We start from the raw sequence: 42,107 nt of genomic DNA, 5'->3' as shown, positions 1-42,107 counted from the left end.
GGGCCCGCACCCGCACCAGCCACTTCGCAAGGCTTCGCCCCGCCGAGCAACTCGACGGGGCGAAGCATCACGGCCCGGATTAACCAACAGCGTCCGCAGGGGAGGGGCCGCCCTTCCGCACGCGCAGGCGCCCGTACGGCGCTTCACTCCCGACCGCCACCTCCTCCGCCGCCGCCTGCGTCCCACTCCGCCGTCTTCGCCCCCGTCGAAGACGCCCCGGAGCAGGGTGCGGTCCCGCCGGTTGCCGTTGCGCGACGTGTCCGCAGCATCCCCCCGGCCCGCGACCCGCTGGCGGGTCGGCCCCGCCCGCAGCGCGAGCGCCACCAGGGCCGCCTCGCCGCGCCGGACGACGGCGAGCAACTCGGCGTCACCCGGCAGGCCCTGCCGGCTCACCGTGACCGGATGCCGCCGCCGCAGCTTCCGCACCGGGCGTCGGGCCCGCCGCGTCGGGCGGAGCAGCCGGGGACCCGGCAGGCCGGCGTCCGCCGGGCCGGACGCCGGCCTGCCGATCGCCACCCGGAGGTCCGGACGCCGGGCCGGCTCCCGCACGGACAAAGGCTGCTGACGGCAGCCGAGCACCGCCCGCTCCCGCGGGTCCGGCACGCCCACGGCCGCCCCCGACGCCCGCACCGTGCCCGGCGGTCCCGCCTCCACCGCACCCCGCAGATGCAGGCCCACCACGGCCACCGTGACCGTGGCGCGCGCCCCGTCCCGCGCCACGGCGACCTCGTGCGGCCGAAGCCGGTCCGTCCTCACGTCGTCCATGGCGCACCCCCGTCGCACAGGGGCCCGCCCGCCCCCGTGCCGGCGGGCCCCTGTACGACTGACTGTGCCCGCCCGCGGCGCTCCAGGAGCCTGCCGGGGGCGTGTTCAGAGCTTGATTTGAGGGTGCCGTACGCCCGCTACGCCGCTCGGCGTAGACGCGCGGACGCCGGGAAGCGCCGGATGCGGGACCGTCCGCATCCGGCGCTTCCCGGCCGGTGAAGGTACTGGAGTTGTACGGGAGGTGTGCCGTCCGGCGGTGCGAGGCTGGGCGCGACAGGACATTCGCGCCGCCGGACGGGTCATGAGGGGGATCGGGACCGCGGCGGCTGCGACGGAACCGGGGGCTCCTTCCCTCAGGTCGAAGAAGGAGGCTCCGGGGCCTTCACCACCGCACTGGCTCGCACGCCGCCGCGGTCCGCGCCCTGCCCGCCGTACCGGTCGTCCACCCCTCATCCGGGTCGCCGGTACGGCGGGTCCGCGCGCGTCCGGTGCCCGACCTCCCCGTCGGGCCCCGGACGCAGTCTGTGGGTCAGTCCTCGCGCAGGGCGCGGACCGCCTCGGCCACGCGCGTGCCGTACTCCGGGTCGGCGGCGTGGAAGTGGGCCAGGTTCTTCTCGATCACGTCGTCGCGGGAGACCTGGGACAGGCCCCCGGCGATGTTGGCGACCAGGCGCTTCTTCTCCTCCTGCGACATCAGCCGGTACAGCTCACCGGCCTGGAAGAAGTCGTCGTCCTTGGTGTGCCGCGGCGCCTCGTGCGTGCCGGTGAACCCGGCGACGGCCAGCGGGGCCGACAGCGGACGGCCGGTCTCGACGGGGCCGTCGTAGGAGTTCGGCTCGTAGTTCTTGGCGTACCGGCCCTGGGGGTTGACCGCCATGAGGCCGTCCCGGCCGTAGTTCTCGGCGGTCGTCGCGCGCGGGGCGTTGACGGCGAGCTGGGTGTGGTTGACGCCGAGCCGGTAGCGGTGCGCGTCCGCGTAGGCGAACAGGCGGCCCTGGAGCATCTTGTCGGGGGAGGGGCCGATGCCCGGCACGAAGTTGTTCGGGGAGAACGCGGCCTGCTCGACCTCGGCGAACACGTTGTCCGGGTTGCGGTCCAGCACCAGCCGGCCCACCCGGCGCAGCGGGTAGTCCGCGTGCGGCCAGACCTTGGTCAGGTCGAACGGGTTGAAGCGGTAGTCCGCCGCCTCGGCCGCGGGCATGATCTGCACGTACAGCGTCCAGGACGGGTGCACGCCGCGCTCGATGGCCTGGAGCAGGTCGGTCTGGTGCGAGTTCGGGTCCTTGCCCGCGGTCTCGGCGGCCTGCTCGGTGGACAGGCAGCGGATGCCCTGGTTCGTCTTGAAGTGGTACTTGACGAAGAAGGCCTCGCCCGCGCTGTTCGTCCACTGGTAGGTGTGCGAGCCGTAGCCGTTCATGTGCCGGTACGACGCCGGGATGCCGCGGTCGCCCATCAGCCAGGTCACCTGGTGCGTGGCCTCGGGGGAGTGCGCCCAGAAGTCCCAGACGTTGTCCGGCTCCTGGCGGCCGGTGAACGGGTCGCGCTTCTGCGAGTGGATGAAGTCCGGGAACTTGACCGGGTCCTTGATGAAGAACACCGGGGTGTTGTTCCCGACGAGGTCGTAATTGCCTTCCCGCGTGTAGAACTTGACCGCGAAGCCGCGCGGGTCGCGGACGGCGTCGGCGCCGCCGAGCGAGTCGGCGACGGTCGAGAAGCGCACGAACACCTCGGTGCGGCGGCCGATCTCGCCGAGGAAGTCGGCGTGGGTGTAGTCGGTGATGTCGTCGGTCACCTCGAAGTGGCCGTAGGCGCCGGAGCCGCGGGCGTGCACCACGCGCTCCGGGATGCGCTCCCGGTTGAAGCGGGCGAGCTTCTCCAGCAGGTGCTGGTCCTGGAGCAGCAGCGGGCCGCCGATGCCGGCGGAGGCGGAGTTCTGGTTGTCGGCGACCGGGGCGCCGGACTCGGTGGTGAGCACGCGCTTCGACATCGTGGACCTTCCGTACGGGGAGCAGCAGCGAAAACGAGCGGAAACCTGTTTCCGCTGTGTGGAGCCTAAGTTCGGGCTGTTCGAGGCGTCAACAGTTTGTTGAACCGGCGGGCATGGGTCGGCCCGGGCGGCGCCGCCCCTTGGGCGCGACGGGACAGGTGTCAGCGGCGGCGCCGCCCGGAGTTCAGGGGGGTGGGGTCAGACCTGGGCGCCGGACAGGCGCTCCACGGCCCGCAGCAGGGCCGAGTGGTCCAGGCCGCCGTCGCCCTGGGCGCGCAGCGACGCGACCAGCTGGGCGACCACGGCGCCGACGGGCAGCGCCGCGCCGACGTTGCGGGCGGCGTCGGTGACGATGCCCATGTCCTTGTGGTGCAGGTCGATGCGGAAGCCCGGCTTGAAGTCGCGGTTCAGGAAGTTGTCCTTCTTCCGCGTCAGCACGGTGGAACCGGCCAGACCGCCGTTGAGGACGTCCAGCGCGGCCGCCAGGTCCACGCCGGACTTCTCCAGGAAGACCACGGCCTCGGCGCACGCCTGGATGTTCACGGCGACGATGAGCTGGTTGGCGGCCTTCACGGTCTGGCCCGAGCCGTGCGGGCCGCACAGCAGGATGGTCCTGCCCAGCGCCTCGAAGATCGGCTCGGCCTCGTCGAAGTCGGCCTTGTCGCCGCCGACCATGATGGACAGCACGGCCTCGATGGCGCCGGCCTCACCGCCGGAGACGGGCGCGTCCAGGACGCGGATGCCCTTCTCCTTGGCGTTCTTCGCCAGGTCGACCGAGGTCTGCGGGGTGATCGAGGACATGTCGATCAGCAGCGCGCCGGACCGGGCGTTCTCCAGGATGCCGTCCGGGCCGTAGGCGATGGCCTCGACCTGCGGGGAGGCGGGCACCATCGTGATGATCACGTCGGCGTCCCGCACGGCCTCGGCGAGGGAGGAGGCGGCCCTGCCGCCCGCGGCGGCCAGCCGGTCCAGCTTCTCCTTCTCCAGGGTGTGACCGGTGACGTCGTAACCCGCCTTGATCAGGTTCTCGGACATCGGGGAGCCCATGATGCCGAGGCCGATCCAGGCGATCTTGGGGAGGTTGTCGCTCATGTGGGTGCTTCTTTCCGTGCGAAGTGGTCAGCGGGCGGCGCGGGCCCCGGCGGGCAGCCAGTCGAAGGCCTGTGCGCTCGGGCGGTCGCCGGGCTTGTACTCCAGGCCGACCCAGCCGTCGTAGCCGGCCTTCTTCAGCCGGCCGAGCAGCTCCTCCAGCGGGAGGGTGCCGGTGCCGGGGGCGCCGCGGCCGGGGTTGTCGGCGATCTGCACATGGCCGGTCTTCGCGGCGTACCGCTCGATCACCGACGGCAGGTCCTCGCCGTTCATGGACAGGTGGTACAGGTCCATGAGGAATGTGGCGTTGCCCAGTCCCGTCGCCTCGTTGACCTTGTCGGCGACAGCGACCGCGGCGGGCGCGGACACCAGCGGGTAGCGCGGCGACTCGGGCTGGTTCAGCGCCTCGATCAGCAAGACCGCGCCGATCCGGTCGGCGGCCCGGGCCGCGCGGGCGAGGTTCTCCAGCGCCAGGGCGTCCTGCTCGGCGGGGTCGACGCCCTCCACGCGGTTGCCGTAGAGCGCGTTGAGCGCCTTGCAGCCGAGGGAGGCGGCGAAGCCGGCGGCCACGTCGATGTTGGCGCGGAACCTCTCCGACTCCTCGCCCGGCACCGACAGGGCGCCGCGGTCGGGGCCGGGGAGCTGCCCGGCGTAGAAGTTGAGGCCGGTGAGCCGCACGCCCGCGTCCTCGATGGCCTGCTTCAGCGCGTCCAGCTCGGACCGGCCGGGGGTGGGGGAGTCGATCCAGGGCCACCACAGCTCGACCGCGGTGAAGCCGGCCGCGGCGGCGGCAGCCGGGCGCTCCAGCAGCGGGAGTTCCGTGAAGAGGATCGACAGGTTGACGGTGAAGCGCTGGTCTGCGGCCGTGTCCCACTCAAAGCCTGACATAAGGTGCCGCGCTCCCTTCTGGTGACGCCGCAGCGTATTTCGTATTGCGGAAGTTCATTTCTACGTAATGGAAGATTGCCTGCGGAGGGGAAGGGCTGTCAAGACCGGCCGCCAAAAAACGCCCCCGCGCGGGGGCGCGGGGGCGGGTCGGTGCGGCCGGGTCACAGGGCGTCGACGGCGCTCACCTTCCAGCCGTCCGAGGTGCGGGACAGGGTCATCCGCACCCGGTTCAGGTCGAGGCGGGACCCGGAGACCTGGGTGCTCCTGGTGACCTGGTTGACGAACAGCAGCACCACGACCCGGTCGGGCGAGGCCGACACGACGGACGCCGCGGGGTCGCCGCCGTCCGGCGGCGCGACCACCGTCGCCTTCACCACCCCCCGGTACTTCTCGGCGGTCGGCGCGACCACGGTCTTCGTGGTCCTGCCGTACTCGTCGCGGAACTTCCCGGTCAGATGCGCGCGGGCCCGCGCGAAGTCCCGGTCCAGATGCCGGTAGTCGTACGACAGCACCACCGGCGCCGCCTTCCGCGCGGCCGCCAGCGCCTCACCCCGCGCCTCCTCCGTGCGCCCCGCCTCCGCGTGGTGCCGGCCGAGCACGGCGACCGTGACCAGCGACGCCACGAGGACGAGGGACAGGACGACGGCGGGCAGCTCGCGCCGGAGCCGGGCGGCCGGGCCCGGGGACCCGGCCGGCTCCTCGGACCGCGGCGCCGGCTCGGGCGGGTCGTCCCAGCCGTCGGGGACGTCGATCACCACGGTCCGCCCGGAGAGCCGCTCCTCGGCCGGGACGGCCGCGTTCCCGCGCCGCTGCGGGGCGTCCGCGCGCCCGGCACGCTTGGCCGCGGCGCGGGCGGCGGCGGACAGGGTACGGCGGGCCGGGGCGCGGCGGGCGGGGGCGGGCGGGGTGCGGTCGGCAGGGGTGTCGGCGGAGCGGATCCGGGAGGTCGGGTTCGCCATGGTCGTACTCCTCACGTGCGGGTCAGCCGACGAACTCGACGTCGGAGGTCAGCCAGCGGCCGTCCCGGTGCACCAGGTCGAGCTGGAGCCGGTAGGTGCGCGCCTCGCCCTTGGGCACGGCGGTGTTGGTCACCTTGCTGTCCGCGACCACCAGGACGCGGGCCGAGCGCTCGTCGGAGCGGACGATGCCCGCTTCCAGGACCTGGCCCTCGGACACCGACTTGTTCCGGGCGACCAGCCGGGTCAGCTCCGCCGTCTGCGCGGCGAACTCCTTCTTGAAGTCGCCCGTGGCGCCCTTGAGCACGTTGGCGCTGTCCCGGTCGTAGTGCCGGTAGTCGAGCGAGGTGAAGTTCAGCGCGGACTGCCGGGCGGCGGCCAGGACGTCCTGGCGGCGCTGCTCCTCGGCGCGCTGGTCGTGCAGGCGCAGGCCCAGCCACAGCGCGAGCGCCGTGGTCAGGACCGTCGCGGCGACGAGTCCCGCGGACAGCACGCGCCGCCGCGACCTCCCGCTCATGCCATGGGGCCGACGAGCAGCCATTGCCAGGACTCCTTTCCGAACATGCTCTGTTCACCGCCGGTCGAACCGATCCGGACGGCACTGCCGTCCGGGCCGGTGGCGATGCCGGTCTGCGGGTCGTACGGGGTGACGTGCGCCGCGCGGTCCGCACCGCGCGCGCCGGACGGGCCGGGCGCGTTCTGCGCACCGCGCACCGAGGTGTCGCTGCCGCGCGGCGCCGTGCAGCGGGCGCCGGTGTTCGCCGGACGCTTGCTGGTGTCCGCGGGGTCGCGCCGCGCGGTGCCGTAGCCCTGCCTGCACGGCGGCGGGTCGTCGGCGTTGACGACGAGGCCGAAGTGGGTCGTGCCGTCACCGGGGATGACGGTGTAGCTGCCCGCGACCACCAGGGGGAACGTCACCAGGGCCTGTTCCACGCCCGGCAGCCGGGCCCGGGTCACCCGGCCACCGCTGATGAGGTTGGCCAGCAGCACCGGCACGCTCGACTCGGTGGACTTCAGCAGCGAGTTGACCTGCACGGCCGCCGGTGTGCCGTTGCCGATGAGCCGCCGCAGGTCCCCGTCGCTCGACTTCAGCTGCGCGGTGAGCGCCGCGAGGTCACGGGAGAACGACTTGATGGCGGAACCCCGGTCGGCCTGCGTCTTCAGCACCGTCCGCGAGTCCTCGATCAGCGCGACCGTCTCCGGCAGCGCGTCGGACGCCGACTCCACGAGCGCGTTGCCCGAGTCCACGAGCCGGCTCAGGTGCGGTCCCGTGCCGGCGAACGCCTGGCCCAGTTCGTCCACGGTGGTGCGCAGATCGTCCTTGCCGACGGAGTTCACCAGCCGGTCCAGGCTGAGCACCAGGTCCGTGGTGGGCAGCGGCACCCGGGTGCGCTCGCGGGGGATGGTGCTGCCGTCCAGCAGGTACGGGCCGCTCGTGCCGCGCGGCTGGAGGTCGACGTACTGCTCGCCGACCGCCGAACGGTTGGCGACCACGGCCAGCGCGTCCGCGGGGATCCGCGGCGCGCCGTCCTCGATCTGCAGCGCCACCGACACCCCGGACCCGCTCAGCCGCAGCGGGCCCACCCGCCCTACCGGCACGCCCCGGTACGTCACTTCGGCGCCGGAGAAGACACCGCCGGAGTCGGCGAACTCGGCGCGCACGGTGTAGCCGCGGTCCAGGAGGCTGTCCACCAGGCCGGTGTACTCGGCGCCCACATAGGTCACCCCGACCGCGGTGATCGTGGCGAAGGCGGCCAGTTGGGCCTTGACCGTCCGTGTGATCACGGCTGCATCCCCTTCAGCATCAGCTCGGCGAGCGCGAGGTCGATCCCCGGCGGCAGGCGGCGGGTGCCGCCGGGGCCGTGGGCCGCGGTGCACACCGGCGGGCACAGCACACCGCCGTCGCCCCCGCCGTTCCCGCCGCCGCCCGGGGGCGGCGCCGGGTCGGTGGGCAGGTCCGGCACGTCCGGGGCATCGGGCAGTTCGGGCGCCGGCGGCAGGGGCACGTCGGGGACGCCGGGCAGGTCCGGAACGCCGGGCACCTCCGGGCCGGGCCTGTCCCTGTCCTCGTCCTTGTCCTTGTCGTCGTCGGTGAGGTTGCCGTACAGGCTCGCCAGGTCGAGGTCGGCGGTGACCTTGAGGTTGACGTAGTCGCCCTTGACGGCCTCGGTCGCGTTCCGGGGGAACGGGTAGGTGGTCAGCAGCTCCAGGGAGTTCGGCAGGTCGTCGCCCGCCTTGTTCAGCTGCTGGAGGATCGGGCGCAGCGCCTTGAGGTTGGCGACCGTGTCGGCGCGGGAGGCGTTCACCACGCGCGTGCCGGTGGTGCCGAGCTTCGACAGCGCGGTGAGCATCTTCGTCAGGTCGCGGCGCTGGTCGGCGAGGACCTTCAGCGCCGGTGGCATCGTGTCGACGGCCGTGGCGATGGTCCCGCGCTCCTTGGCGAGCCGCTTGGCCAGCCGGTCGACGCCCTCCAGGGCGCGGACGATCTCCGCCTTCTGGCCGTCGAGCCCGCCGAGGAACGTGTCCAGCTCCTTCAGCAGGGACTTGACGCGGTTCTCGCGGCCCGCGAGGGCCTTGTTCAGCTCCACGGTGATCGTCTTCAGCTGGGCCACGCCGCCGCCGTTCAGCAGCGCCGACAGCGCGGACAGCACCTCCTCGATCTCCGGGTTGCGGCCGCTGCGGGACAGCGGGATGCGGTCGCCGTCGCCGAGCCGCCCGACGGGCGCGGTGCCGGGCGGCGCGGACAGCGCCACGTACTTCTCGCCGAGCATGCTGGTCTGCCGCAGCTCGGCGACCGCGTTGCCGGGCAGCTTCACCGAGTCGGCGACCCGCAGCCGCACGCGCGCGTGCCAGCCGTGCAGCTCCACCTTCTCGACCGCGCCGACCGTGACGTTGTTGACCTTCACGGACGACTGCGGCACCAGGTCCAGCACGTCCCGGAAGTCGACGGTGACGCGGTAGGCGCGGCCGTCCGCGGCGGCGCCGCCGGGCAGCGGCACGTCGTACCAGCCGTTGAACTCGCAGCCGGACAGCAGCAGCGCGCCCACCGCCGTCCACGCCGCCGTCCCGCCCTTGCGCAGCATGCTCATGCGCCCGCCCCCAGGATCCCGCCGAGCGTCCGGTCGACCGTGCCGGACGCCGGCGCCGTCGGGGGCTCGGGCAGCGAGTCGAAGAGTTCCTCCAGATCCCGGCAGTCGGGGTTCTTGCCGCCCGCGTCGCCGGTCGTCCTCAGCAGGGAGCACAGCAGCGCGGCCGGGTCCTGCGGCTCGTCGGGGTTGTTGCGGGTGTCGAGGGTGCCGGAGGAGGGGTTGTACGCGTTCTGCAGGTTGGACAGGCCGGTCGGCGCCACCTCCAGCAGTTCCTCCAGGGCCGCCCGCTGGGTGACCAGCACCTTGGTGACCTTGCTCAGCCCCTGCACGTTCGAGGTGAGCGACTTCTTGTTGTTCTTCACGAACTCGGCCACGTCTCCGAGGGCCGCGCCGAGGTTCTTCAGCGCCGCCGCGAGGTCCTTGCGCTCCCCGGCGAGCTGCTCCGCGACCTTGGCGAGGGAGGAGTTGAACGACCGTACGTCCTTGTCGTCGGCGGCCAGCGCGGCGGTGAACACCTGGAGGTTGCGCACGGTGCCGAACAGGTCGCCCCGGCCGTCGGACAGCGTGGTGACCGCCTTCGACAGGTCCTCCACGGTCCGGTGCAGGTTCTTGCCCTGGCCGTCGAGGTTGTCCGCGCTCACCCCGAGCAGCCGCGACAGGGCGCCCTCTTTGTTGGCGCCGTCGGGGCCGAGCGCCTCGGCCGTGGTGTGCAGGCTGTCGAAGATCCGGTCCAGCTCGACGGGCACGGCGGTGCGCGTCTCGGGGATCACGTCACCGCTGCGCAGCTCGGGGCCCGACCGGTACACCGGCAGCAGCTGCACGTAACGGTCGCTGACCACCGAGGAGTTGACGATGGCGGCCCGGGCGTCCGCCGGGACCTTGCGACCCTCGTCGTACTCCAGCACCACGCGCACCCGGCCGCCCTCCGGCGTGATCTCCTTGACCTCGCCGATGCGGACGCCGAGGACCCGGACGTCCGAGCCGGGGTAGATGCCGACGGTGCGCGGGAAGTACGCCGTGACCCGCACGGGCTCCGTGCGCGGCCACAGCGCGTACACGCACGCGGCGAGGAGGGCGAGGGCGGTGACCAGGGCCACGCGCCGCCTCACGGGGGAGTTCACTGGGCGCCTCCCGTGCGCGGCACCACGGGCGCCGCGACCATGTTCTGGATGTAGCTGTCGAACCAGCGGCCGTTGCCGAGGGTGTTGGTGAAGACGCGGACGTAGGGCGCGAGCAGCCGGACGCTGCGGTCGAGGCTCGCCTGGTTGCGTTCGAGCATCTTCACGAAGGTGTTCAGGTTCTTCAGGGCGGGGCCGATCTGCTCGCGGTTGTCCTCCACGAGGCCGGACAGTTCGACGCCCAGCCGCGCGGACGACGTCAGGAGCTTGTGGATCGCCGCGCGGCGCTTGGCGATCTCCTTGAACAGCTTGTCGCCGTCCTTCACCAGGGCGGTGAAGTCCCCGGAGCGCTCCGCCAGCACCCCGGTGACGCCGTTGGCCCGGTCGAGGAGCTCGCCGAGCGCCTTGTCGCGGGAGGCCACCGTCCGGGAGATCCTCGACAGGCCCTCGATGGAGGCGCGCACCTCGGCGGGCGAGTCCCGGAAGGTGGTGGAGAGGGTGTCCAGCGCCTTCGCCAGCTGGTCGGTGTCGACCTTCTCCGTGGTGGTCGTCAGATCGCTGAACGCCTCCACCACGTCGTACGCCGGGACCGTGCGCCGCAGCGGGATCTCGCTGCCCGGAGGCAGCTGCCCCGGCCCCTTCGGGTGCAGCGCCAGGTACTTGGCGCCGAGGATGGTCTTCACCCGGATCGACGCGCCCGTCTCGGTGCCGAAGTCCGGGTCCTCCTTCAGCTTGAAGGTCACCTTGACGTGGTCGCCGTCCAGGTCGACGGTCTCGACCTTGCCGACCTTGACCCCGGCGATGCGCACCTCGTCGCCCGGCTTGAGCCCGCCGGCCTCCGAGAAGGCCGCGCTGTACGTCTCGCCGCCGCCGATCACCGGCAGGCTGTCGGCGTTGAACGCGGCCACGGTCAGCAGCGCCAGCGCGGTGAGCCCGGCGGCGCCGACGATCACGGGGTTGCGCTCACGGAACGGCTTCAGCCGCGGCCGGCGCGGCCGACCCGGCAGCCGCGGCCGCGACGATCCGGGCACCCGCAGCTTCCCAGGCAGTCGCAGTCTCATCCGCCGCACCTCGCCCGCGCCACGTGCAGCTCCGGAGTGAGCACCTGCTTCGTCTTCGGCAGCACGATCCGGCCGTCGAAGTCGCACAGGTAGAAGTTGAACCAGGAGCCGTAGGACGCCGTCCCGGTCAGCTCGTTGAGCTTGTTCGGCAGCCGCTTCAGCACGCCCTCCACCGTCTTCTCGTTCTCGTTCAGCGTTCCGGTCAGCTCGCTCAGCTCCGCGATGTCGTCCTTGAGCGGCGCACGGGCGTCCCTGAGCAGCCCCGAGGTGGCCTCCGCGAGGTCCCCGATGCTCACCAGCGACCTGCCGAGCGGCTTGCGGTCCGCGGACAGCCCGGAGATCACCCGCCGCAACTGCTTGAGCAGCCCGGAGAACCGTCCGGAGCGCTTGTCGAGCGTCTCCAGCACCGTGTTCAGGTTGGTGATCACCGAGCCGATCAGCTCGTCCCGGTCGGCGAGCGTCGTGGTGAGCGACGCGGTGTGCGCGAGCAGGCTGTTCACCGTGCCGCCCTCGCCCTGGAGTGTCTTGACGATCTCGGTGGCGAGCTGGTTGACGTCACTGGGGCTGAGCGCCGCGAACAGCGGCTTGAAGCCGTTCAGCAACGCGTTGAGGTCCAGCGCCGGCTGGGTCCGCGCCAGCGGGATGGTGCCGCCGGGCGGCAGCCGGGTGCCGTCGCCCGTGCCCTCGGTGAGCGCCACGTACCGCTGCCCGACGAGGTTGCGGTAGCGCACCACCGCGTGCGTCCCGGCGAGCAGCGGCCGGTCGGCGCTGACGGTGAACGTGATCTCCGCCAGCGTCCGGTCCTTGATGCGGATGTCCTCCACCTCGCCGACCCGCACTCCGGCGACCCGGATGTCGTCGCCCTCCTCCAGGCCGGTGACGTCGCTGAACACCGCGTGGTAGCGGTGCTTGGGGTCGAACGAGACGTTGACGATGGTGGCGGCGAGCAGGGCCGTCGCCAGGATCGTCACCACCGCGAACAGGCCGAACTTGACCAGGGGTGCCGCGGTGCGCCGGGCCGCTGTCGTGCTCATGCGACGCTCACCGCCGTCCCACGGGCCAGTGGGCCGAACAGCAGGGTCGTCACGGGCGGCACCTCGTCCGCGGGCACGCCGAGGACGGGCGCCACCAGCGAGCCGACGGCCCGCTGCTCCGCCGAGGTGGCCGACACGGGCGGCGAGCCGCTGCCCGCATGGCCGCCCGACGTGCCGTCGTTCAGCTTGGTGTGCGGCGCCGGCACCCGCGGACGGGGCACGCCCCGGCAGTCGGGCCCGGACCGCTCGCCGTAGCGCGGCTCCTCGCCGGGCTCGTACCCGGGCCGCTGGCGCACCACCTCCAGCGTGATCCGCATGACGCCGCCCCGGAACGCCTCCTCCGACGCCCTGCTCTGCCGGACCAGTCCGGCCAGCAGGCACGGGTACTCGGGGGAGTACCGCGCGAACAGGTCCAGGGTGGGCCGGGACACCTCGCCCAGCGTGATCAGCCGGTCGCCGTTGACGTTCAGGAAGTCCTCCGCGGTGCCCGCGACGGTCGTGGTGGAGCGCAGCGCCGCCGCCAGCCGGTCCTTCTCCTTGACCAGCGTGCGGCTGGTCGTGACGGTGTTGCGCAGGATGCGCATCAGGTCGGGCGCCGCGTCGCCGTACACCTCGGCCACGTCCGCGAACCGCGAGATGTCCTCCTTCAGCGACGGCAGGTGCGGATTGAGGCGGCGCAGATAGCGCTCGACCCGCACCAGGTTGTCGCCGATCCGGTCGCCCCGCCCCTCCAGCGCCGTGGCGAACGCCGACAGCGTGGCGTTGAGTTCGCCCGGCTGCACGGTCCGCAGCAGCGGCAGCAGGTCGTTCATCAGCTGCTGCACCTCGATGCCGACCCGGGTGCGGTCCTGGGGGATGACGTCCCCGGCCCGGATCGGCCGGGCCGACGAGCCGGGCGGCGGCACCAGGTCGACGTACTTCTCGCCGAACAGCGTCTTCGGCAGCAGCCGCGCCCGCACGTCGGCCGGGATCGACGCGACGTGCTGCGGCTTGAGCGCGATGTCCAGCGTGGCCTTCGAGCCGTCCGCCCGCACCGCGCGCACCTCGCCCACCAGCAGCCCGCGCAGCTTGACGTCGGCCCGCGGATCGAGCTGGTTGCCGAGCCGGTCGGCCTGCAGCGTGACCCGCACGACCGGCGTGAACGCCTGCTGGTACACGGCCACGGCGAGCGACAGCAGCAGCGCCAGCACGGCGAGGAAGGCGACGCCGTACAGCCTCAGCCTGAGTGGTCCGACACGGTTCATCCACCTCACCCCGCAATCCGTACGGTCGTGCTGGCGCCCCAGATCGCCAGGCTCAGGAAGAAGTCCAGGACGTTGATCGCGACGATCGACGTGCGCACCGCCCGGCCCACGGCCACCCCGACGCCCGCCGGGCCGCCGCCGGCGTGGTAGCCGTAGTAGCAGTGCACGAGGATGATCAGGACGGCGAAGACGATCACCTTGCCGAACGACCAGAACACGTCGACCGGCGGCAGGTACTGGTGGAAGTAGTGGTCGTAGGTGCCCGTCGACTGCCCGTAGTAGCTCGTCGTGATGGTGCGCGCGGCCAGGTACGACGACAGCAGCCCGACCACGTACAGCGGGATCACCGCCACGAACCCGGCGATCATGCGCGTCGTCACCAGGAACGGCAGCGACGGCACGCCCATCACCTCCAGCGCGTCCGTCTCCTCGCTGATCCGCATCGCGCCGAGCTGCGCGGTGAAGCCGGCGCCGACCGTCGCGGACAGCGCGAGCCCGGCCACCAGGGGCGCGATCTCCCGCGTGTTGAAGTACGCCGACAGGAACGCCACGAAGTTGGACGTGCCGAGCTGGTTGAGCGCCGCGTAGCCCTGCAGGCCGACCTCGGTGCCGGTGAAGAAGGACAGGAAGGCGATCACGCCGACCGTGCCGCCGACGACGGCCAGCGCGCCGCGGCCGAAGCTCACCTCGGCCAGCAGCCGCAGCACCTCCTTCTTGTAGCGGCGCAGCGTGCGGCCCGTCCACGCCAGCGAGCGTCCGTAGAAGGAGAGTTGGGCACCCAGCTCCTCCAGACGATTCAGCAGTGCCATGCTCAGCCCCTCTGCGGGACGACCTGGAAGTACACCGCGGTCATCACGAAGTTCGTCACGAACAGCAACATGAAGGTGATCACCACGGACTGGTTCACGGCGTCACCCACGCCCTTGGGACCGCCCTTGGCGTTGAGCCCCTTGTACGAGGCGACGATCCCGGCGATCGCCCCGAACACCAGCGCCTTCAGCTCGGCTGCCCACAGGTCGGACAGCTGGGCGAGCGTGGTGAAGGAGGCGAGATACGCGCCCGGGGTGCCGTTCTGCAGGACGACGTTGAAGAAGTAGCCGCCCGCCACGCCCACGACCGACACCAGCCCGTTGAGCAGCACCGCGACCAGCATCGACGCCAGGACGCGCGGCACCACCAGCCGGTGGATCGGGTCGATGCCGAGGACCTGCATCGCGTCGATCTCCTCGCGGATCTTCCGCGCGCCGAGGTCCGCGCAGATCGCCGTGCCGCCCGCGCCCGCGATCAGCAGCGCGGTGACGATCGGGGAGGCCTCCCGCAACACGGCCAGCACGGACGCGGCACCCGAGAACGACTGGGCGCCCAGCTGCCGGGTCAGGCTGCCGATCTGGAGCGCGATGACCGCCCCGAACGGGATCGACACCAGCGCCGTCGGCAGGATCGTCACGCTGGCGACGAACCACGCCTGCTGGATGAACTCCCGCGCCTGGAACGGCCGCCGGGGGATCGTCCGCAGGACGTCCAGGGCCAGCGCGAACAGGTCCCCGGAGTGCTTGAGCGCCCCGGTCGGTGACAGGCTCATGCGTCGGCCCCCTGCGTGCGGCGCAGCTCGGCCTCGCGCTGCGCGATCGCCTCCCAGCGGGGCGGGCGCTCGATGCCGGGCCCCGGCAGCAGGCGGGGCGTGCGGACCGGGGGCTCCTGGCCGCCCGCCCGGTCGTCCAGCGCGGCGAGCTCCTGCTCGACCTGCGCGGCGTCCTTCTCCTCCGCCATGCCGATCGGCCCTTCCATCCGGCCGTTCAGGAACTGCCGTACGACCGGCTCGTCGCTACTCAGCAGCTTCTCGCGGGGGCCGAACATCACCAGCTCGCGGCGGAACAGCAGCCCGATGTTGTCGGGCACCTGGCGGGCCGAGGCGATGTCGTGCGTGACGATCAGGAACGTGGCGTCGATCTGCGCGTTGAGGTCCACGATCAGCTGGTTGAGGTAGGCCACGCGCACCGGGTCCAGGCCCGAGTCCGGCTCGTCGAAGAGGATGATCTCCGGGTCCAGCACCAGGGCCCGCGCCAGACCGGCCCGCTTGCGCATGCCGCCGGAGATCTCACCGGGCAGCTTCTCCTCGGCGCCGATCAGACCCACCATGTCCATCTTCTCCAGCACGATGCGCCGGATCTCGCTCTCGGACTTGCGGGTGTGCTCACGCAGCGGGAAGGCGATGTTGTCGTAGAGGTTCATCGAGCCGAACAGCGCGCCGTCCTGGAACAGCACGCCGAACAGCTTCCGCACCTCGTACAGGTCGTGCTCGCGCAGCTTGGTGATGTCCTGGCCCTGGATCGTGATCGATCCGCGCTCCGGCTTCAGCAGCCCGACGAGCGTCTTCAGGAACACCGACTTGCCCGTGCCCGACGGGCCGAGCATGACCGAGACCTCCCCGGCGGGCAGCGTCAGGGAGACGTCCTGCCAGATGACCTGGTGGCCGAAGGACTTGGTCAGCCCTTCCACACAGATCTCGACACCCATCCGGTTCACCCTCCGCCCGCCTGCGCAGCTCCGACACCTGCTCTACGGGGAGGAGCGGGGCGTCCGTCGCGGCGCACCCGAATTTTTTTCGGACGAGTTTCCGGACGGGTCCGGACGGGTCCGGACGGGGTCACGGGAGCCGTGGCGCGGGTGCGTTCACGGGAGTGGCGGGGAGGGCAGCGGGCCGGCCCGGGTGCTTCCGGGAGGGGTACGGGAGCCGTGGCGCGGGTGCGCGGACGGCAGGGCTTGCCCGCCCGGGGCCCCCGGGAGGGCTACGGCAGTCGCGGGGCGGGTGCGCTGACGGTGGGGTCGGGGGGTGGCGCGGAGGGCAGGGTCGGTGCGCCCGGGGCCTCCGGGGCCGACGGGGCCTGCGGCAGCGAGGGCACCGGCGGGGCCGACGGCAGGGCCGACCCGACCGGCAGGTCCGGCACCTTCGGCAGCTCCGGCACCCCCGGCACACTGGGCACCGGCGGCCCGGGCAGCTCGGGCAGTGGGGACACCTCCGGCAGCGGCGGCACGTTCAGCGGCAACAGCGCGTCGTCCTCGCCCGGGCCGGTCACCCCGCGCTTCGGGTCCGCCGTACGCGGCGACGAGCCGGCCCGCTCCGGGGCGCGCGACCCGGCGCCGGTGCCGTCGGCCCGCGGCGCCTGCGCGCCCTGGGACGCGGACGGCCGCGGCGCCGGACCGCTCGCGCTGCCGTCGAGCGCGTACGGCAGGCAGAACCCGGCCACCGCCAGCGTGGCCGCCGTCGACACGGCCGCCGCGGCCTGCGCCTTCCCGCCGGTCCGCGGCCGGCCCCGGCCGATCAGGAACAGCGCGATCCCGAGCGTCCCGGCCAGCGAGTTGCGCAGCGTGCGCCGGGCGCGGGCCAGCAGCGACTCCACCGTCCGGTAGCTCAGGCCCATCCGCACGGCGACCTGGCCGACGTCCAGGTCCTGCGACTTCAGCCGCAGCGCCTCCGCCTGCCGCGCGGGCAGCTCGCCGCTGCGCACGGCCAGCCACCGGGCCTCGGCCCGGTCGCACACCGCCTCGTCCACGGGCACCGGCCCCGGCGCGCAGAGCGTGGGACTGGTGCGCACCTCGGCCTCACGGTTGACCTGCCGGTAACGGTCGATGCACAGCCGCATCGTCACGGTCGTCAGCCACGCGGCGAGGCGCTCGTCGTCCAGGTCCGGGCGCTCCGCCGCGCGCAGCATCGCCTCGTGCACCGCGTCCTCGGCGTCCTCCGGGCTCATCGAACGGCGCCGGGCCACCTTGAGCAGCTGCTCGCGGTGGCTCCACATGCGCTCCCAGCGCTCGTGCGCCGCTTGCGTCTTGGCAGGCATGTCCGTTGCCATGAGGGCCCCTTCGCACTCCGAGCGGGTGTCCGGACCCCGGCCGCGCGGCGCGCGCTCGGCCGGGGTCCGGACACAGCTCATCCCCGCCGGTCTCGTGCCGTCCGGCGGGTGGCGAGATTACCGCCCGGTAGCCCCGGTTGTGGAGGGGGTGGCGGCGATCGAGTCCGCACTGTTGCCGGTCAGCGGACCACCGCTGGGCAGCAGGTCATCGCCCGGGAGATCGAGTTCCGGGCCGGGTGTGGGCAGTTCGGGCTTGCGGGTCGGGCGGGGCTCCTGTGACGGCGACGGGGTGGGGGAGGGCGGGGCCGGCTCGGCCGGCGTGCGGGTCGGCCCGGTGCCCGGGTCCGCGCTCGGCTTCGCAGACGCCCGAGGGGTCTCGTCCGCGTCCGGCCGCCGTGACGGCTCCGCGCGCCCGGCGGGCGCCGCCGGGCTGTCCGGGACCACGCGGTGCCCGGCCAGGAAGTACGCGTACCAGGCCCGCACCGTGCGCAGATAGGCCCTGGAGTGGTTGTAGCCGAGGATCGCCCGGTCCAGGTCGGCGGGCCGGGACAGGTCCCTGCCGCCCGCGCACAGGTAGCGCCCGGCGGCCAGCGCCGCGTCGAAGACGTTGTGCGGGTCGGCCCGCCCGTCGCCGTTGCCGTCCGCGCCCCAGCGGGCCCAGGTCGACGGGATGAACTGCATCGGGCCGACCGCGCGGTCGTAGGCCGTGTCCCCGTCGTACCCGCCGCCGTCGGTGTCCCGGATGACGGCGAACGGGCCACCGTCCAGCCGGGGCCCGCGGATCGGCGTGATCGTCGTGCCGTCCGCGGTGACCCGGCCGCCGCGCGCCTGACCGGACTCCACCTGGCCGATCGCGGCCAGCAGCTGCCACCTCAGCCGGCACCCGGGCGCGGTGCGCGCGAGGTCCTCCTCGGCGCTGCGGTAGGCGGCGAACACGGTCGCGGGCAGCACGCCGCCCGCGACGGCGCCCGCACCCCCGTCCGCCCCGCGCTCCCCGGCCCGCAGCGGCGGCAGCTGGGTCCGGTACGGGGTGTCGCCGGACACGCTCGGCCCCCGCTCGGCCGGCGCCGGCCGCTGCGGCGCGGAGGCCCGCGCCTCGGTCGGCGCCTGCGATGCCGTCAACGCCGCCATCGCCGCCACCGCGACCGCCGTCCCCTTCGCACCCCTGAGTCTGTGCCCGTGTCCCACCACGTCGAACTCCCCTCCTTCGGATGTCCTCATCTGCTCTACGGGGGAGTGGGGGGTGTCCGTCGTCTGCTCTGCGGCGGCCCACATCCACCGCCCGCGACACGGGCGGGCGGGCCGGGTCCGGTGTCCGCTCCATGGGCGGGGCTGGGCGGGTCCGGTGTCCGCTCTGCGGGGGAGCGCGCCGTATCGGTCGTCTGCTCTGCGGGAGGTCTCGTCCGTCGTCCGCTTCACGGGCGGGGGCGGGGCCGGGTCCGTCGTTCGCACCACGGGCGGGCGGGCCGGGTCCGTGTCCGGTTTCCGCTCCACAGGGAATGCACGGTGTCCGTCGCCCGCTCCACGGGGAAGTGCGCCGCTCCATGGGAAGCACGCCGCGTCAGTCGCCGAAGGCGGGACGCCGCCGCTCCCTGCACGGCCGGTCCGCGCGCCACCCGGGGCGGCGCGCGCCGCGTCCGTTGCCGAAGGCGGGACGCCACCCCCCCAGGCGGCCGGCCGCGCCCCACCCGCGACGGGTGCCGCGCCGCCCAGGACGGGCTTCACGCACTGCCCGGGAGGGGACCGCGTACCGCCCGGCACGGGTGCCGCGCCGCCCGGGACGGGCTTCACGCGCCGCCCGGGAGGGGACCGCGCGCCGCCCGGCACGGGACCGCGCCACCCGGGAGGGGACCGCGCCCCGCCCGGCACGGGACCGCGCCACTCGCGACGGGCATCACGCACCCCCCGGGAGGGAACCGCGCCCACCCGGGACGGGAACCGCCCCACCCGCGACGGGAACCGCGCCCCTCCCGAGCCAGGCTTCACGCACCGCCTTCTCCGCCGCGCCCGTCCGTTAAGGTCGTGCCAGGCGGGCGGAGCGGTCCGCGTCCGTGCCCGGCCGCGCACCTGGCGGCACGCCGGGCCGGAGGAGATGCCATGGGGGCACAGTGCGACTGAAAGTGGAGTTCACGACCGAGCCCTTCGACCTGGACGAGGCGCCCGCGCACGCGCTGGTGGCCCGCGAGGTCGTGGCGGCGGCCGAACTGGACGCCGTGGACGTCGGCCCGTTCGGCAACACGGTGGAGGGCGGTTCCGAACCGGTACTGGACGCCGTCGGCGAACTGCTGCGCGAGACCCTGGCGGCCGGCGCCACCCGGATCTCGCTCCAGGTCAGCGTGATCGAGGAGGGCGACCGGTGACCGCCACCGGCGACGCGCCCTTCATCGCGGCCGTGAAACCGCTGGTCGACGCCATGGGCGGCGTGATGATCCCGCCCGACGAGGCCGGCCCCGACGACGTCGTGCTGTCCTGGGAGGGCGCCGACGTGGTCGCCGTGCGTCTGCCGCAGCTCGCCGACTCCCTGGACCACATCCTGGCCGCCATGGAGCGCCGCAAGGGCAAGCCGCTCGCCGACCTGGACCGCAAGGCCAAGCAGGAGGTCGTCCGCGCCCTGGAGGCGCGCGGCGCGTTCGCCGTGCGGCACGGCGTGGAGACCGTGGCGAGCGCCCTCGGCGTCAGCCGCTTCACCGTCTACAACTACCTCAACCGCGAGAAGGAGGCCTGACCCGCGGAAACAGGTTTGATCCGCAGGAGGCGGCCTGCTTCACGAAAACACCCGGCCAAGCCCCCGCCGCACGCCTCCAGGGCCGCCGCCCCCACCCCGGGCGGCGGCCCCTTTTTCTTACCCCGAATTTTCAACAAAGTGTTGACGTGCTGTTTCCGAGGGCGTTAGCTATCGGCACGCCCGTTCAGCACAAGGCCACGGAGGCCCCCGTGACGACCAGTTCCACGCCGCCGGGCCTGGCCCGGTTCAACGCCCTGGAGGAGCACGCGGCCCGCACCGCGCTCCACGAGGCGTGCGCCGCGACGGCGTGGGTCGAGCGACTGCTCGCCGCCCGCCCCTACGCCACCGCCGAGGACCTCTACGCCACCAGCGACGCCGCCACGGCCGACCTGACCGCGGACGGTCTGGCGGAGGCGATGGCCGGGCACCCGCCGATCGGCCGCCCCAGGCCCGGCGACCCCACCTCGGCCCGCGAACAGCGCGGCATGGCCGGCGCCTCCGAGGCCCTCAAGGCGGAGATGCTCGACCTCAACCTGGCCTACCAGGACAAGTTCGGCCATGTCTTCCTGATCTGCGCCACCGGCCGGACCGGCGAGCAGATGCGCGACGCGGTCAAGGAGCGGATCGGCAACTCGCCCGAGCAGGAGCGGGAGATCGTCCGCGCCGAGCTGGGGAAGATCAACCGCATCCGTCTGGCCCGACTCGTCGAAGAGGAAGCCTGAACATGAGCACCAGCACCACCGCCTCCGTGTCCACGCACATCCTGGACACCAGCGTCGGCCGCCCCGCCGAGGGCGTCGCCGTCCGGCTCTCCGCCCGCGCCGGGCGCGACGCGGACTGGCGGGCGCTCGGCGGATCGGCGACCGACGCGGACGGCCGGTGCAAGGACCTCCCGGCCCTGCCCGAGGGGACCACCCACGTACGGCTCGACTTCGCCGTCGAGGCGTACTTCTCGAACGCCGAGAACTCCCCGGACTCCGACCTGTCGAAGTCCGGGAACTCCGCGAACCAGCAAGCCGATGCGCAGCAGGACGCCCCCGCGAATCGGGACAGCGGCGCCGGTGTGTTCTTCCCGGAGGTGGCGATCACGTTCGCCGTCGTGCCGGGCGAGCACTACCACGTACCGCTGCTGCTCAACCCGTTCGGCTACTCCGTTTACCGAGGGAGCTAGCTAAATGACCGACACTTCCCGCCCTGCCCGCCCCGTGATGCTGGGACAGAACCAGTACGGCAAGGCAGAGAACCGAGTCGTAAAGATCACGCGGGACGGCGCCACCCACCACATCAAGGACCTGAACGTCTCCGTCGCCCTGTCCGGCGACATGGACGACGTCCACTACTCCGGCTCCAACGCCAACGTCCTGCCGACCGACACCACCAAGAACACGGTGTACGCGTTCGCCAAGGAGTACGGCATCGAGTCCGCCGAGCAGTTCGGCATCCACCTCGCCCGCCACTTCGTCACCTCCCAGGAGCCGATCCACCGCGCCCGGATCCGCATCGAGGAGTACGCCTGGGAGCGCATCGAGACCTCCGACGCGAACTCCAGGTTCATCGGCGCCGACGAGGTCAAGCACTCCTTCGTCCGCAAGGGCCAGGAGACCCGGCTGACGCAGATCACCTACGACGGCGAGAGCTGGGAGGTCATATCCGGCCTCAAGGACCTCGTCGTCATGAACTCGACCAACTCCGAGTTCTGGGGCTACGTCAAGGACAAGTACACGACGCTCAAGGAGGCCTACGACCGCATCCTGGCCACCCAGGTCTCCGGCCGCTGGCGGTTCAACTGGACCGACGACGAGCAGAAGATGCCGCACTGGGAGAAGTCGTACGAGCAGACCAGGAAGCACATGCTCCAGGCCTTCGCCGAGACGTACTCGCTCTCCCTCCAGCAGACGCTGTACCAGATGGGCGCGCGCATCATCAACCACCGCAGCGAGATAGACGAGGTCCGCTTCTCCCTGCCGAACAAGCACCACTTCCTGGTGGACCTGGAGCCGTTCGGGCTGAAGAACGACAACGAGGTGTACTTCGCCGCCGACCGCCCCTACGGCCTGATCGAGGCCACCGTCCTGCGCGACGGCTGCGAGCCGCGCATCCCGGTCGACCTCAGCAACCTCTGACCCACCGGGTGCCCCCAAGGGCGCTGGGGGCACCCGCTCTCCATCGGCACCCGCGGCCGCACCTCCGGCCGCGGCACTCAAACTCCCGGGGTCCTGCCGTGCCCTGCCCACGAAAGCGCAAAGGACGAACCATGGCAGCAGCCCAGCGCATCGTCATCGAGAACTGTGCCGTCGCGACGGTCGACGCCGACGACACCGAGTACGCCCACGGGCATCTCGTGCTGGCCGGCAACCGCATCGAATCGCTCGGCACCGGACCGGCCCCCGACGGCCTGGAGAACGTCGTACGCCGCATCGACGCCTCCGGTCACCTCGTGACCCCCGGCCTGGTCAACACCCACCACCACTTCTACCAGTGGATCACCCGCGGCCTGGCCACCGACCACAACCTCTTCGACTGGCTCGTCGCCCTCTACCCGGTGTGGGCCCGCATCGACGAGGAGATGACCTACGCGGCGGCCCGGGGCTCGCTCGCCATGATGGCCCGCGGCGGCGTCACCACCGCCATGGACCACCACTACGTCTTCCCGCACGGCTGCGGCGACCTGTCCGGCGCGATCATCCGCGCCGCCCGCGAACTGGGCGTCCGCTTCACCCTGGCCCGCGGCTCCATGGACCGCAGCGAGAAGGACGGCGGCCTGCCCCCGGACTTCGCCGTCGAGACCCTTGACGGCGCGCTCGCCGCCACCGAGGAGACCGTGCGGCAGCACCACGACCCCTCCTTCGACGCGATGACCCAGGTCGCCGTCGCCCCCTGCTCCCCCTTCTCCGTCTCCACCGACCTCCTGCGGCAGGGCGCCGAACTCGCCCGCCGCCTCGGCGTCCGGCTGCACACCCACGGCTCGGAGACCGTGGAGGAGGAGAAGTTCTGCCACGAGCTGTTCGGCATGGGCCCGACCGACTACTTCGAGTCCACCGGCTGGCTCGGCGAGGACGTGTGGATGGCGCACTGCGTCCACATGAACGACTCCGACATCGCCGCGTTCGCCCGCACCAGGACCGGCGTCGCGCACTGCCCCTCCTCCAACGCCCGCCTCGCCGCCGGCATCGCCCGCGTCCCCGACATGCTCGCCGCCGGCGTGCCCGTCGGCCTCGGCGTCGACGGCACCGCCTCCAACGAGTCCGGCGAACTCCACACCGAACTGCGCAACGCCCTGCTGATCAACCGCCTCGGCGCGCACCGCGAGGCCGCCCTCAACGCCCGGCAGGCGCTGCGGCTCGGCACGTACGGCGGAGCCCAGGTCCTCGGCCGGGCCCGCGAGACCGGTTCCCTGGAACCCGGCAAGCTCGCCGACCTCGTGCTGTGGAAGCTCGACACGCTCGCCCACGCCTCCATCGCCGACCCGGTGACCGCGCTCGTCTTCGGCGCCGCCGCGCCCGTCACCGCCTCCTTCGTGAACGGCCGCCAGATCGTCGAGAACGGCCGGCTGCTCACCGCCGACGAGGACGCCATCGCCCGCGACACCCGCGCCGAGGCCCAGCGGCTGGCCCGGATCGCCGCGCGGTAGCACGGACGACTCCGTACCTCGGTACGGCACTTGATCTCCGGCCGGGAGGGACGGCTCCCGGCCGGCAGCCCTGGACCCTCAGGTCCATGGCGGCCGTCGCCGGGGCGCGCGCCCGCGCGCGCCCCGGACCGGTCCCCGTCAACGCATTCCGGCCCCTCCCCCCACTCTCAACCTCGATCGAGCCGGGAGGCGCCCCCATGCCCACCCGCACCACCTCCTTGACACCCACGTCGGAACCGACGTGTAACCGACCGGAGGGAAGCCGCCGTGGCCGACCACCCAGTTGACGAGAAACTCCCCGCACTCAAGATGGCGACCACCGGCCTGCAGCATGTGGCCGCCATGTACGCGGGAGTCGTCGCCCCACCCCTGATCGTCGGCGCGGCCATCGGCCTGTCCGGCACCGACCTGACCTTCCTCACCGGCGCGTGCCTGTTCACCGCCGGACTCGCCACCCTCCTCCAGACCCTCGGCATCTGGAAGATCGGAGCCCGGCTCCCCTTCGTCAACGGCGTCACCTTCGCCGGTGTCGCCCCCATGACCGCGATCGTCGCCTCCACCGACGACACGTCCGACGCCCTGCCGGTCATCTTCGGCGCGGTCGTCGTCGCCGGACTCCTCGGCTTCCTCGCGGCGCCCTTCTTCAGCAAGGCGGTCCGGTTCTTCCCGCCGGTCGTCACCGGCACGGTCATCACCCTCATCGGTGTGTCCCTGCTGCCCGTCGCGTTCGGCTGGGCCCAGGGCGCGAGCCCCACGGCGGACGACTTCGGCTCGGGGACCAACCTCGGCCTCGCCGGGGCCACGCTCGCCGTCGTGCTGCTGCTGCGCCGCTTCACCCGCGGCTTCGTCAAGCAGATCGCCGTGCTGCTCGGCCTGGTCGCCGGCACGCTCCTGGCGATACCGCTCGGCGTCACCGACTTCAGCCCCGTCACGGACGCGGACATCATCGGCTTCCCGACGCCGTTCCACTTCGGCGCCCCGCAGTTCCAGGTCGCCGCCATCGTCTCGATGTGCGTGGTGATGGTCGTGTCGATGACCGAGTCCACCGCCGACATGCTGGCCCTCGGCGAGATCGTCGGCCGGCCCGCCGACGAGAAGACCATCGCCGCCGGACTGCGCGCCGACACCCTCGGCTCGGCGATCAGCCCGCTGTTCAACGGCTTCATGTGCAGTGCCTTCGCGCAGAACATCGGCCTCGTCGCCATGACCCGCATCCGCAGCCGGTTCGTGGTCGCCACCGGCGGCGGCTTCCTGGTGCTGATGGGCCTGTGCCCGGTCGCCGCGTCGCTCATCGCCGTCGTACCGCGTCCGGTGCTCGGCGGCGCGGGCGTCGTGCTGTTCGGCTCGGTCGCCGCGAGCGGCATCCAGACCCTGGTCAGGGCCCGCCTGGACAAGGACAACAACGTCCTGATCGTGGCCGTGTCGCTGGCTGTCGGCATCATCCCGATCACGGCGCCGGAGTTCTACCACGCGTTCCCGGAGACGGCGAGGATCGTCCTCGACTCCGGCATCTCCACCGGCTGCGTGGCGGCCGTCCTGCTGAACATCGTCTTCAACCACCTGGGCAGCGGCAGCCGCGAGGCCGCCGACGTCACCCACCCGATGGAGGCGGGCGAGGAGATCACCGGCGCGAAGGCCCCCGTCACGCCCTGACACGGGCACGGCGATGCCCGGCCGGGGGAGCCGCCCGGCCGGGCACCGCGCCGTTGTCCACCCTGGGGAGCGGGCCCGGCCCGCCGTCACATCCGGGCCGCGACCTCCTGGCGCAGCCGCGGCAGCATGTCGTGGAACACCCCGGGGCAGAGCGTGTCGCCGTAGTCCTTGTGGCCGTAGATCTGCGTGGCCGGGATGCGGTACTTGGAGCACACGTAGGCGCACAGGACCACCAGGACGTCCCACTGGGCGCCGGGCGGGGTGGCGCCGTCGTGGTAGGCGCCCTCGTTGGCGATCCCGATGGCCGCGTTGTTCTGCCCCGAGGTGTGGGAGCCCTGCACGAAGGTGGTCCCGCCGGTGAGGGTCCGCAAACTGCCGTGCCGTCCCTCGGTGAGCCAGCCGCCCCGGCTGACCAGGAAGTGGTAGCCGGTGTCCACCCACCCGTTCTTGTCCATGTGCAGGTTCTGCACCCAGTGGGCGTGGTTGTGCGCCTGCGCGCGGGAGAAGTCGGAGGTGTTGGCGCTCACCGTGTGATGGATGACGATCCTGCTCGGCCGGTACTGGAGGGTGGCGATGGTGCCCTTGGGCGCGCGGGCGCCCCAGGTCGCGGTGGAGTCGATGTCCGGCTCGATGACGGCGGCCCGGGCGTGTGCGGTGCCCGGCAGGGCGGTACCGGCGACCAGTCCGGCCGTCGCGGCCAGCAGGAGGCGGCGCCGCAGGGCGTTCTCGGCGTTCACGATCACTCCTCGGAGGGAGGCGGGGAGGGTGGGGGTGCGGTGGAGCCTGCGGACGCCGGCCCCACCGCGTGACCGCGTGCTGGGGAGGGGGCGCGAGGAGGATCGGCGCGCCGGGGCCCGTCAGGCGTTGTTGGCGAGTGCCAGGAGCCGGTCGCGGCTGCCGTTGAACTGGTTGCGGTCCACGTGGCCCGAGACGCCGCTGACCGAACCGGTGGCGGTGTACTGCCACACCGTCCAGGTGGGGAAGCCGGTCGGGAGGGTCGGGGAGGACACGCCCCAGTGCGCCACCCACAGCGGGCTCTTGCTGTACATGCCGGTCCAGTTGCCGGTGCAGGTGTTCCACCAGCCGGCCGTCGTGTAGATCACGACGTCACGCGTGGTGCGCGCCTTGTACGCGTTGTAGAAGTCGGTGATCCAGGTGCGCATGGCCGTCGTGGACAGGCCGTAGCACATCGACCCGTAGGGGTTGTGCTCGATGTCCAGCACGCCCGGCAGGGTCATGTTGTCGCGCGACCAGGCGCCGCCGCTGGAGGCGAAGTAGTTCGCCTGGGTGGCTCCGCTGGAGATGTCGGGGCGCGCGAAGTGGTACGCGCCGCGGATGACGCCCGCGTAGTAGGCGTTGGTGTAGTTCGTGTTGAACTGGGGGTCCTTGTAGCTGGTGCCCTCGGTCGCCTTGATCCAGGCGAACTGGATGCCGGCGTTGCGCACCGAGGTCCAGTTGATGGCGCCCTGCCAGTGCGAGACGTCGATGCCCTGGACGCCGTCGGTCGGTGCCATGACGCCCATCGACGGCTCACCGGCCGGGGCGCCCCCGTGGATGCGCTGGCCCACACCCATGTAGGCCTGGCCCGGCTGGATGCTGACGCGGTCCTTTGCCGGCTTCGGTGCGGCGTTCGCGCCCACCGCGGTGGTGGCCGTCAGCGCGAGGGCGGCGCCCAGCACGGTGACCGCCGCGACGAACCGTCTGCGGAACGGGGTGAAGCGGGATCTGAGCGAGAACATGACTTCCTCCTGGGCGCATGTGGGGATGAGGGGAAGGAGGTGACGTCGGCCGCTGCCACCAGGGCAGATCCGTGCAGTTTGACGTGCGCGCGTCATTAGTTACACACGTGGACCCCGAGGTGTAAAGAGTCTCCAGACCTCTCTGGTGGTCTGGTCCACTGCAAGAGCAGATGGCCTGGAGACTTGAGGGCCGGGCGGCGGCAATTTTCAGCTGGTGAAAGCTGAGTAGGGCTCAGTTCCCTTGCTCAAGGGCTTTCTGACGGCGCGGCAGCGGGCCGGGCGCCCTGGCAGCCGCCTGCACCGGGCCCGGGCTCAGAGGCCGAAGAGGGCCGGGTCGCAGGACAGCGCGCGGAAGTACTCCGCGGGGTCCGCGACGAGCTTGCGGGCCTTGAGGTCCATCAGGCCGCCGACGGCCGTGATCTCGGCCGCCACCGTGCCGTCCGCCTTGCGGATGATCTGCTCGATGCCGAACGTTCTGCCGCCGCTCCAGGTGAAGGCGCACGTCACCTCCACCTCGTCACCGGCCAGCAGCTCGCGCCGGAAGCGGATGGTCGTCTCCAGCGCCACCGGCCCGACGCCCTTGCCCACCAGCGCGGTCTGCGTGATGCCGGCCGCCTGGAGCAGCGACCAGCGGGCGTGCTCGGCGTAGTTGAGATAGACGCTCTGGTTGAGGTGGCCCTGCGTGTCCGTCTCGTACCCGCGGACGGTCACCGCGACGGCGAACGGCTCGCTCACGGTCTCCCCCTTCTCCCCATGGACCTTCTCTCCACGGACGTCGTCTTCGTGGACTTGCCTCCATGGACGTGGTCGAACAGGGCCGATCCTTGCACGGTCCTCACACCCGGCGCGGCGAGGCCAGCAGATAGCGCTCCCGGCTGCGCGGCTCGGTGTACTCCCCGACCTGCCATCCGGCTCTCTCCAGGGTGGCCGCGCAGGCCCGCAGCGTCGCGCCGTCGGGTCCGTGGACGCCCACCGAGTCCGGCTGCGGGGTCGCCCGCACCCGGTAGCCGTCGCCGTCCGGTCCGGCGGGCCGGTGCCCGGCCGCCTCCAGCGCGAGCGCCGCGGCCCGCACCAGATGCGCCCGCTCCCACCCGCAGGGCCGGTCGGTGGCGCCGTCGGCATTGGTCATCCGGCGCAGCTCCAGCAGCCCCTGCCAGGCGCTCTGCACCTCGCGCCGCCGCGCGGCCCCGTCCGCCGCGGCGTCCTCCTCCCCGCCGACCCGGGCGGCGAAGGGCCCGCGGTCGGCCGGTTCGGGAGCCTGAGGCTCCTCGGACCGCGCCGCGTCCTCCTGCCCGGCCGCCTCCCGCACCCGGTGCCCGGCCGGCGTCAAGAAGTGGTCGTGCGGAGGCCGGGGATGTCGGAAGGCCAGCCCCCGCTTCACCAGGGCGGCGAGCTGCGCCTCGGTCCCCTTCAGTCGCCCGGTGACGGGATCGGCACCCTCGATCACCCGCCGCTGCGCGGCGGTGGCAGGTCTGGCCACGACACCCTCCTTCCGGACGCGGCACGGTCGGTCACCTGCCCCGCAGCGTACGACGGGGGTACGACAACGGCTCCCGGCCGGGGACGGAGGCGGCCCCCGGGGCGGTGGCCGGCGCCCGGCCCGGCTACTGCCGGTATCCGCTCAGGAAGCGGCCGATCCGCCCGATCGCCGTCTCCAGGTCGTCCGCGTGGGGAAGCGTGAGGATGCGGAAGTGGTCCGGGGCGGGCCAGTTGAAGCCAGTACCTTGCACCACCTGGATCTTCTCCTGGAGCAGGAGGTCCAGGACGAACCTCTCGTCGTCGTGGATCTTGTGCACCTTGGGGTCCAGGCGCGGGAAGGCGTAGAGGGCGCCCTTCGGCTTTACGCACGTCACGCCGGGGATCTCGTTGAGTTTCCGCCAGGCCACGTCCCGCTGGTCGCGCAGCCGGCCGCCCGGCGCGGTCAGTTCGCGGATGGACTGGCGCCCGCCGAGCGCGGCCTGAATGGCGTACTGGGCGGGCGCGTTGGCGCACAGCCGCATGGACGCCAGCATCGTCAGCCCTTCCAGGTAGTCCTTCGCGTGCTGCTTCGGGCCCGTGACCACCAGCCAGCCCGAGCGGAAACCGGCCACGCGGTAGGTCTTCGACAGGCCGCAGAAGGTCAGGACGACCAGGTCGGGGGCGAGCGCCGCCGTCGTGTGGTGCACGGCGTCGTCGTAGAGGATCCGGTCGTAGATCTCGTCGGCGAAGACCATCAGGCCGTGGCGGCGGGCGAGGTCGAGGATGCCCTCCAGGACCTCCTTCGGGTACACCGCGCCGGTCGGGTTGTTGGGGTTGATGATGACGACGGCCTTGGTGCGGTCGGTGATCTTCGACGCCATGTCGTCCAGGTCCGGGTACCAGTCGGCCTGCTCGTCGCAGAGGTAGTGGACCGCCGTGCCGCCCGCCAGCGTCGTGACCGCCGTCCACAGGGGGAAGTCCGGGGCGGGAATGAGGATTTCGTCGCCGTCCTCCAGCAGGGCCTGCACGGCCATCGACACCAGCTCCGAGACGCCGTTGCCGAGGAAGACGTCGTCGACGTCCACCTCCAGGCCGAGCGTCTGGTAGCGCTGGACCACCGCGCGGCGGGCCGGGAGGATGCCGCGCGAGTCCGTGTAGCCGTGCGCCTGCGGCAGCATGCGGATCATGTCCTGGAGGATCTCCTCCGGCGCCTCGAAGCCGAACAGCGCCGGGTTGCCGGTGTTCAGGCGCAGCACGCTGTGGCCCGCCTCCTCCAGTGCGTTGGCGTGCTCGATCACCGGGCCGCGGATCTCGTAACAGACCTCGCTGAGCTTGCTCGACTGCCGGAACTCCATGCGCCGCCGCCTCTCCGCCAACTGGTGTTGCTTGGTTTTACCAAGTGTCGGCTTGGAAAGTCCAACGACATGTCTAGACTGCGTCGCATGTCACCGCGCAGAAGCTACGACCAGTACTGCTCCGCCGCCCGCGCGCTCGACGCCGTCGGCGACCGCTGGACCCTGCTGATCGTCCGCGAACTCCTCGCCGGCCCGCGGCGCTACACCGACCTGCACGCCGACCTGCCGGGCGTCAGCACGGACGTCCTGGCCTCGCGGCTGAAGGACATGGAGCGGGACGGGCTGACCACCCGGCGCAGGCTGCCGCCGCCCGGCGCCGCGTATGTGTACGAACTGACCGCCCGGGGCCGTGCGTTGCTGCCGGTTCTGCAGGCGCTGGGACAGTGGGGGCAGGCCGACCTGGGGGAGCGGCGACCGACGGACGCCGTACGCGCACACTGGTTCGCGCTGCCCCTGCTGCGCCGGCTGGAGGGCGAGGGCCTGGTGGAAGTACGGCTGGACGAAGGGGACTTCCACCTGTATCTCGGCGCCGGGGAGGGCCCCGTGTACGGGGACGGCCCCGCCCCGCGCGATCCCGACGCCCGGCTCGTGATGGACACCGGGACGTGCACGGCTGTCGCGCGGGGCGAGCTGAGCGTGGTGGAGGCCGTGCGGGCCGGACGCGTGGAGGTGAGCGGCGAGGGGACGCCGGCGAAGGCGTTGCGGGGGGCGTGAGCGGGCCCCGGCCCACGGATCGCCGTGCGTCAGTCCCTGAGGAGAGCCGTATCAGGGTCAGGGCGTGAGGGTCTTCAGGGGGTGGGGCAGTTCGGTCCACGGGTCGCGGGGTGGTCTGGGGGAGTGCCGCGTCAGCGTCTGGGCATGACGGTCTTCGGCGGGTGGGGCGGTTCGGTCCACAGGCCGCCAGGCGTGCCCGGGGAGAGCCGCGTAGGCGTCAGGGCGCGAGGGCTTTGAGCGGGTTGGGCAGCTCGGCCCAGAGATCGCCGGGCGTTTCCGGGGAGAGCCGCATCAGCGTCAGCGCCTTGGTCGGCAGCGGCTCGTCGAGCAGCGCGGCCAGGTCAGGGGTGCGCGGCAGATCCCGTACGGCCGGCTCCAGCGCGGCGCGCAGGGCCGGGCCCGAGCCCGCCGTGGCCGCCAGCGCGCCCGCGACCAGCGAGCCGAACAGCTTGCGGCGCAGGGCCGCCGGATCGTCCGTCACCATCCGCGCGGGCAGGGCGGGCACCGGGATGCCGTGCCGGGCCAGGCGGGCGGGGCTGACGCGGATGTCGGCCAGGTCGCGGTAGACCAGCCGTACCGGATCGCCCGTCGCCGACAGCACCACGAGAAGATTCTGGCCGTGCGCCTCCAGGGCCACGCCCAGCTCCAGCAGCCGCAGACCGACCGTGAGGGCGAGCCGGGCGAAGGCTGTGAGCCAGGCCGGGGAGGCGGGCAGTCCGGTCGCCGGCAGGGCGGCCACCGGGACCACGCGCTCGCCGGGCCCGGCGTACCGGCTCGGCGACTCGCGCAGTACGGCGGCCAGATCGGGGGAGTGGGCGCTCGCCGCGCCCAGCGTCCGGGTGACGTGCAGCAGGCCGTCCGCGCGCGGCGCCAGCGCCCCGGCGAAGTCCGACACGACGGCGGACGCGCCGACCGACGCCACCGAGATGTCCCGCACCGACGACGTCAGCCGCGCGCTCAACGCCGTCTTGACGTGCGGACCGCCCGGCAGGGCGAGCGTGCGCAGCGCCATCAGCGGGTGGGCGGCCAGCCGTTGCCCGCAGGGCCGCTTCAGCACGTGCGCCGCCTGCCACGGGTGCACCGGGATCAGCACCCGCCCGCCGTCCCGCATCGCCTTGGGCCACACCCCCGTCACCAGGCACTCGGCCGCCCGGACCGGCACCAGGCCCAGCCCCACGACCGGCCGGTGCTCGGGCGCCAGGGCGAGCTGCTCGGCGACCGAGAAACCGGGCCGGGAACGGCAGTTGGGGTGGAAGGGGTGACCGTCCACCACCCGCTGCTCCCACTCCCAGTCCGTCCGGGGCCACTCTTCCGGGTGGCCGTCCTGGCCGGCCCGCGACAGCGCCAGCGAGGCGACGCTGTGCCCGAGTTCGGCGGCGAACCCGGCCGAGTGCGGCACGGCCAGCTCGGTCACCAGCGCGGCCGGATCGCCGTAGGGCGTGCCGTCGAGGCGTACGGCGGTGACGTACGCGGACGTCGCGTACGGGTCGGCCGCCCGGCCGTCCAGGCGCCGCCCGTTGGCCAGCCGCAGCAGCAGGCCGTCCCGGACGGGTTCACGCGCCGCGACCCAGGGCAGCGGCTCGTGGGCGAGGGCCCGCCACAGCCGGGTCAGTACGGCCGCGCGGGCGCCGGGCAGGGCGGCGGTGTACCGGGACACCAGGTCGCGGCGCACGTCGGCCAGTTCACGGGCGACCTCGGCCTCGGCGGTGGGGGGACGGTGCACGGGCGGGCTCCTCGGGTACGGGTAGGGCGAGCAGGGCGGCACGGCGGGGGACGATGCCAGACATACTGATCGTCTCCGCCCGAACAGACCGTAGGGAACAGTGGAACGCGTGGACCTCATGCCCCCGTCCGCAGCCGAACCCGCCGACGACGGCAGCCCGCCGCGGGCCGGACACGGCGACGGCACTCCGCAATCTGCCGGGCAGGGCCATGACACCCCCTGCGGCACCGGCGAGGCGGCGTTCGACACCGGGCGGGGCGACGGCAGCCCGCCCCGGGCCGGTCAGGGTGATGGCACCCCGCCCCGGGCCGGATCGGGCGACGCCACACGACACACGGCCGGCCCCGGCGACGGCACTACCCGCCGCACCGAGGCCGACGATGGCGCCCGGCCTCGGTGTGGTCAGGGCGTTGGCACCCCGCTGCGCGCCGGACACGGCATCCCGCTCCCCGTCGGACACGGCGACGGCACTCCGCACTCCGCCGCTCAGGGTGGTGGCGCCCCCGGCCGCGCCGAGGCCGACGATGGCGCCCCGTCCCGCGCTGGTCAGGACCCTGCCATCCCGCCCGGCGCCGGGCACGGCGACGGCACCTCATCCCGCGCCGGACATGGCGGCGGCTCCCCGCACCCGGCCGGTCACGGCGGCGGCACCCGCGCCGGGCACGGCGGCGGCACCCGCGCCGGGCGCGGCGACGACGCCCCGCCCCCCGCCGGGCACGGCGACGACGCCCCGCCCCCCGCCGATCACCGCAACGGCATCGCACCAGCCCACCCCACCGAGGCCGCGTTCCGTGCCGACATTGCCCGTCGCGCCGACGACTGTGCCGCCGCGCCGCTGCTGAACTGCCTGCTGCGCGAGATCGCCCGGCGCGTGCCGGTGTCCGGCGGGCGGCCCGTGTACCGGCTGCCCGGCGGAGGACGGCTGCTGCGGGTGCGTGCCGGGCGGCGGCCCGCCGAACCCGAGGTGTACGCGGCGGGCGGCTGGCACCGCCTCGGCCACACCGACCTGGTGAAACTCGTCGCCGAGGAGGTGCGCCGGCACACCGGCGTCACCAACCACGAACTCCCCGCCGAGATGATCGACAGCCGGGACGCGGTCGCCGCGCTGCTGGCCGCCCGCGCGGTCGCCGTCCCGCCCGACGACCCCTACCTGCGCTCCGAGCAGTCCCTCGTCACCGGCCATCCCCACCACCCCGCCCCGAAGGCGCGCGGCGGTGCCCCGGCGGCGCTCTGGCTGCCGTACGCGCCCGAGGCGCACGCCCGTTTCCCGCTGGTGCTCCTCGGCGTGCGCGCCGACACGGTCGTGGACGACGGTGACACCTCCGCCCTCGACACCCTCGGCACCGCCCCGCCCGGCTACCGCCTCCTGCCGGCCCACCCCTGGCAGCTCGACCTGGCGGACGCGGCGCTCGCGCCCGCCTTCGCCGACGGCCGGCTGGTCCGGCTCGGCACCACCGCCTTCCCGGTCTGGCCCACGGCCGCGATCCGCACCGTGTACGCGCCCGGCCGGGACCTGTTCCTGAAGTTCAGCCTCGATGTGCGCATCACCAACGACATCCGCCGGCTGTGGCGCCACGACCTGCGGCGCCTGCGCCGTACCGACACCGCCGCGCGCGCCGCCCTCGCGGCCTCGCCCGGCCCCGCCGCCTGGCTGAGCGACCGGGGGCACCGCACGGCCGACTTCGCCTTCGAGGAACTCGCCGTGGTCGTCCGGGACGGGCTGCGCGCACACGTGCTGCCCGGGGCGACCCCGCTGCTGGCGGCGGGTCTCGCGGAGGGCTTCGCGGACAGCCCACTCGACCGCGCGGCCGACCCGGACGCCTGGTGGAAGGCGTACCTGCGCCAGGTCGTGCCCCCGGCGCTGACGGCGTTCGCGGAGCACGGCGTCGTGCTGGAGGCCCATCTCCAGAACACGCTGATCGCCGTCGATGCCGACGGCACCCCGGTGCAGGCACTGTTCCGGGACGCCGAGGGCGTCAAACTGCTGCCCGGCGTCTCCCGCGCCGCCGGCTGGGAACGCCTCCAGTACTGCCTGGTCGTCAACCACCTCTGCGAGATCGCCGCCGTCCTCGCGGAACGCCACCCGGGCTTCGACCCCTGGCCCGCCGTGCGCCGGGAGCTCGCCCGCCACGACCTGCCCGAGGCCGCCGCGCTGCTCACCGCGGCGACCCTGCCGGGCAAGACCAACCTGCTCCTGCGCTGGACCGGCGCGGACGGCGCCGAAGCCCGCTACCAGCCGCTCCCGAACCCGCTGGTCAGCCGGTAAACGCAGGGAGCCGAGGTTGCGGGAAGCGGGGACCGGCGAGCCGGCGGCTGTGGGACTCGAACGCGTTGGTGCTACCGATGCTGTCGGCCTGTTCGGCCAGTCGTCTCTGGAAGGCGTCGGCGGACTCGATGGAGCCTTTGACGGGCCCCGGTGTCATCGAAACCAAGGCCGGCCCTGCGGTGCTGGTCTCAGGGGGGCGCACACTGTCCGCCTGCCGCGTGCCAGGGCGCGCCGACGCCTGAGCAGTGCTGCCGGATCACTTGATGGATGGGTTTTCCCGCCGCAAGCCCGGACGGGGGGCCGCCGGCCTCCAGCATGGGAGTAGCGCGCCTCCGGCGGCAGGTTGCTTCGTGTGGGCCCGCTGGAGGCGTTACCTGCCCGACCAAAGAGGACCGTGCCGGCCATCACCGGCGCAGGCAGTACGGCACCTGGCCAGGACTGGCAGACCTACAACAACCGTCTGTGGTGGGCGGTCGGTGAACGGTGAAGGGATGACGATGAGCACTGCCCACGCGGCAGCCACAGGTGGTGAGAACTCCGTCCTGTTGATCAGCACGGTCGCGGGGACCGGGGGCGCGGGGTTCAAAGGGGACAATGAACCTGCCCGTTCGGCCCAGTTGAACCGCCCGTATGGGATCGCGGTGGACAGCACCGGCACTCTCTACTTCTCCGACTACAACAACCATCGGGTCCGGAGGATCACGACCGACGGGAGGATCAGCACGGTCGCGGGGACCGGGGCCGCGGGAGTCAGCGGGGACAATGGCCCTGCCGTCTCAGCCCAGCTGAACTACCCGCGTGAGGTGGCGGTGGACAGCGCGGGCGCCGTCTACATCGCCGATACGAACAACCACCGGGTCCGGAAAGTCACGACCGACGGAAAGATCAGCACGATCGCCGGCACAGGCGCCGCGGCCTTCGGCGGCGATGGCGGCCCCGCCACCGCCGCCCGGCTGCACACCCCGTTGGGGGTGGTGGTGGACAGCACCGGCGCCCTCTACATCTCCGACCACGGCAACCACCGGATCCGGAAGATCACGTCGGACGGGCAGATCAGCACGGTCGCGGGGACGGGGGCCGCGGGATTCAGGGGAGATGGTGGTCCAGCGGTTTCAGCGCAGTTGAACGGCCCGTTCGGAGTGGCGCTGGATGGCGCGGGTGACCTCTACATCGCCGACTACGTCAACCACCGGATCCGGAAGGTCGCGGCCGACGGGACGATCAGTACGGTTGCCGGCACGGGCACTGCGGGGTTCAGCGGTGACGACGGCCCGGCCACCTCGGCACGGCTGAATTGCCCAGTGGCGATGGTGGTGGACAGTACCGGCACCCTCTACGTCTCCGACTACAACAACCACCGGGTCCGGAAGGTCGCGGTGGACGGGACGATCAGTACGGTCGCCGGCACGGGCACGGGGGGCTTCGGCGGTGACGACGGCCCGGCCGCTTCGGCCCAGCTGTACAACCCGTTCGGGCTCGCCGTGGACTGCGTCGACACCCTCTACATCGCCGACCACGTCAACAACCGGATTCGGAAGATCGCGTCGGCGAGGCTGGCCGGGCTGCCCGATACGGGCACGGTGGTCTCCTGGGTCAACGTCCGCAGCAGGCTGCGGATGGGGGTGCTGCGTGAGTCCACCAAGGACGGGGCCGAGGTCCACCAGTTGCTCGCCGTCCCCAGGGATCACCAGCGGTGGCGGCTGGTCGCGGCGGGTCAGGACGACGGTGAAGTCCTGTACAGGTTCGAGAACGTGCGCAGCGGCAAAGTCCTGGAGGTCGTAGGAGGGCAGGAGAGGGCCGGAGTGGTGGTCGCGCAGCGCGCCTATGAGGGTGGTGACGCACGCCACCAGCAGTGGAGGCTGATCCCGGTGGGCTCGGTAAGCGACACCCCACGGGTGTACGAGATCGCGAACCGGAACAGCGGTCTGCTGCTGCGTGTCGACACCAATGCCCGTACGGCGATCAAGCAGGACGGGGCGGAGGGCGACCACCAGGGCCGGCAGTGGCAGCTGCTGCCCGTGTGACGCGCGAGGGGGTCAGGGGCGGCCTCGCCCCTGACCCCCTCGCAACCTGTGTGTTCAGTGGGAAGCAGGCGGGTCCTCGGTGGTCGGCCTGGGTGCCTTGGGGGCGGTCGGTTCGGGTGCCTTGGGGGGTTCCGGGGCCTTGGGGGCCTTGGTGTACTCGCTCTTGTTCGGCTTGTCCTCCAGGTCCTCGTTCTTCTGCAGGCCGCTGTGCTTCGTCACCGTCGCACTCGACTTCTGCATGCCGGCGGTCGCCGCATCGGACACCGAGCTGGGATTTTGGGCGTACTGGGCCTGCGCATCGGCCGACGCCTGGGTGGTCTGGATGAAGGAGCCGAGGAATCCCAGGATGGCCCGCGCTTCGGGCGATGTCTCCTGCACGACCTTTGCCCGGGAGGAAGCCCCGTGGATCGCGCTGTTGAACAGGCTCGTGCTCGTGTCGTCGTATGTGTCGTCGTCGGCGTCCTCGAAGTCGACGCCGGCCCCCGGCTGCGGTTTGGCGCTGTCGGTGGTCACTGAGAAGAGCCTCGCGCTCTTGCCCGCCGAGCCGAAGATGTTGCCGAACACCATGGTCGTCACCCCTGGTCGTTGTCGTGGCGGCGCCGCCCGCCCGGTCAAGGCTGCCTGCGCAGCGCTCGGTGGCTGTCGGTCAGATCAGGCTTTCAACGTCGAACATCGTGTGGTGGACCTCCAGGGCGGAGACGACCTCGGCCAGTCCCTTCAACCGGAAGCCGCCGCCCGCCAGGTCGATGTCGCTGATGTCGCGGGCGACCAACTGGTCGAGGCCGGGGTAGTTCCCGGACTGCGGGGGAGACAGGACCGCCACCGGCACGGCGTACTTCACCGCGATCAATCCGGAGAAGGTCACCGGGATCTGGTAGGAGTACTGCTTGCGGGTACGCCGCTGCGTGACGACGGTCTCCACGCGGGAGCTGGGCGGGACCTGGCCGGTGATCTGCGATTTCGAGGCCCAGCTGGTGGTCAGGGAGCCGCCGACGGAGCCCGAGATGCCCATCAGCAACGAGGCGTTGAGCGCCGCGGTGCCGGTGGCGCTGCCCTGGGTCGTGAACGCCACCGAGTTCGCCACCGAGTTCGCCGTGGAGTTCGTCGTCGAGTTCCTCGCGGCCGACTCGGTGGCGTTGGCGTTGTCGACCCCGATGCTGTCCTTGCTGTTCTTGTTGGTCAGGGTGTTCGCGTTCTTGTTCGCCACCTCGTTCTGGCACTGCGTCTGAAGCTGCGTCTGGAGATCCATCTTGAGCTGGTTCTGCAGCTGCAACTGCAGCTGCGCGCTGACGCTGCCGCCGAAGGTGAGCTTGGCCTCGCCCTGGAGTGACCACGTGACCCCGTTCGACACGGTGAAATCGACCGAGTCGGTGAAGGACATCGAGGAGGTCTGGCTGCGGTTGACGTAGGCGCGCGAGGAGAACGTGTCGGGCGGGGGCTGGCTGATGTTGCGCCGCTCCTCGATCAAGGGCTCCCCGAGGTTCATGTAGGCGAGCCAGCCCAGCTGGAACGCGGACCCGGGGAAAGCGCCGAAGCTCGACTTGTTCACGGAGAACCCGACGGGCTTGTGCTGCACACCGTAGTTGTCGACGTAGACCAGGTTGGGGTGGTCCAGGATGGACTGCCAGGTCTCCTCGATGTTGAGTTCCCGCAGGTTCTTTTTCGTCAGTGGCTGGCGCTTGGCTGGTACCAGGTTGTACGCGTTGGAAGACATTCCCCGTCCTCGACTAATCTGGCCGAATTGCGCTGGGTGAAATGTGAACAAGGGTCTACGCGTATTCCGAAAGGGAAGCTAGCACGGGCTCCGTCACTCGGGAAGGCTTCTCCGTGTTATGTGCTCAATCGAGTGACAAAGACTCGACGGCTGTCCCAACTGGCTTGCTGGGGAGGTAACTTGAGGTGGGGTCGATCACTCGATCGATGACTTCCTGAATCACTCTACCTGCGGATGTCATAGCCAGACCGTTGCCATGGGTGAGGTATTCACGTCAGTTGTCCATTCGTTTTCGAAGTCGCTTCGATCGAATGTGATTGAGTCTGCGTAATACCGAGCGACAGGCCATTGCATTGCATGTCCGACGCGTTGTTCTCCACATTCAGGACAGGTGAGGTTTCCGCGATGTACACCCAAGAACGCACGACAATGACGAATTTGGTGGTCGGCGGCCCGGTGGCGGTGAACAGCTACGACAACGCGATCGTGGCAGCGCTGGTCGAAAATCGGCCCGTCATGCTCGTCCATGCCTTCAACGGCGGCTACCTGCGGCCTGCCGAACTGAAGGAGGACAGCCACGACAAGGGGGTCCAGCTGGCCACCGCGCTCGACCCGGTCACCAAGGACGCACAGGGCCACCTCTGGTACATCACCCCCGGCGGCTTCTTCGGGCAGCGACCGCTGTACTTCATCGAGAGCGCCGCGGGCCAGGTGTCGCCCAAGCCTGCCGCCGCGGGCACAGCCGACGCCGGCCGCGGCGACGACGGCACACCGAAGCCGCAGCGCAGGCGCATCACCGTCCACCAGGACGCACCCAAGAGCACAGCCGACACCGTCCAGGTCGGCCTCCCCGGCAAAGTCGGCGACAAGTGGCGCGGGAAGAACGGCGCGCCCGAGGACACCCAGCTCTGGGCCGTCACGGTGACGCCATGGGGCGGCATCACGTTCGTGCCGATCACCCACCCCGACGCCATCCTCGGGTTCAAGGACCACGCGGTGACGGCCAACAGCGAGGTGCGTCTCACCTACAACTGGGGCGGAGACTTCACGGGGACGGTGATCAACACGTTCTACCCGCGGCTGCCCAACGAGTGGAATGTCCCGTACCACCACGTCTTCACGTGACCGCCGGCCACGGCCGCGCCACATCCTTCCTGAGCCCCTGCCCACACCGCTGAGCCCCTGCCCGCACCGCCTGGAAGAGGCACCACGATGCACGTGCCCACGGAAGAACTGAAGCTGGAGATCGTCAACGCCGCCACGGGGAAGACCCTCGGCGCCAAGGCCGCGCCGAGCACGGACGGGGCGCTCGTCGTCCGCGACTTCCCCGATGGCGGCCCGAGCCCGGAGCAGTGGCACCTCACTCCTGTGCAGGCCGCCCAGGACGAACAGGCATACGTGATCCGCAACGCGGTCAGCGGCAAGGTGCTCGACAACCCCGCCGCCGCTGACCGAGGCGTCCGCCAGTGGGACGGCACAGCCGGCCGGAAGGGCCAGCAGTGGCACGTCGTCCCCGTTGAGGGTGAAGCGGGCCTGTACTTCATCGAGGGCGCGACCGACGGGGCCGTTCTCGACCTCGCCGACCCCGGCGAGGAGGAAGCCCGGGTTGTCCTGCGCGCGTACGACGAGAGCGTGGAGAGCCAGCGCTGGCGGTTCGTCCCGGCCGAGCCCGAGCGCACCAGCGACCCCGTGCTGTGCTGGGCGGCTCTGAGCCACTGGAACGGCCGCCGGTCCTGGCGGCTGGCCCGCTCCACCGTGCCGCCCGGCACCCGACGCGACACCCTCCTTCAGCGACATGCTGCTGGTCCTCGAGCGGTTCGGGAGCGACCAGGACGCCGGCGGGTGGAAGAGCGATGGGGCCAACCCCTCTCCCCGTGGGGAACCCGGCTGGTGGGCCGGGCTCGGTGCGCGGTTCCTCGCCGACACCGCGGGAGCAGGGCGGGCGGACATCGTAGGGCTCAAACCCGCCAAGGGGGCCGTGACGTCGTCCAGCAGAGGCGACGGGACCTTCGACGACGAAGTGGTCCTGCACCCGCCCGCGCCCGCCCCGAGTCCCGCGGACCTGTGGACCCTCGCGGATACGACGGGCGACGGCAGTCCCGACGTCGTCGTGCTCGCCGCCGACGGTGTCCGGGTGTCCGCCCGGGACGAGGCGGGGGCGTTCGCGCCCGCGGGCGGCAAGCTGGTCCTCAAGGCATTCGGGCACGGCCAGCAGGCCGGCGGGTGGCTCGCCGACAAGCATCCCCGTTTCCTGGTGGACACCACCGGTGACGGACGTCTCGACATCGTCGGCTGCCACGACGACGGCGTCTGGATCTCGCTCCAGGCCGAGGACGGCACGTTCGCACCGCTCGGCGACGAACCAGTGGTCGGGTCGTTCGGCCACGGCGAGAAGGCGGGCGGGTGGCTCGCCGACAAGCATCCCCGTTTCCTGGTGGACACCACCGGTGACGGACGCGTCGACATCGTCGGCTGCCACGACGACGGTGTCTGGATCTCACTCCAGAGCGAGGACGGCACGTTCGCCGAGCCTTTGTACGTCCTCGACGACTTCGGGGTCGACCAGGGGTGGAGCTCGGCCGAGGAACACCCCCGCTTCCTGCTCGCGACCATCGGCGGGGGAGCAGTGGACATCGTCGGGTTCGGCCCGCAGGGTGTCGTCGTCTCACGCGGGCGCGGCGACGGCACGTTCCAGCCCTCGGAACTCGTCCTGAACGACTTCGGCCATGCCCAGGAGTGGAGGGGCAGGAAGCACCTGCGCTGCCTCGCCGACGTCACCGGCGACGGCAGCCCGGACATCGTCGGCTTCGGCAACGAGGGGGTATGGGTGTCGCACAACCGCGGCGACGGCCGGTTCGACCAGGCCCAGCTGGTGTGCCGCGGCTTCGGACACAACGAGGACGCCGGCGCCTGGCGGGTCGACCGCCACCCCCGTTTCCTCGCCGACATCACCGGTGACGGACGCCTCGACCTCATCGGCTTCGGCGGCCCGGGCGTGTATGTGGCCCGGAACCTCCACCGCCGCTTCAGGACCCGATGACCCTCGAAGGGTGTCGGCAGCCGCGTCACGTCACTTCGTCAGCAGCGGCTCGATCTCGAGCCGCCGACAGCACTCTCACGACGCCGGCCCCGCCGTTCGGGCCCTCACGCCGACGAAAACAAGGAGGACCAGCAGAGCCTCATCCACCACCCAGACTGCTTCTCCCTGGAGCGGTAGCTCTGCTTATTGCACGCGTCCCTGCGGTTGCGCGCGTCCTTCCGGTGCCTCGTCGTCTTCCTCATCGGGCAAGTGGACGTCGTTGACGGAGATGTTCACCTCGACAACTTCCAGACCCGTCATTCGCTCCACCGCCTCGATGACGTTTTCGCGTACCTCGCCGGTCACATCGGCGATCGCGATGCCGTACTCGATGACCAGTTCCAGGTCGATGGCGCTCTGGCGTTCCCCGACTTCGACCTTGACGCCGCGTGTGACGCTCGTGCTTCCGCCGGGAACACGGTCGCGTACTGCTCCGATAGTGCGGGCGAGTCCGCCGCCCAGGGCATGGATGCCGGGAACCTCTCTGGCGGCCATTCCGGCGATCTTCGCCACCACGCCGTCGGCGATGCTCGTCGTGCCCCGGGTGGCTGGGGCAGCGTTCGCCCCTCTCCGCTCGGCCTGCGGAGAGTTCGCCCGGGGTTCGGTCGTGGACTTGGTGGCACTGTTCGGCTGCGTCATGGGAACGCACCTCCTCGATACGCAGGGCTCAACAGAGCCTTGCTCAGCTTGTCAGGCACACGGGCCGACCGGAGCAGTCCGGCTCTTCAGTAGGACGTTGGGGACGAGTGCCGTCACCGGGCACGGTGTCGGCGTTTCCCTGAGCCCCGAACGGAAACGTCCCGCTTCTTTCAGCGTGCCCTCCTCCGGCATGTGGCGCGAGGCGGGCGCTTAGAGGCCATTTCAGTTGGTGTGATCTTGCGGCAGTCTGGGGCGATGACTGCTGCGCTTGTCGAGCGGATGGCGCCGGAGGACCTGTGGGA

General features: G+C 72.0%; 36 protein-coding genes and 2 pseudogenes. 12 read left to right on the top strand and 26 right to left on the bottom strand.

The window, feature by feature from the left end; translation table 11 throughout:
• From AB0M97_RS27915 to AB0M97_RS27835, 17 genes are all read right to left on the bottom strand, one after another.
• Nucleotides 1-765: hypothetical protein (locus AB0M97_RS27915; protein ID WP_365963739.1), on the bottom strand; the 765-nt coding region annotated here is incomplete at its 3' end.
• A 529-nt stretch (nt 766-1,294) separates the two neighbouring features.
• Nucleotides 1,295-2,752, bottom strand: a complete 1,458-nt coding sequence (locus AB0M97_RS27910; protein WP_365963738.1) for a catalase — start codon at nt 2,750-2,752, stop codon at nt 1,295-1,297.
• A 198-nt stretch (nt 2,753-2,950) separates the two neighbouring features.
• Nucleotides 2,951-3,844 carry a 2-hydroxy-3-oxopropionate reductase gene (locus AB0M97_RS27905; RefSeq protein WP_365963737.1) on the bottom strand — a complete coding sequence of 298 codons (894 nt, stop codon included), beginning with the start codon at nt 3,842-3,844 and terminating at the stop codon, nt 2,951-2,953.
• 27 nt (nt 3,845-3,871) lie between these two features.
• On the bottom strand, nt 3,872-4,729 hold the full coding sequence (locus AB0M97_RS27900) for a TIM barrel protein (protein ID WP_365963736.1): 858 nt from the start codon (nt 4,727-4,729) through the stop codon (nt 3,872-3,874).
• A 161-nt stretch (nt 4,730-4,890) separates the two neighbouring features.
• Nucleotides 4,891-5,688, bottom strand: a complete 798-nt coding sequence (locus AB0M97_RS27895; protein ID WP_365963735.1) for a hypothetical protein — start codon at nt 5,686-5,688, stop codon at nt 4,891-4,893.
• A gap of 22 nt (nt 5,689-5,710) precedes the next feature.
• The gene (locus AB0M97_RS27890; RefSeq protein ID WP_365963734.1) at nt 5,711-6,226 is read right to left on the bottom strand and encodes a hypothetical protein; all 516 of its coding nucleotides are present in this window, start codon (nt 6,224-6,226) and stop codon (nt 5,711-5,713) included.
• Nucleotides 6,199-7,470 (bottom strand): MlaD family protein, encoded by a 1,272-nt coding sequence (locus AB0M97_RS27885; RefSeq protein WP_365963733.1) that lies wholly within the window; start codon nt 7,468-7,470, stop codon nt 6,199-6,201. Before AB0M97_RS27885 ends, AB0M97_RS27890 begins: the two co-directional genes overlap by 28 nt.
• Nucleotides 7,467-8,774, bottom strand: coding sequence for an MCE family protein (locus AB0M97_RS27880; protein ID WP_365963732.1), 1,308 nt, complete (start codon nt 8,772-8,774; stop codon nt 7,467-7,469). The genes AB0M97_RS27885 and AB0M97_RS27880 overlap by 4 nt, the downstream gene beginning before the upstream one ends.
• Nucleotides 8,771-9,895, bottom strand: coding sequence for an MCE family protein (locus AB0M97_RS27875; protein ID WP_365963731.1), 1,125 nt, complete (start codon nt 9,893-9,895; stop codon nt 8,771-8,773). The genes AB0M97_RS27880 and AB0M97_RS27875 overlap by 4 nt, the downstream gene beginning before the upstream one ends.
• A complete protein-coding gene (locus tag AB0M97_RS27870) occupies nt 9,892-10,872 on the bottom strand; it encodes an MCE family protein (RefSeq protein ID WP_365963744.1) in 981 nt (326 codons plus the stop codon). Before AB0M97_RS27870 ends, AB0M97_RS27875 begins: the two co-directional genes overlap by 4 nt.
• Nucleotides 10,873-10,949: 77 nt before the next feature.
• Nucleotides 10,950-11,987, bottom strand: coding sequence for an MlaD family protein (locus AB0M97_RS27865; RefSeq protein ID WP_365963730.1), 1,038 nt, complete (start codon nt 11,985-11,987; stop codon nt 10,950-10,952).
• Nucleotides 11,984-13,231, bottom strand: coding sequence for an MCE family protein (locus AB0M97_RS27860; protein WP_365963729.1), 1,248 nt, complete (start codon nt 13,229-13,231; stop codon nt 11,984-11,986). Before AB0M97_RS27860 ends, AB0M97_RS27865 begins: the two co-directional genes overlap by 4 nt.
• Before the next feature lie 5 nt (nt 13,232-13,236).
• Nucleotides 13,237-14,040 carry an ABC transporter permease gene (locus tag AB0M97_RS27855; protein ID WP_365963728.1) on the bottom strand — a complete coding sequence of 268 codons (804 nt, stop codon included), beginning with the start codon at nt 14,038-14,040 and terminating at the stop codon, nt 13,237-13,239.
• Nucleotides 14,041-14,042: 2 nt separating this feature from the next.
• Nucleotides 14,043-14,813 carry an ABC transporter permease gene (locus tag AB0M97_RS27850; RefSeq protein ID WP_365963727.1) on the bottom strand — a complete coding sequence of 257 codons (771 nt, stop codon included), beginning with the start codon at nt 14,811-14,813 and terminating at the stop codon, nt 14,043-14,045.
• Nucleotides 14,810-15,748, bottom strand: coding sequence for an ABC transporter ATP-binding protein (locus AB0M97_RS27845; protein ID WP_365963726.1), 939 nt, complete (start codon nt 15,746-15,748; stop codon nt 14,810-14,812). Before AB0M97_RS27845 ends, AB0M97_RS27850 begins: the two co-directional genes overlap by 4 nt.
• Nucleotides 15,749-16,020: 272 nt before the next feature.
• Nucleotides 16,021-17,085 carry a sigma-70 family RNA polymerase sigma factor gene (locus AB0M97_RS27840; protein ID WP_365963725.1) on the bottom strand — a complete coding sequence of 355 codons (1,065 nt, stop codon included), beginning with the start codon at nt 17,083-17,085 and terminating at the stop codon, nt 16,021-16,023.
• A gap of 117 nt (nt 17,086-17,202) precedes the next feature.
• Complete coding sequence (locus tag AB0M97_RS27835; RefSeq protein WP_365963743.1) at nt 17,203-18,216, bottom strand: lytic transglycosylase domain-containing protein; 1,014 nt, start codon at nt 18,214-18,216, stop codon at nt 17,203-17,205.
• 977 nt (nt 18,217-19,193) lie between these two features.
• On the opposite strand from AB0M97_RS27835, the gene AB0M97_RS27830 reads away from it, so the two are divergent.
• The 7 genes from AB0M97_RS27830 (at nt 19,194) to AB0M97_RS27800 (ending at nt 25,094) form a co-directional block, all read left to right on the top strand.
• Entirely contained in the window at nt 19,194-19,445 is a 252-nt protein-coding gene (locus AB0M97_RS27830) for a hypothetical protein (RefSeq protein ID WP_365963724.1), read from the top strand.
• Nucleotides 19,442-19,810: a helix-turn-helix domain-containing protein gene (locus tag AB0M97_RS27825; protein ID WP_365963723.1), complete on the top strand. Its 369-nt coding sequence runs from the start codon at nt 19,442-19,444 to the stop codon at nt 19,808-19,810. Before AB0M97_RS27830 ends, AB0M97_RS27825 begins: the two co-directional genes overlap by 4 nt.
• A 209-nt stretch (nt 19,811-20,019) precedes the next feature.
• On the top strand, nt 20,020-20,532 hold the full coding sequence (gene uraD / locus AB0M97_RS27820) for a 2-oxo-4-hydroxy-4-carboxy-5-ureidoimidazoline decarboxylase (protein ID WP_365963722.1): 513 nt from the start codon (nt 20,020-20,022) through the stop codon (nt 20,530-20,532).
• 2 nt (nt 20,533-20,534) lie between these two features.
• Nucleotides 20,535-20,981 (top strand): hydroxyisourate hydrolase, encoded by a 447-nt coding sequence (locus AB0M97_RS27815; RefSeq protein WP_365963721.1) that lies wholly within the window; start codon nt 20,535-20,537, stop codon nt 20,979-20,981.
• Nucleotides 20,982-20,985: 4 nt separating this feature from the next.
• Entirely contained in the window at nt 20,986-21,933 is a 948-nt protein-coding gene (gene pucL / locus AB0M97_RS27810; protein ID WP_365963720.1) for a factor-independent urate hydroxylase, read from the top strand.
• A 131-nt stretch (nt 21,934-22,064) separates the two neighbouring features.
• Nucleotides 22,065-23,441 (top strand): 8-oxoguanine deaminase, encoded by a 1,377-nt coding sequence (locus tag AB0M97_RS27805; protein ID WP_365963719.1) that lies wholly within the window; start codon nt 22,065-22,067, stop codon nt 23,439-23,441.
• Between the two features lie 267 nt (nt 23,442-23,708).
• On the top strand, nt 23,709-25,094 hold the full coding sequence (locus tag AB0M97_RS27800; RefSeq protein ID WP_365963718.1) for a nucleobase:cation symporter-2 family protein: 1,386 nt from the start codon (nt 23,709-23,711) through the stop codon (nt 25,092-25,094).
• Between the two features lie 86 nt (nt 25,095-25,180).
• Here AB0M97_RS27800 and AB0M97_RS27795 read toward each other — a convergent pair whose 3' ends face one another.
• From AB0M97_RS27795 to AB0M97_RS27775, 5 genes are all read right to left on the bottom strand, one after another.
• On the bottom strand, nt 25,181-25,831 hold the full coding sequence (locus AB0M97_RS27795; protein WP_365963717.1) for a peptidoglycan recognition family protein: 651 nt from the start codon (nt 25,829-25,831) through the stop codon (nt 25,181-25,183).
• Between the two features lie 120 nt (nt 25,832-25,951).
• Entirely contained in the window at nt 25,952-26,833 is an 882-nt protein-coding gene (locus AB0M97_RS27790; RefSeq protein ID WP_365963716.1) for a lysozyme, read from the bottom strand.
• A 312-nt stretch (nt 26,834-27,145) separates the two neighbouring features.
• A complete protein-coding gene (locus tag AB0M97_RS27785; protein WP_365963715.1) occupies nt 27,146-27,568 on the bottom strand; it encodes an acyl-CoA thioesterase in 423 nt (140 codons plus the stop codon).
• A 100-nt stretch (nt 27,569-27,668) separates the two neighbouring features.
• Nucleotides 27,669-28,313, bottom strand: a complete 645-nt coding sequence (locus tag AB0M97_RS27780; protein WP_365963714.1) for a hypothetical protein — start codon at nt 28,311-28,313, stop codon at nt 27,669-27,671.
• A gap of 124 nt (nt 28,314-28,437) precedes the next feature.
• Nucleotides 28,438-29,646 carry a pyridoxal phosphate-dependent aminotransferase gene (locus AB0M97_RS27775; RefSeq protein ID WP_365963713.1) on the bottom strand — a complete coding sequence of 403 codons (1,209 nt, stop codon included), beginning with the start codon at nt 29,644-29,646 and terminating at the stop codon, nt 28,438-28,440.
• A gap of 87 nt (nt 29,647-29,733) precedes the next feature.
• On the opposite strand from AB0M97_RS27775, the gene AB0M97_RS27770 reads away from it, so the two are divergent.
• Complete coding sequence (locus tag AB0M97_RS27770; protein ID WP_365963712.1) at nt 29,734-30,360, top strand: winged helix-turn-helix transcriptional regulator; 627 nt, start codon at nt 29,734-29,736, stop codon at nt 30,358-30,360.
• A gap of 217 nt (nt 30,361-30,577) precedes the next feature.
• Here AB0M97_RS27770 and AB0M97_RS27765 read toward each other — a convergent pair whose 3' ends face one another.
• Nucleotides 30,578-32,083 carry an IucA/IucC family protein gene (locus tag AB0M97_RS27765; protein WP_365963711.1) on the bottom strand — a complete coding sequence of 502 codons (1,506 nt, stop codon included), beginning with the start codon at nt 32,081-32,083 and terminating at the stop codon, nt 30,578-30,580.
• A 757-nt stretch (nt 32,084-32,840) separates the two neighbouring features.
• Here AB0M97_RS27765 and AB0M97_RS27760 point away from each other — a divergent pair.
• Nucleotides 32,841-34,349: an IucA/IucC family protein gene (locus AB0M97_RS27760; protein ID WP_365963742.1), complete on the top strand. Its 1,509-nt coding sequence runs from the start codon at nt 32,841-32,843 to the stop codon at nt 34,347-34,349.
• Nucleotides 34,350-34,846: 497 nt separating this feature from the next.
• Nucleotides 34,847-36,373: an RICIN domain-containing protein gene (locus AB0M97_RS27755; RefSeq protein WP_365963741.1), complete on the top strand. Its 1,527-nt coding sequence runs from the start codon at nt 34,847-34,849 to the stop codon at nt 36,371-36,373.
• A 54-nt stretch (nt 36,374-36,427) separates the two neighbouring features.
• Here the strand turns inward: AB0M97_RS27755 and AB0M97_RS27750 are convergent, their stop codons facing one another.
• Together AB0M97_RS27750 and AB0M97_RS27745 are read right to left on the bottom strand one after the other, a co-directional pair.
• The gene (locus tag AB0M97_RS27750) at nt 36,428-36,940 is read right to left on the bottom strand and encodes a hypothetical protein (RefSeq protein ID WP_365963740.1); all 513 of its coding nucleotides are present in this window, start codon (nt 36,938-36,940) and stop codon (nt 36,428-36,430) included.
• A 44-nt stretch (nt 36,941-36,984) separates the two neighbouring features.
• Nucleotides 36,985-38,087, bottom strand: a pseudogene (locus AB0M97_RS27745) (hypothetical protein).
• Nucleotides 38,088-38,492: 405 nt separating this feature from the next.
• Here AB0M97_RS27745 and AB0M97_RS27740 point away from each other — a divergent pair.
• Together AB0M97_RS27740 and AB0M97_RS27735 are read left to right on the top strand one after the other, a co-directional pair.
• A complete protein-coding gene (locus AB0M97_RS27740) occupies nt 38,493-39,212 on the top strand; it encodes a hypothetical protein (RefSeq protein ID WP_365963710.1) in 720 nt (239 codons plus the stop codon).
• 87 nt (nt 39,213-39,299) lie between these two features.
• Nucleotides 39,300-41,127: pseudogene (locus AB0M97_RS27735) on the top strand (FG-GAP-like repeat-containing protein).
• Nucleotides 41,128-41,310: 183 nt separating this feature from the next.
• On the opposite strand, the gene AB0M97_RS27730 reads toward AB0M97_RS27735, so the two are convergent.
• Nucleotides 41,311-41,805 carry an Asp23/Gls24 family envelope stress response protein gene (locus tag AB0M97_RS27730; protein ID WP_365963709.1) on the bottom strand — a complete coding sequence of 165 codons (495 nt, stop codon included), beginning with the start codon at nt 41,803-41,805 and terminating at the stop codon, nt 41,311-41,313.
• Nucleotides 41,806-42,107: the final 302 nt, after the last annotated feature.

Source organism: Streptomyces sp. NPDC051207 (assembly GCF_040682395.1).
Lineage (GTDB): Bacteria > Actinomycetota > Actinomycetes > Streptomycetales > Streptomycetaceae > Streptomyces.
This window is presented reverse-complemented; position numbering and strand designations above follow the sequence as displayed.

Bases quoted from the DNA above. Each gene is read 5' to 3' on its own strand.
- AB0M97_RS27910 (WP_365963738.1), bottom strand. From the start codon at position 2,752: ATGTCGAAGCGCGTGCTCACCACCGAGTCCGGCGCCCCGGTCGCCGAC.
- AB0M97_RS27905 (WP_365963737.1), bottom strand. From the start codon at position 3,844: ATGAGCGACAACCTCCCCAAGATCGCCTGGATCGGCCTCGGCATCATG.
- AB0M97_RS27900 (WP_365963736.1), bottom strand. From the start codon at position 4,729: ATGTCAGGCTTTGAGTGGGACACGGCCGCAGACCAGCGCTTCACCGTC.
- AB0M97_RS27895 (WP_365963735.1), bottom strand. From the start codon at position 5,688: ATGGCGAACCCGACCTCCCGGATCCGCTCCGCCGACACCCCTGCCGAC.
- AB0M97_RS27890 (WP_365963734.1), bottom strand. From the start codon at position 6,226: ATGGCTGCTCGTCGGCCCCATGGCATGAGCGGGAGGTCGCGGCGGCGC.
- AB0M97_RS27880 (WP_365963732.1), bottom strand. From the start codon at position 8,774: ATGAGCATGCTGCGCAAGGGCGGGACGGCGGCGTGGACGGCGGTGGGC.
- AB0M97_RS27865 (WP_365963730.1), bottom strand. From the start codon at position 11,987: ATGAGCACGACAGCGGCCCGGCGCACCGCGGCACCCCTGGTCAAGTTC.
- AB0M97_RS27860 (WP_365963729.1), bottom strand. From the start codon at position 13,231: ATGAACCGTGTCGGACCACTCAGGCTGAGGCTGTACGGCGTCGCCTTC.
- AB0M97_RS27855 (WP_365963728.1), bottom strand. From the start codon at position 14,040: ATGGCACTGCTGAATCGTCTGGAGGAGCTGGGTGCCCAACTCTCCTTC.
- AB0M97_RS27850 (WP_365963727.1), bottom strand. From the start codon at position 14,813: ATGAGCCTGTCACCGACCGGGGCGCTCAAGCACTCCGGGGACCTGTTC.
- AB0M97_RS27845 (WP_365963726.1), bottom strand. From the start codon at position 15,748: ATGGGTGTCGAGATCTGTGTGGAAGGGCTGACCAAGTCCTTCGGCCAC.
- AB0M97_RS27840 (WP_365963725.1), bottom strand. From the start codon at position 17,085: ATGGCAACGGACATGCCTGCCAAGACGCAAGCGGCGCACGAGCGCTGG.
- AB0M97_RS27835 (WP_365963743.1), bottom strand. From the start codon at position 18,216: ATGGCGGCGTTGACGGCATCGCAGGCGCCGACCGAGGCGCGGGCCTCC.
- AB0M97_RS27815 (WP_365963721.1), top strand. From the start codon at position 20,535: ATGAGCACCAGCACCACCGCCTCCGTGTCCACGCACATCCTGGACACC.
- pucL (WP_365963720.1), top strand. From the start codon at position 20,986: ATGACCGACACTTCCCGCCCTGCCCGCCCCGTGATGCTGGGACAGAAC.
- AB0M97_RS27805 (WP_365963719.1), top strand. From the start codon at position 22,065: ATGGCAGCAGCCCAGCGCATCGTCATCGAGAACTGTGCCGTCGCGACG.
- AB0M97_RS27790 (WP_365963716.1), bottom strand. From the start codon at position 26,833: ATGTTCTCGCTCAGATCCCGCTTCACCCCGTTCCGCAGACGGTTCGTC.
- AB0M97_RS27775 (WP_365963713.1), bottom strand. From the start codon at position 29,646: ATGGAGTTCCGGCAGTCGAGCAAGCTCAGCGAGGTCTGTTACGAGATC.
- AB0M97_RS27770 (WP_365963712.1), top strand. From the start codon at position 29,734: ATGTCACCGCGCAGAAGCTACGACCAGTACTGCTCCGCCGCCCGCGCG.
- AB0M97_RS27755 (WP_365963741.1), top strand. From the start codon at position 34,847: ATGAGCACTGCCCACGCGGCAGCCACAGGTGGTGAGAACTCCGTCCTG.
- AB0M97_RS27750 (WP_365963740.1), bottom strand. From the start codon at position 36,940: ATGGTGTTCGGCAACATCTTCGGCTCGGCGGGCAAGAGCGCGAGGCTC.
- AB0M97_RS27740 (WP_365963710.1), top strand. From the start codon at position 38,493: ATGTACACCCAAGAACGCACGACAATGACGAATTTGGTGGTCGGCGGC.
- AB0M97_RS27730 (WP_365963709.1), bottom strand. From the start codon at position 41,805: ATGACGCAGCCGAACAGTGCCACCAAGTCCACGACCGAACCCCGGGCG.